Here is a 56,740-nt window from a genome sequence, read left to right as displayed (position 1 = left end):
GCTGCAACTTCTTAGCGTGACGTTTTACGGCAGCGGCCGCTTTGCGTTTACGCTCAGCAGTCGGCTTCTCGTAGTGCTCGCGACGACGTACTTCAGACAGAACGCCAGCTTTTTCGCAAGAACGCTTGAAGCGACGCAGGGCGACGTCAAACGGCTCGTTATCACGTACTTTTACAGAAGGCATTAAGCACTCACCTACCTTAAGGAGTCTTGAGTTCGGATAGTACGCACACCGAACACAACGGTGTACGACCCAGTTTTACAGCGCACAGTAGTCTAGTCGCGGTTGGCGATCTTTGCAAATGCTTACGCCCCTCTACTGCCATAATGCTAGACTAGCCGGTTTGTAACCTCTGCCTTACCACCTACACGAGTTCTTTTGCCATGCGCGTACTGGGCATTGAAACGTCTTGCGACGAAACCGGCGTCGCCATTTACGATACCGCGTTCACCGGCGGGCGCGGCCTGTTGGCCGATGCGCTGTATAGCCAAATCGCCATGCATGCGGAGTACGGCGGCGTCGTGCCGGAGCTGGCCTCCCGAGATCACACCCGCAAGCTGTTGCCGTTGATCGAGCAAGTATTGAAAGACGCCCAGCTCACCCGCCAAGACCTGGACGGTATCGCTTACACCGCCGGACCGGGCCTCGTCGGCGCTCTGATGGTTGGCGCCAGCACTGCCCACGGCATGGCCAAAGCGCTGAACATACCGGTGCTGGGCGTTCACCACATGGAGGGCCACCTGCTCGCCCCGATGCTGGAAGATGACGCCCCCGATTTCCCGTTCGTGGCCCTTCTGGTCTCGGGCGGCCACACTCAGCTAGTCGAAGTACAGGGGTTAGGGCACTACCAACTGCTGGGGGAGTCGGTGGATGACGCCGCCGGGGAGGCTTTCGACAAGGCCGCCAAAATGCTCGGCCTTGCTTATCCAGGCGGACCGCTGGTCGCAAAGCTTGCCGAACAGGGCGACCCGACGCGCTTTCGTTTTCCGCGCCCAATGACTGATCGTCCGGGGCTGGACTTCAGTTTCTCAGGCCTTAAAACCCACACCCTAACGGCCATTCGACAGCTAGAAGCGGCAGACGAACTGGATGATCAGGCGAAGGCCGACGTTGCGCGAGCCTTCGAAGAAGCCGTCGTCGATACACTGGTGATCAAATGCCGCCGCGCCCTTGACCAAACCGGCCTAAAACGCATCGTGATGGCAGGCGGCGTCAGCGCCAATACTCGCCTGCGTGAACGGCTAGCGCTGGAGACCCAAAAGCGCCAAGCCCGTGCTTATTACCCTCGCGGGCGCTTTTGTACCGACAACGGCGCCATGATTGCCTATGTCGGTGCGCAGCGCTTGGCAGCCGGCGAGCGGGATGACAACGGCGTGATGCAGGCGACCCCTCGCTGGCCGCTCGATACGCTTACCGCACCACGGTAGCTCTCGCGCCTATCCGCGTAGGGGCGGCTCTTCCCTGCGGCGCAAACGGCGAATATTGAGGCCATGGCGGGCCAATACGAGCAGGCTAAAGCCCCCTACGACGCTGACGTAGCCGGGGGCTAGCCAGAGACACAGCAGCGGTGCCAACAGCGCGCTAACGAGCGATGCAGCCGCCGCCGTGCGCAAACGCCACGCGAGTAGCGCCCAGCAAAGCGCCGTGAGCAGCGCCACGCTGGGTACCAGCACCAACAGCACGCCAAACGCGCTGGAGACCGACTTTCCGCCGCGAAAGCCGTGCCAGATCGGATAGCTATGACCCAGCAACACGGCCAGCCCCACAATACCCTGCAACCATACCGGCAGCGCCAGCAGCTTGGCAGCCAGCACTGCAGGCACCCCTTTTAACGCATCGAGCAGCAGCGTGGCCGCTGCGAGCCTTGGACCATATAGGCGGAGCACGTTCGAAAATCCTGGGTTGTAAGAGCCGCAAAACCGTGGATCCGTCACACCGGCCCACCGACATACGCTCACCGCCGCCAGCCAACTACCGCTCAAATAACCGATTACGATCCATATCATGGACTGCCTACCCTGGCATGGGCGGCCGACGCCGCTGCCTTACTGTCGTTTCAGGTCATCCTCAAGTACAATCGCCCGCTTGTTGACCCTGGGGGAAGGCCTGTGGACCGCATTTTGATCGAAGCACTCACCGTCGACACCGTCATCGGTGTGTACGACTGGGAACGCACGATAACGCAATCGCTGAGCCTGGATCTATCGCTGGCAACGGATATTCGGCCAGCGGCCGCCACGGACGAGCTACGCCTAACGCTGGATTATGCCGCTATCTGCCAGCGAATCCAGCAGTTTGCCGACGAGCATCAATTCGCCTTGGTGGAAACGTTCGCAGAGCGCCTTGCTGCCTGCTTGCAGCACGAATTTCCGATCAGTTGGCTTCGCATGACCGTCCGCAAACCCGGTGCCGTTCCTCAAGCGGCCAGCGTCGGCCTGGAAATCACGCGCGGCACGCTGCCGGAGGCCACGCAGGACACATCGTCATGAATCTGGTCACACTCAGCTTGGGCAGCAACATCGATCCTGACACCCATATCCGACTTTGCCTAGACGCCCTGGAAGATACCTTTGGCCCGCTGCAGATATCACGCATTTTCGAAAGTGAGCCGGTCGGCTTCAACGATAGCCGCAACTTCTACAACTTGGTGGTCGCTTTCTATAGCGACTGGTCGGTGAGCGAGCTTCAAGCATGGTCCAAAGAGCTCGAAATCGCCCACGGCCGAACGCCGGACATGATGAAATGCAGCCCCCGCGCGCTGGACATCGACCTACTGACCGTCGGCGATGCCTGCGGGGTCATCGATGACGTCGCGCTGCCGCGTGGCGAAATCACCCGTAACGCCTTCGTGCTTCAACCCCTGGCGGAGCTTTTGCCCAACACGCGCCACCCCGCCTGCCAAACCCCCTATGCCACACTCTGGAAGCGCTTTACCTTAGGCGACCAACGCCTATGGCCGATCGATTTTCACTGGCGAGGCCGCTGGATTTCCCAAGCCGACCCGCAGTTCCGGGTGGCCATAGCGCGCTAGCGCGACGCCCCCTCGTCTAACGCGCCTGCCACCGCTTTTTGGCGATGCTGGCGCAGCGCGTCTCCTAGGGCGGCGCCACGATACCCCTCACCGAGCAATGCCTGGGGGCTCACTGCCTGAGCGGCTTGCCACGCCTTCTTAAGCCGGGGTTGGCGCGCCGGTGCCAAACGGCTGACAAGTTGTAACTGCGCAATGACTTGAGCGGGTTTGCGCCAGCCATCCAAGCGCTCCAACCAGTGCAGCACTCGCTCATCGTCGAGCGGTTCATCGAGCAGCGCTTTCGTCAGCGCGGTATGGCGGGCCAACTGCGCCACCGCGTTGGGCAGCCGCAGCCTGCTCGCTAACGCGTCGCGCTGCTCATCACTAAGCACCGACACCAATAGCGCATAGCGCCAGTGGGCCAGCGCGGGTGACGAGGTCTCAGGCGCGCTGGCTAGCGCATCGAGGGCAGCAGCCAACGTTTCGTCATCGGCAAGTTCCGGCCACCAAGTGGCCAGCGCTTGGCACTCGTGTAGCGTCGTGAAATAGCGCTCTGGATTGGGTTCGCCAAGCGCTTTTTCGGTCTCGACCCACACCCGCTCTGCGGCGAGATGGCCAAGTTCGCCGCTTTCACTGACATGACGCATCAACGCCTGGGTATCTGGGGCGATGGCAAAGCCCAGATGCGCATAGCGAGCTAAAAAGCGCGCGGTACGTAGCACCCGCAGCGGATCTTCGCTGAAGGCAGGCGATACGTGGCGCAACAGGCGTTGCTGGATATCCTGCCGACCGTGAAACGGGTCGGTCAGCGCTCCGTTAGCCCCTTGAGCGATGGCATTGATCGTCAGGTCACGCCGTGACAGATCTTCCTCCAGCGTCACGTCCGGGCTGGCATACACCTCGAAGCCCCCGTAGCCATGACCGGATTTGCGCTCGGTGCGCGCCAGCGCATACTCCTCTGACGTATGGGGATGCAAAAAAACCGGAAAGTCGCGACCCACAGGCTTGAAGCCCCGCCGACGCATGTCGTCCGGCGTCGCCCCTACTACGACCCAGTCGTGATCGACCACCGGCCAGCCCAGCAGCGCATCCCGCACTGCTCCACCTACCCGGTACACCTCTAACCCTTGGGTAAGAGCATCCTGTTGAAACACTTAACGGCCTCCTTGCTGGCTAATCACGCAGGTGCGCTCGCCGGTCTCCAGATTCATAGCGGTCAACGCGCCGCCCCATACACAGCCGGTGTCCAGCCCCTCGACGTTGATCTTGGCGTGGGGCGTGCGCCCCTCCAACGCGGCCCAGTGGCCAAACATTAGGCGTATATCATCCTGACGTGGAAACTGGAACCAGGGAGCGAATCCATCAGGGGCGCTATCGAGCCCCTCTTTGGCCGCAAAATCGAGACGCTCCTGGGTGTCGATGAAGCGCATCCGGGTCAACACGTTGACGATACAGCGCAGACGATCCATGCCTTCCAGGTCGTCCCGAAAACGATCCGGCTGATTGCCAAAAAGCTGGGACAGAAACTCGCCCGAACGCTCGCTCTGAAGTGCCGACTGCACTTCACCGCTAAGCGCTAGCGCCTGCTCGGCACTCCAACTTGGCAGTAGGCCCGCGTGCGCCATGAGCGTACTCTCCTCGCGCACGACCAGGGGCTGGTTCTGCAGCCAATCCAGCAGCGACTCACGCTGGGGAGATGCCAGAATATCGTCCAAGGTATCGTTCTTTTTCAACTTGCCGCCCCCACGAGCCACCACCAGCAAATGAAAATCGTGGTTGCCCAGCACGCAGCGCACGGCCCCCCCCAACGCCTTGGCCTCCATCAGGCAAGCGAGCGAACCAGGGCCGCGATTAATCAGATCCCCTACCAGCCAAAGCCTATCCTGGGCCGGGTTGAAGCGTAGTTTTTCCAACAGGCTGACAAATTCGGCATGGCAACCATGGAGATCGCCAATGGCGTACGTACTCATAGGCTAAGGCCTTGTGATGAATGGAATGAAAATGATGGACAACACGCCTAACGACTCAAGGGAACGCCTCGGCGTTATCTCCCTCCGTCAGCACAAAAATTCTGGAGCAATCGGCAAAGTTACATCACTATGTACTCAGACAGCTCGCGACTCTCTGTTAAGGATAACGGTACGCTAATGAGCCCTTACTTTCCGCGTCACTCCCCGATCGATCTTGCCCGCCGAGACGTTTTAAAATGCCTGCTTGTTTCGACAGGCACCGTGCTCACCCTAAGCCGGTGGCCGATAGCGGCTGCACAATCCGTCTCTCCACCGGCGCCGGCACTGGTGAACGGTTGGCTGCTAAGCGCTGAAGACCGCTAATGTATCTCGCCTTTGACACCCTCGCGACCCAAGCAATCGACTACGACATCTGCATCATCGGTGCCGGTGCAGCCGGAATCGCCATGGCCGTGACGCTGGCTGAGCAAGGGCATCGTACGTTGCTGTGCGAAGGTGGAGAGGCCTCTTACAGCGAGCGCTCCCAAGCCATTTACCGAGGCGAGGTCGTCGGCGACCCCTACATTCCCCTGGATGACGCACGCCTACGCTATTTAGGTGGCTCTACCAATCACTGGGGCGGGGTATGTAGGCCTTTGGACGCCCACGATTTTACTGCAAAGACGGCCGCTCCTGATACGGCTTGGCCAATTACTCAAGAGGCGCTCGCGCCCTATTACACCCACGCCGCCAAGCTGCTAAACTTAACGCAACCCCATGCTGATTACCCGGTGCCCGGCTCAGGATTTGAGCGTATTTACTTTTCTTTGGGCAACCCTGTGCGGCTGAAAGATAAATATGCCGCCACACTCAATGCGTCTGCCCATGTTGAGTACTGTCTGACGGCCAATTTGGTGGCGCTTGAACGTCACGCTGGCCGAGTCGAGCGCGCCACCTTGCGTAACTTTCAGGGGGATGAGTGCCAGGTTCGTGCACGATACTTCGTACTCGCCTGCGGCGGCATCGAAAACTCGCGACTGCTGCTGTGGTTAAACCAGCAATCCAATGGTCAGCTTATCCGCGACGCATCGACATTGGGTCGCTATTGGATGGAGCATCCGCATGCTTCCGTGGGCCAAGCACTGCTGTTTGAACCGCAGGCGCTGGGGCTGGATCAAGAGTACAACGTCTTTTTATCCCCCACTCCCGATATGCTTTCCAAGCGCCAGTTGCTCAACTGCGGCCTGCGCTTACACCGCATGAACAGGGAGGCCACTCAGCAGTTGATCGATACGCTGTCACAAGACGCGCCAGCACTTGGAGAACAGCTCTCCACGTGGCAAGCCCAAGGTCGCGTCATGCATGGCGTGATTCTACGCGCCGCCTGGGAGCAGGAGCCGCGTTTCGACAATCGAGTGGCGCTGGATACGGAGGTCGATGAGTTCGGTATCCCACGCAGTCGGCTTATTTGGCAGCAGTCAGCGCTAGACCGCCACACCATTCGCGACAGTATGCTGCTACTTGGAGAACACCTGCTCAACCAGAATATCGGGCGCTTAAAGCTCGCTGATTGGTTAGCTGCCCAGCCTGTCGTAATGCCCAGCGAAGGCGAGCTGGCGGGGCGCCACCATATGGGCGGTACTCGGATGAGCCATCGCGCCTAACAGGGGATCGTCAATAGTGACTGTCGCCTGTTCGACCAAGAAAACATGTACTTAGCGGGGTCAAGCGTGTTTCCAAGCGTCGGCCACGCCAACCCTACGCTGACGATCGTTCAACTGGCGTTGCGCCTTTGTGACCATTTAGATCGTCAACTCAGGCGACCGTCCCACGCCTGATCAGCGTCAATGTAGCTGCCGTGGAACGGCGAGCCGAAACGGTGCAATGGGCACGTCGAAGGCTCGTTGGGTATAGGTATTGAGCAGCGTATAAGCCCCCTCCATCACCCCCACCGGCGTTTGTAAGATCGCTCGACTGGTGTAGCGAAAACGCTGACCAGGGCCAATCAGCGGCTGCTGGCCCACCACGCCTTTGCCGCGTACCTCTTGGCTATCGCCGCTGCCCTGGGTGATCTTCCAGTAACGCGCCATTAGCTGCACGCTATGTGGGCTTTGATTGTGGACCGTTACGGTGTAACTAAACACGTAGCGGGATTCACTGTCGCTCGACTCGGCATCACGAAACTCGGGCGTAACGCTGACCTCGATCTCCAAACCACTCACCCCTCGTCGCCTCCCTGGCGGTCGTTGTCTGCGCTGGCCGACTCGTTGGCCGCGACCTGATTGGCGATGGTGACGTACTCCGCCACCGTCAGGGTTTGCGGGCGTCGCGCCGGGTCGATGCCCAACGCTTCCAACGTCTCGGCGCTGACCCGCCCTTTCAGGTTATTGCGCAGCGTTTTACGCCGCTGCCCAAAGGCCAGCTTGACCAGTTCGAACAGCAGGGCCGGATCGTCGGCGATGTGGGGCAGGTGCTCAAAGGGAGTGAGACGCACGATCGCGGAGTCCACCTTCGGGCGCGGCACGAAGGCCTCCGGAGGCACGATGAACAGCTGATCGACCTGACAGTAGTACTGCGCCATCACCGACAGGCGACCCCAGTCGGTGCTGCCCGGCTCGGCGGCCAAGCGCTCCACCACCTCTTTCTGCAGCATGAAGTGCATATCGGCGATGGCGCTACCCATACTCAGCAAATGCACGATCAAAGGCGTGGAAATGTTGTAAGGCAGGTTACCCACTACCCTCAGCGCCGGGCCCTCGCCCTTGAGCTCGGCAAAATCGAACTTCAGCGCGTCGCCTTCATGAATCACGAATTCAGGGTAGTTAAAAAACTGTACTCGCAAGCCTGGAACCAGATCGCGGTCCAGCTCGATCACCTCCAGCTTTCCCGCCGCTTCCAGCAGCGGCGCCGTCAGTGCACCTTGCCCGGGGCCAATTTCGACGAGTCGGTCGCCTTCGCGTGGCCCAATGGCGCGGACGATACGCGAAATGATGCCGAGGTCACGCAGAAAGTTCTGACCGAAGCGTTTACGAGCACGGTGCTGCTGAGGCACTTGAGACATCTAACAGTGTTCCTTGGAGGGTTGATTCATGAAGCGGCCAGGGAGCTGGCACGCTGAGCGGCAAGCCGCTGCGCGAGGGCAAGCGCGACGCCCAGGCTATTGGGGTCGGCAGTACCGTGGCCCGCCAAATCCAGCGCGGTGCCGTGGTCCACCGAGGTACGCACCAGCGGCAGCCCCAGGGTAATGTTCGCGGCCTGACCAAAGCCGGCGTATTTTAGCACTGCCAAGCCCTGGTCGTGATACATCGCGAGAACGGCATCGATCCCGGCCAAATGACGCGGCGTGAATAGCGTATCGGCGGGCAGCGGCCCTTGGATATCCAACCCGTCGGCACGCAGCGCGTCGAGGGCCGGAATGATCGTGTCCAGCTCTTCGCGCCCCAAATGCCCTTCCTCCCCGGCATGGGGGTTGAGGCCGCACACCGCAATGCGCGGATTCGAGATGCCGAATTGGCGCTTCAAGTCAGCGGCCAGCAGGCGAGTAATCTGGGTGACCCGCTCGAATGTGATGGCATCGGCCACGTCACGCAGCGGCAGGTGAGTCGTCACCAGCGCCACGCGCAAATCGCCGCTGCCTTGCCAAAGCGGGTTCTTGGCATGCAGCGCGGCATCGGTCGCCAACAGCATCACCACCTCATCGACGCCACAGGCGTCGCGCAACCACTCGGTATGGCCGGTGAAATGGGGAAAACCCCCTTCGATGATGACCCCTTTATGCAGCGGCGCGGTGACCATAGCCGCAGCCTGCCCTGCTTGGCAGGCGTCTACGGCGATTTGCAGTGTCTCCAACACGTAGCGGGCATTGGCGGGATCGAGCACCCCAGGCGTGGCAGGCGCTCGCAGTGTGGCGGGCCACACCACCAAACGCCCTGGAGAGGATATATCCAAGCCACCCGGCGTGGCCTCGACGACCTCTACGGCCAGCCCGAGCAGCGCGGCGCGCTGGCGCAGAATCTGCGGGTCACCCACCGCCACCGTGTTGGCTAATTGCCCACGAGCGGCCAGCATCAGCGCAAGCTCTGGCCCGATGCCCGCGGGCTCACCGGTGGTCAACAGCAGCGGCCGCGTCATTAGAGACGAATATCCACGAAGGCCTGTTCACGGATTTCACGCTGCCAGGTTTGCAGCTCTTCGTTGGCACGACGCTGGAAAATCGCTTGGCGCACCTGCTCACGACGGCTCTCTTCGGTCACGTCCTGACGGCGACGCTCCAGCACTTCGATGACGTGATAGCCGAACTGCGAGCGCACAGGCTCGGAGAGCTGGTTCGGGCTGAGAGACGTCATGGCTTCTTCAAACGCAGGGACCGTTTGTCCAGGGCGTACCCAGCCCAGGTCGCCGCCGTTCATGGCGCTACCACGATCGTCGCTGTACTCACGGGCCACCGACGCGAACTCTGCGCCCTGCTGTAAACGCTGGCGAGCCTCTTCTGCGCGGGCACGGGCTTGGTTCTCGTTACGCGTAGGCGTCAGTTCCACCAGGATATGGCGGGCACGGGTTTCTTCGATAAAGGCTTGGCCCTGCTGCTGGCTCGGCTGCTGGCTCAAGAAACGCTCCACATCGCGATCGGAGACCGTGACACGCTGACTGATCTGGCGCTGCTGTACTTGGCGCATCAACATTTCACGACGTACGTCTTCGCGCACGTCGGCCAGGGTAATGCCGTCGGCTTCTACCGCATCGGCAAACTGGTCCAGCGTCATGCCGTTGGATTCGGCAATGCTGCGCAGCTGGCGGTTGAGTTCGGTGTCATCCACGCTCAGATTGGCTCGGCGGGCCATTTGCAGCTGGATTTCATCCATGACCATACGCTCCAACACTTGCTGGGCCAGCTGGTTACGCGGCGGCAAATTGCCGCCCTGAGCCGCTGCTTGCTGCTCCACCTGGGCAATGCGGTCATCCAACTCGCTGCGCATGATGACGCCATCATTGACGACTGCGACGACGCTATCCAACTGCTGACGCTGGGCCGACTCGAAGTTTTGCGCATGAACGGTCAGCGGAACCAGCGCCGCACCCGTGCCCAGGCAGAGCACCATCAGGCTGCCTGCGGACAGCTGGGTGGCTCGTTTCTTCAGCGCGCAGCTCAGCAAGGTCTTTCTGATCATCATAAAAAGTCTCTTTCAGTCGCTATTTTAAAGTGGTCGTTCATAAGGGCGTGGGACGGTAGCCAGGAATCGCCTGTTCAAAGTAGCCGTCGGCCTCTTGGCCCACGCCACCTAGACCACGAAACACGAAGCGCAAAAATAGCCCGCGGTCGTTGAAGTCATCGCCAACCCGCGCCGTATCGTTGTCGTCGATCCATTCACGCCATACCAGCTGTACGCCGTAGCAGCAGTCGTTCCACTGCAGGCCCGCGAGCTGTTCCAAGGGACGGTTGTTGGTTTGATCGTGCAGGTAGCGGCCAATCAAATCAATCCTTGGGCTCGCTTTCCACGCCAGCGAAAGATCCCACTCTTCACGGCTGTAGTCGCGGAAACCATCGTCCCCCGGCACCACGCTCGGATCGAACCCTTCGATCTCCCAACGGTAGCCAAGGTTCACTACGTGCCCCTCCGGATGGCGATAGCGAACGTCCACGCTGGATCGCTCGGTCTGTTCACGCTCATCATCGTAAAGCCACTCGTAACCGGTACTCCAGCGATCCGATATTTGCCAATCCAGGCGAGTGACCAGCGGAGAGCGGTCACGGGTGGCCTGATAGCGGCTTTCCGGATTCACGGAAGGGTCTTCGCTGGGGCGCGGCGGCAGCGTGTCCGGGTCGCCTTCGCTATCGATGCGCCGCTCGGAGAAATAGTAACTTTGACCGACGCCGAAGGTGAGCCGGTCCCGACCAGCGCTATCTTCGATCAAGCGTGACTGTACGCCGAGCGAGACGCGGTTGAGGTCGCCCACGCGGTCAGCTCCAGAGAAGCGGTGCGGCGACCAGAGCTGATCCCAGGAGAACGCCCGCTCACGACTATCGAAATCGGGTAGTTGGGTCTGGTCGGTGCGCGGCACATAGGCATAGTTCACCCGGGGTTCGAGGGTTTGGCGATAATCGCGCCCGCCGAGCTCCAGTTCACGTTCGAAGACCAAGCCGCTATCGATGGAGGTGATCGCCACGCTGCGCGAAGGCGAGGTGGCGCGATCGGTCACCCGATCGCCATAATCCAATTCGTACGCGGTGTGCCAAAGCTCGGTGCGCGGCTCGATATAGCCCCAAGGCTGCTCGTAGCGCCAGCCCACGGCGGGCGTCAGGTGCAGGCGCGAACCGATGGCCGCTTCGCGTTCAGGAACTCGCCGCTCATCCACGTCGCGCCAGAAGTAGGTCGCGTTCGAGCGCCACTGCGTATACAGGCCGTTGTCTAGCTGCCAGTTGGCGTTGGCGGTCAAACTCGGCAGGCGGTAGAACGGACGATCGGTATCGCTGAGCGGGTCTTCCAGGCGCTGAAAGCCCTGGGCCCTTGCGTCGAGCTGCCAGCGCTCACCGCGATAATCGACCTGGGCCAGACGCTCCATACTGACGCGGTCGCTGTTGCCGAACTCGCCGCCAAAGTCGTCGAAATAGCGGCCATCGCTGGCCGCGCCGTAGCGCAGTCGATAGTCGCTGCGCGGCGTGAGCCGTCCTGCATGCTGAGCATCAATGTACCAGCGGTCGTCGCCTTCGAAGCGGTTATCGCCGTTATTGGTGCCGCCGTCGCTATCGAGATAGCCGCCCTCCACCAAGCCCTGGCTACCCTCGAGCAGGTAGCGATACTCTCCGTTGAGCAGCAGACCACGGTCCGACATCCAGCGCGGGGTAATGGTGGCATCCTGGTTCGGTGCAATGTTCCAGTAGAAAGGCTGCGTATAATCGAAGCCATCGCTTGAGAAGCTCACTGACGGCGAGAGCAGCCCGGTATGGCGGCGGTCATCGATGGGGAAACGCAGCCACGGCCAGTAAAATATCGGGACGTCTTTGACTTCCAGCCGCGCGTGACGGGCGGTACCAAACCCCGAGGCTTGATCGAGACGAATATCGCTACCCACCAGTTGCCAGCTATTGGCACCGGGGTCACAGGTAGTAAACGTAGCCTCCTGAAGGCGGTACTGATTTTCGCCAGTCTGCTCTAGCTGTCGGGCTTGCCCACGCAGATGCTGTTCGTAAAGCACGTAGTGGCTGTTACGCAGCGAGGCGCGATCTTCGTTCAGCATCAGCGTGGCTTGTTCACCGCGCACGAGGGCCTGTCCATCACGAATGGCCAGGCTCCCCTCGGCATCCACCCGCTGGCGATCCGCCGGAAGAAAGACGCGCTCGGCCTCCAGCTCGGTATTACCTCGGCGCAGCACCACATCGCCCCGCAGCAAGGCTTCGCCATCGGCGGCGTAGTCCACTTCGTCGGTTTCCACCGAAAGCGTTTCTGGGTTCTGTTCCGCTGGCAAGCGGTAGCCGGGCATCACATAGCGCCCCCGGCATAGCTGTTGCGACGCTTCGTCTTGGCGCCAGGCCTGCCAGTCCAGCGCCTCTGCGGGCAGGGTTGGGTCCTGTGCCACCGCTGAAAACGAGGCGCCAGCGAGCAAACTGCCCAGCAGCGTATGCGCAACCGGTACGGTGCGCGAGATTCGCTTGCCCATGTTCGTTATCCTTGGCATCCAGAATCGGTATTATACAGCCCGCATGATGCCCGACCAGCAAGGAGCTTGCATGTCCTCTTCTCGGATCGACGCCCTCACTCAGTGGGCGGCGCAACACCACGGCCTCGACCGTGCCACTCTTCGCCTCTCTGCTGCGGGCGGTGACGCCAGTTTTAGGCGCTATTTTCGGCTAACGCTACCGGATGGCAACACGCAAATCATCATGGATGCGCCACCTGCCCAGGAGGACTCCGCGCCGTTTGTGACCATCGGCCAGCGCTGGCACGCCGCCGGGCTACCGGTTCCCGCCATTCACGCCAGCGACTTGGAGGCCGGCTTTTTGCTGCTCGACGATCTGGGCGATACGCCGCTGCAGGCTACCTTTACCGACCCGGCACGCACGAAAGAGAACCACTTGGCGGCGCTGTCACTGATTGCCGAGTTGCAAAACCGCGCCAATCCGGCCGCTCTTCCCGCCTACGATGCCGCCCTGCTCGCCCGGGAACTGGATCTCTTTCCCGAATGGTGCCTGGAGCGCTGGCTGTCGCTATCCGCTCCCGGCAGTTGGGAAACACTGCGCACGGGCTTGATCGAGCGCGCCCTAGAACAGCCGGTGGTGAGCGTTCACCGCGATTTCGATGCGATGAATCTGATGTGGCACGATCAGACGCTTTATATGATCGACTTTCAAGACGCCGTGGCAGGCCCGCTCAGCTACGACGTCATTTCGCTGTTGCGAGGTCGCTACTGCCGTTTCAGCGCTGACCAGTTTGCCGCGCTAGTGAGTACCTTCTATCAGCAAGCCCGGCAAGAGGGTCGCTTGACCCGCTCGGTGAGCGAGGCTGCCTTTTTGGCCCAGTGCCACGCGATGGCCGCCCAACGCTCGCTCAAAGTCCTGGGCATTTTTTGTCGATTGACGCTGCGTGACAGCAAGCAAGGCTACTTGGCCCGCCTGCCGCACTTTTTAACCCACTTGGAAGATAGCTTAATGGCCCTTCCCGAACACGATGAGTTTGCCGACTGGGTCCGCGAGGTGCTGCGTCCCGCCATTCTCCAGCGCCTGGAGGCATCAACGCCATGAAAGCGATGATCCTAGCGGCGGGCTTGGGCAAACGGATGCGCCCACTCACCGACCACTGCCCGAAACCGCTGCTGCCCGTAGCGGGCAAACCGCTGATCGTCCACCACCTGGAGCGTTTGAAGCGTGCGGGCATCGAGGAGGTGGTGATCAACGTAAGCTACCGTGCCGAGCAGATCATGGGGGCGCTGGGTGATGGCTCGGCACACCAACTGCACCTTCACTGGAGCGTGGAGCCACAACCACTCGAAACCGGCGGAGGCATTCGCAAGGCGCTGCCTCTGCTAGGTGAGGCGCCGTTTTTACTCGTCAATGGCGATGTGTGGTGTGATCGCCTGCCCAGCGCGGCCGCGCTGACAGAGGGCGATCTTGCCCACTTGATCTTGGTGGACAACCCGGAACACCACCCAAACGGCGATTTTGCCCTCGACCGGGGCCGCGTTACGCCAATGGGAGAGCCACGCCTGACCTACTCCGGTATTGGCATCCTACACCCCGAACTCGTCGCTCGAGAGCCCCTTGGGGCGTTTGCACTGGCACCGTTGCTAAAGCAAGCCATGGCCAAGCAACGAGTCAGCGGTGAGCATTTTTCCGGCCACTGGGTAGACGTAGGCACCCCGAAACGGCTCGCCGAACTGGAACAGCATCTGGCGCAGCCTTGACGCCTGTTAACCGCGCGCGATGAAGCCGTGCGCTGTCGCCTAGAAATGTTATGCTGCGCGACTTACCTATCGTCGCCAAGATGAGGAGAGCAACGTGAAAGCACGGGTAAAATGGACCGATGGTCGTCAGTTCGTCGCAGAGTCGGGTAGCGGGCACAGCGTAGTGATCGATGGTCCGCCCGATCACGGTGGCCGCAATACCGGCCCGCGGCCGATGGAAATGCTGCTGATGGGCATGGGAAGCTGCACCGCTTTCGATATCTTGAACATTCTCGATAAGGCCCGCGCCGATGTCACCGACTGCGTGGCGGAGCTCGACGCCGAGCGTGCCGACGAAGTGCCCTCTGTGTTTACCAAGATTCACGTCCACTTTGTCGTTACAGGCCGCAGCCTGAAAGAAAAGCAGGTACAACGGGCGGTAGAGCTGTCCGCGGAGAAGTATTGCAGCGCCTCGATTATGCTCGTCAACGGCGGCGTCGAGATTACTCACTCCTTCGAGATTATCGAAGCTTGAGCCCTGCGCCGCGAGACGGTCGCTCTGCGTCAAAAAAAATCGCCTGGCCGGATGCAACCCACGCCACGGGCGGGCATAATACGCCCGCTTGTTTCTCCCCCTACTGCGTAGTGCGGGGCCGCGTCGGACGTCGCGGCTGCTTCAGCACGGTAACAAGTGTTTATCGGTTCCGGCGCTGGATCGTCGGGGTGTCTTCATCTGCCATAGGGAGGTTCGGACGTGTCAGATAATCTCCGACTCCACGGGTTCAACAACCTGACCAGCTCGTTGAGCTTCAATATTTACGACATCTGTTACGCCAAGACCGAAGAGCAGCGTGCGGCTTACATCGACTATATCGATGAGCTTTACAACGCCGAACGTTTGACGCAGATTCTCAAGGACGTGACCAATATCATCGGCGCCCACGTGCTGAATATTTCACGCCAGGATTACGAACCCCACGGGGCGAGCGTCACCATCCTGATCGCCGAGCACGAGCTGGATGAACCCACGCCGGGTCAAACCGAGCCGGGGCCGGGCCCGCTACCGGAAACCGTGGTCGCGCACCTGGACAAGAGCCACGTGACGGTGCACAGCTACCCAGAATCGCACCCGGACAACGGCATTAGTACCTTCCGTTTGGATATCGATGTCTCGACCTGTGGTCATATCAGCCCGCTGAAAGCGCTGAACTACCTGATCCACAGCTTCGACTCCGACATCGTGACCATGGATTACCGCGTACGTGGTTTTACCCGGGACGTGGATGGCAAAAAACTGTTCATTGATCACGATATCACGTCCATTCAGGACTACTTGGCAGAAGATACCAAGCAGGCCTACCAGATGATTGACGTGAATGTGTATCAAGAAAACATGTTCCACACCAAGATGCTGCTCAAGGATTTCGAACTGGATAACTACCTGTTCGGCACCTCACGTCGCGACATCACCTTCGAAGAAGCACGAGACATCGAAAGCCGTCTGCGCAAAGAGATGCTGGAAATTTTCTACTCCCGCAACCTCGACTAATACATGGCTGTAAGACCGCCTCGATACCAATGAAAAGCTGCCCGCGGGCAGCTTTTTTCTTACCTTGACTGGGCAGCGATGGCTAGTAAACACTCTCCTCGCCCTCTGGGCGAGTCTTGAACCGCCGATGCAGCCATAGATACTGCTCGGGATGTTTGCGTATCGCCCGCTCGATGAAGACATTCACCCGCGAGGCATCGGCCATTTCATCCCCACTAGGGAAATCCTCGAACGCCGGCAAACACTCGATGGTGTAGGTGCGATTATCCGGGTTGCGGTGGAACATCAGCGGAACGACGGGGGCGCCCGTCATGCGGGCGATTTTCGAGGTGAGACGGATGGTCGCCGCCGGCTGACCAAACAGCGGCGCAAAGACGCTGACATCGCGGCCGAAATCCTGATCCGGTGAGTACCACACGATGTGCCCCGCTTTGATGCGGCGCACCACGCCGCGCAGGTCATGGCGATCAATGGCTTGGCCAAAGATGCGTGAACGTGCTCGGGTCATGAATCGCTCGAAGAGCGGGTTGTTATGGGGGCGGTAAACCACATCTGCCGGGAAGAACAGCGAGTGTAACGCCCCGCCTAAGTCCAGCGTCGAAAAGTGGATACCCACCACCAGCACGCCTTTGCCCTGAGCTTTAGCGCGTGCAAGGTGCTCTTGGCCGTGATAGGCCACTCGATGACGCAGCCCTTCGGCATCACGACACCAGCCAGTTGCGGTTTCGACCAAACCGATCCCGTTGGCAATGAAGGTCTCTTTGACCAGTTGGCGCTGCTCGTCGGCGCTTTTTTCTGGAAAGCAGAGCGCGATGTTCGTGGCGGTGATGTGCCGACGACGCTTCACGAAGCGCCACGCCAGCAGGCCAATCGCTTTCCCCACCCAGAGCTTCACGCGCCAAGGAAGCCACGCGGCCACGTACATTAGGCCAATCGCCAGCCATGTTGGCCAGTAACGAGGGTGCGCAAAGGAGCGCGGATTAGACGCGTTAGACATACCGATAACCGTTCAAACGTGAGCCCCATGATAACGCCGAGGAGCTCTAGGCAGCACCCCGGTGAGCAGTGTATAGCTGATGGTAGCGCAATAGCGGGCCACCTCATCCACCGGCAGTACGGCGCCATTGCTGGCTGCTCCCCATAGCACCACTTCACTGCCAATGGCCGCGACGGGTACATCGGTCACGTCCACCGTCAGCATGTCCATCGACACCTTTCCAGCAATCGGGCAGCGCTGGCCATTGACTAGCACCGGCGTGCCGTCGACCGCGTGGCGATCATAGCCATCGCCATACCCTGCCGCCACCACGGCAATCTTGGAGGGACGCGGGGCCTTCCAGCGCCCGCCGTAGCCAACCTGCTCGCCGGTATCGAGTTCGCGCAGCGCGATGATTTCCGAGCGTAACGACATGACCGGGCGTAGCTGGCGGGTGACGTCGTTGGCCACTTCCAGCGGGTCGCTGCCATAGAGCATCACCCCAGGGCGATTCCAATCACCGTGAGCGACTGGCCAGGCCAGCGTCGCCGGAGAGTTGGCCAAACACAGCGGTGCCTTCAGTTCATCCGCTAGCCCTTGCAGCACGCGCATCTGCTGGTTGAAGACGCTAGGGTCTTGGGCATCGGCACTGGCAAAGTGGCTCATCAGATGCAGCGCCGTTACCTGGGGTGCGTCGACCAGCCGCTGCCACACGCTGACCGCTTGCTCGGGCGAGAACCCCAGCCGGTGCATGCCGGAATCCACCTTCAGCCAAACAGGAATCGGCTGCCGGGGCGAATAAGACAGCAGCGCCTCTACCTGCCAGGCGCTATGAACGCTGATCCACAGACGGTGTTCATCTACCAGGGCCAGCTCGTCGGCGTCGAAGATACCCTCGAGCAGGACAATGGGGGCTTGGATACCGCCTTCACGCAGGCTCAACGCTTCTTCGATGCACGCCACGGCAAAGGCCGGGACGTCGGCTTCCAGCGCACGGGCGCAGGCCAGTGCTCCATGCCCATAGGCGTCGGCTTTGATCACCGCTACCGAGCGGCTTTGCGGGGCGCAGCGACACGCCAGTCGATAGTTGTGACGCAGGGCGTCCAAATCAATATGGGCCACTAGCGGGCGCATGGCATTCTCGCTCTTTCATCTACCATTTCATTCACTATCTCGTTCACCCTCTCATTCACTCCTGCATGGGCAGGTAATGCCGCTGGCGGATGGACAATGCTGACACGATCAAGCGTCCCGCCCGGCAGCGGTGGAAAACCTTTCGCCCAAAAACAGCGCACCGAGTGGGTCACTCGGTGCGCTATCGGTGCTGCGGCCAGAACGGCTGACGCGACTCACGACGATCGCCTAGCTCTCGAAAATCGCGTCGAGAGAGAGGCCCTGTTTTTCCAGCGAGCGGCGTAGCTTCTTTAGCGCTTCTACCTGGATTTGACGCACCCGCTCACGGGTGAGACCAATTTCGGCACCCACTTCTTCTAGCGTTGCCGCCTCGTGGCCGCGTAGACCAAAGCGACGTACCACGACTTCTCGCTGCTTCTCGCTCAGTTCATCCAGCCAGTGGTCTACGTGCTCACGCACGTCGCCGTCCACTAAGCAGGCTTCCGGGCCGAGTACTTCATCATCGGTGAGCGTATCGATCAGCGGCTTGTCGCTTTCGCCTCCCATGGGATAATCCACCGATGATACTCTTTCGTTCAGCCCGAGCATTTTCTTGACCGTCTCGACCGGCTTGTCGAGATGTTCGGCAATCTCTTCGGCGGTGGCTTCGTGGTCCAGCTTTTGGGTCAGTTCACGAGCAGCGCGCAGATAAATATTCAGCTCTTTAACCACATGGATAGGCAGACGAATGGTGCGCGTCTGATTCATCAACGCACGCTCGATGGTCTGGCGAATCCACCATGTGGCGTACGTCGAGAAGCGAAAACCCCGCTCGGGGTCGAACTTCTCTACCGCACGGATCAGACCAAGGTTGCCTTCTTCGATTAGATCGAGCAGCGTCAACCCCCGGTTCAAGTAACGTCTGGCAATTTTAACCACCAAGCGCAAGTTCGACTCGATCATCCTCGAACGACCCAGGGCATCGCCTTTACGCGCCAAGCGTCCGTAATACACTTCTTCTTCCGGCGTCAGTAGCGGAGAAAAGCCAATCTCATTGAGGTAGATCTGTGTCGCGTCCAAGCTTTGAGTCGATTGACGATCTTCACGGCCCAGCGCTTTTTCGAACGCATCCTCTTCGGCTGTGGCGTCGTCATCGGCGTCATCCAACGCCTCTTCAACTTCATCCAGGTCAATCTCCTGTAGGTCCTTCTCCAGCATACTCATGGTCATACCCCCGTGGTTTCGCCTATCCGCCATGTAGAAAAGTAAGGGTGGTCGCACTTCCTGTGCGCGTGCACCTTATTGTTATATGACGCCCTGAATCAGCTGTTCGGGTAGTCTTGGCAGGTCTACCTTACACCCGCCAAGGGATGACTAGCGAGAGGGCAGATAGTCCAACGGATTTTGCGGCTGGCCATCGCGGCGCACCTCAAAATGCAGTTTGACGGCATCTGCATCGCTATCGCCCATCGTGGCGATGACTTCACCAGCCTCGACGACATCATTCTCTTTTACGCTCAAACTATCATTGTGTGCGTAGGCACTGAGAAACTGATCGTTGTGTTTCAGTAGTATTAGGTTACCGTAACCGCGTACGCCGCTACCGGCGTAGACCACGATCCCAGGACCTGCAGCACGGACAGGTTGCCCCTTTTGTCCGGCGATATCAATCCCAGCGGTGATGCTGCCGCCTTGCCCGAACTCGCCGGTCACTTGGCCGTCGGTGGGCCAGCGCCAGTCGATGTTTTCGGCAGGCGTAAAGGTCCGTGACGAACGATCGGTGCGGGCAGCTTGAGCCGGCTCAGCGGCAGGCTCTGGTGCGGCGGCGGGTGTCGGCTCAGGTTCCGGCGCGGGTGCCCGCTCGGGCTCGGGCTCCTGCTCGGGCTGAGTGCTTGGCTGCTGGGGAGCAGCCACCTCAGACGCCTCGGTAGCGGCAGCGACCTGTTGAGACGCCTCGACCGCCGTGCGCTCCGCACGCTCTACCGTTAGCCGCTGGTTGCGCTCGATGGCACTCTCGTCCGGCAGCAGCCAGTCGAGTTCCTGGTCATTGCTCGCCACGGCAGTGGCTTGTGGTTGTAGCCCCGTAGCAACGGCACCGCTGGTCGAAGCGGGTGACGCGTTGCCGCCAGACGCAGTCGACATGCCTCCCGCGCCTTCACGCAAAGCGATGGTTTGACCAGGATAAATTTGGTAAGGCGCGTCGATATTGTTGATGGCGGCAAGCTGGCGATAGTCCAGATTGTGCTGCCACGCGATGCCATAGAGCGTATCGCCTGCTTTGACGGTGTACTGTGGTGAGTTTTCCACCGCACGGCGTGCGTCGCTCAAATCGCGCACCTGGGGGGTGTTGGACTGCTGACTGGCACAGCCACTCACCGCCAGTGCAAGCACCGTCATCATAAAAACCTTACGCATGGAAACCCTACTCCTGTTCAACGCCGTGCTAACGATCAATGGAACGATTATCTGTCGAGTGATGCTGGGCATGAGTGGCCGCACGCCGGTTGAGCGCTACGACGAGTAGCGCACCGACGACCATCAACGTTATCACGCCAGTTACCTGTGCCGACGCCCCTGTCAGCACGGCGTAATCGCTGGGTAACAAATAGCGGTAAGCCAGCGGGATCATCTGCCCATCGGGGCCTAGCTGGTAGCGTAACAGTTCACGCCAGGGCCAGAGAACCGGTAGCGAGCCGATAATGAAGCCCAGCAGCAGCTGCAACGTCGCGCCATGGTAGCGCCGTAGCAGCCACGATAGCAGGCGCGACGAGAGTGCCAGCCCCACCACACAGCCCATTCCAAACAGTATGATAATACCGATGTCGAAGCTGCGAATAGCCCCCATGATGGTGCCGTAGAGCCCCATCGTCAGCAGTAAAAAGCTGCCCGATACGCCGGGCAGCAACATGGCACTGATCGCAATGGCACCCGCCAGGATGACGACTAGCGACTCGTTACCCACCATGAGCACCAGCGGCATTAGGCTCGGCAACCATTCGGCGAGCATCAAGCCGATGAGCAGCGGCAGCAAGTACCAAATTTTCCATCGATCACCGGCTTGACCGACCACCAAGGCCGACGCCGCGACCAGCCCAAAAAAGAAGCCTTCCAACAGTAGCGGATAGGCCTCCATCAGCCACAGCGCCAAGTGGGCAACGCTGAACAAGCTGACCGCCACACCCAGCAGCAGCGGCAGCAAAAAGGCCACGTTCAAATGCTGCGACAGCCCTTTCCAGCCGCCGCGGCGCCATGCGCCAAGGGCGCTGGGGCCAAACTGCTTGATGGTATCGATGAGTTCTTCGTAAATACCGGTAATAAAGGCAATCGTGCCTCCCGAGACGCCGGGAACGGCATCGGCCGCGCCCATCCCAGCGCCTCGCAAAAACAGTCCTAGGGGTCGACGCTTCAATCCACCACTCCTTGCAATAAAGGTACGAAACGCACGGGTTCTAAGCGGCGCTTTTCGAAGGCGGAGCCAATCCGCTTGATTTGGGTCAGCCACTGGCTGCCGTCTGGCTCTTCCAGCGGCGCGATCATCACGCCATCGGGGCGGAGCTGTTCCAGCAGCGCCTCAGGCAGCGTTTGCGCACAAGCGGTGAGCAGGATGACGTCGAAAGGGGCTGCTTCCGGCCACCCCTCACCGCCATCGGCGACGGCCAGCGTGGCCGGTGCTTGCAGCCGCCAAAGACGTTCGGCGGCACGCTCGTGCAGGGTATAGATTCGCTCCACGGAGTAAAGCGTTTCTACCAGCCGCGATAGAATCAGTGTTTGATAGCCTGAGCCAGTGCCCACTTCTAGCACGCACCGGGGCGATGCGCGCAGCACTAACTCCGTCATGCGCGCCACCGTTAGCGGCTGCGACAGCGTTTGGCCGAAGCCAATGGGCAGTGCGGTGTCTTCATAAGCGCGATGGGCCAGCGCTTCGTCGACGAACAGATGGCGAGGCTCGCTGGCCATGACGTCCAGTACGCGCGGGTCGCTCACGCCTTGCTGGACCAGGCGCTCGATCATACGATCTCGAGTGCGCTGAGAGGTCATGCCCCGCCCGCGCAGCTCCCTAGGGGATAGATCAGGCAAAGGCATCCAACCAATCCTGCACATCACGACGCGCCGGGTGGCGCGTTAAATCGGTTTGCAGCGGCGTGATCGACACATAGCCTGCATCGACGGCGGCAAAGTCAGTATCCTCTCCGTCATCCGCATTCGCCGCCACAGGCGCGATCCAGTAGCGCGTACGCCCTCGGGGGTCTTTGACGGGCACCGGTTTTTCTGCGGGCCCACGATAGCCGAGACGCGTGACCTTGACACCCTTGATCACTTCCCAGGGAACGTCTGGCACGTTCACGTTCAGCAGCGTGCGCGGCGGCAGCGAGAGCTGGTCGGCCGCGCCGATCAAGCTGGCAGCAAACTTGGCTGCCGTGGCAAAGTGCTGGGTGCCGCATAGCGACATGGCGATGGCCGTCATGCCGAGATTGCGTCCCTCCATCGCGGCGGCCACTGTGCCCGAGTAAAGCACGTCGTCCCCCAGGTTACTGCCATGATTGATACCCGAGATGACCAGATCCGGACGCTCGTCCCACACGCCGTTGACGCCCAGATAAACGCAGTCCGCGGGTGTGCCATCGACACTGTAAAAACCGTTCTCTAGCGCGGTGAGCGACAGCGGACGCGACAGCGTGAGCGAGTTACTTGCGCCGCTACGGTCGCGATCCGGGGCGACCACACGCAAATGGGCATGGGGCAAAAGCGCCTCGTAGAGCGCACGTAAGCCAGGAGCATGGACGCCGTCATCGTTGGAAAGCAGCAGTCGCCGCATCAGAACCTCCTTCTTACTTCGGCGTCATGCCGTGTCGGGATGATGAATCAATTCGCCAATCACCGCCGTCGCGAAACTGCCTCGGGGCAGCGCGAACGAGAGTAGCACGGACTCTTGTTCGAAGTTGGCCTGAGGCGCGATCAGCCGGGCACGCAGCGCACGCTGTCCACGCTTGACGCCGCTCTGCTCGAGGCCGGCGCACAGCGCAGGATGGCGTGCCGCCAGTTGCGCTTCGTAACGGCCCGCATCACCGTGCGCCCCGCCGCCCACACCCCACAAAACGCCCGTGGGATGAACATCCAGCGCGGCGGCGCGTGCCACCAGGCTCTCCTCGACGTCATCGATGGAAAACACGCTTTGCGTGCCATCAAGCATCAAGGTATCGCCCGCGACGGGCTGGCACCAGTTACCGTCTGCCAGTCGGGCACTGAGCAGCTCGTTGAACAGAAAGCTGCGCGCGGTCGAAAGCATCATCCCCTGGCGATCATCGCGTTTGCGCCAACCTTTGGCCAGTACGGCGGCGGCGCGCTGCAGATTGCGCGCTCCAGCGCCAAACCGCTGGTGGCCAAAGTAGTTGGGGACACCTTGGGCGCAGAGCGCTTCCCAACGTGGCAATAAATCGTTTGGGCGAACCGCGTCGCCACTTAGGCGCAGCGTAAAATGATTCGTGCGGTGCACGCCCCGCTTTAGCTTTCGCGGATGACGCGCCATGGCCAGCACCGTGACGCCCGCAGCGCCAAGCGTGGCAGTTAAGTCCTCAGGCGCTTCGCGACCGGGCAGATGAACGCTCAGCCACTGGCGCGCAACGGCCACGCGATCCTTCATACCGGAGTAGCCGATATCGCGCGGGGTGACACCGCACAAACGGCTGAGCAGTTTCACCACATCTAACGTGGTTTGGTTACGCTTTTCAAGGCGTAGCCACAGATGCTCGCCGTGAGCCTCCGGGGTAAAGTCGAGCTGTTCATCGACGATGAAGTCTTCCGGCCGAGCGCGATACTGGCCGGGCGCAGGCACGCCGAATGTCGGCGTCAAGCTGCGCTGCCAGGCGGGGAGATCAAGCATTCGATGCCTCTTGCGCGGCCAGCAGCACCACCGCTTCGGCGGCGATCCCTTCCCCCCGCCCGGTAAAGCCAAGACGTTCGGTGGTGGTGGCTTTAACGTTGACCTGCCCCAGCGTCACGCCTATTTCCTCGGCAATCGCGGCACGCATGGCCTCGATGTGCGGCGCCATTTTGGGCGCTTGCGCCATGATGGTAGCGTCCAGGTTCACGACGTCGAACCCTTCGTCCCTCACCAGCGCGACCACATGACGAAGTAAGCCGCGACTGTCCGCGCCTTTCCATGCCGGGTCGGTATCGGGAAAGTGGCGGCCAATATCGCCCAGCGCACAGGCGCCGAGCAGCGCATCGCTGATGGCGTGGAGCAGCACATCGCCATCGGAGTGGGCAACGAAGCCCTGTTCGAACGGCAGCTTGACGCCACCGATCATCAAATGATCACCCGGCCCAAAGCGGTGTACATCGAAGCCGTGGCCAATTCGCATTAGAAACTCCTGTTACTTGAGCTGCGCTGGGCTGCCATGATGGCCGTTGCCAACGCTAAATCGTCAGGGTGGGTGACTTTCATATTATCGCGCCGCCCACTAACGAGCTGGGGAGCTTCCCCCAACGCCTCGACGGCCGAGGCTTCATCCGTGACCACGGAGCCCTGCTGCTGGGCCTTGGTCAGCGCGCGCCTCAGCAGCGCATAGCGAAACCCTTGCGGCGTCAGCGCGTGCCACAGGCCATCACGGGGTTCGGTGGCGTGGCTTAGTTGGTCCCCCTGATCGCGCTTCATGGTATCTGCTACCGGCATGGCCAGCAGGGCACCACTGGGATGAGACTGGGCCGCCCGATACAAGGCGTGCAGATCGGCGCGGGTGATACAAGGTCGCGCGACGTCGTGCACCATGACCAAGTCGCTGTCGTTGGCCGCGATGGCCTCCAGTGCGTTCATCACGCTATCCATCCGTTCTATACCGCCGGGCACCTGCTGCCAGTGAGTGAACGGTACCCAGTCTGGCCGAAACCAGTGATCCTCTGGGTCCAGGCAAAGCACTAAATGCGCCTGAGGGAAGGCATCATGCAGACGTGCAAGGGTGTGCGCCAAGATGGGTTGGCCTTCCAGGGGAAGGTACTGTTTGGGCTTGTCGGCGCCCATTCGTTTCCCCTGCCCGGCCGCAGGCACAACGAGCCAAAGCGGCGAGGTCTGCATCACTCGCTCTCACCGTCGGCTGGAATGACACCGGGCTGAGCGACTAGCCCGGCATGAATGCCGACCAACTCGTTTTCGATGGCCACGCCCGGCACCCAGAAGAACTGCTCGTCGGTGCGCACCATGCCCATGTCGCTGCGGGCGCGTTCCTCGATGGCATCCAACCCGGTTTTCAAATCGGTGACTTCCGCCGCCAGCCGTGCGTTGCGTTCACGCAGCGGATCATTGGCCGCCTCCTGCAGGGCCACCCGCTGCTCCACCTGCTGCAGATCTTGCCAGCCGCCGTTGCCCAGCCAAAGTTGGTACTGTAGCAACCCCAACACGGTCAGTAGCAGGCCCACGAGCCATTTGTGCATCCCAGACATCCTTCGTGAAAGCGGAAACGGCGCGCATTATGCCATTAAGGGCAGAGTCCAGCGAGCCGCGACGCGGTAGGCGTTACTTGAACGGTAAAGCATCTTCGGCGGCGCGGCGATAGGCCATGATATGGACACCCTCTTGCTGACAAAACTGCGCCACGCCAGCGGCCAACCCCGGGTGGGCCAAATAGTGCAGCGAACGAACCCGCTGGGGAGCAAACCCCCGCACGAGCTTGTGTTCGCCCTGGGTGCCGGGATCGAATAGCGTCATGCCCTTGGCCAAGCACGCGTCGATGCCCTGGTAGTAGCACGCTTCGAAATGCAGACAGTCGGCGACGACCTCACTCCCCCAGTAGCGACCGTAGAGCGTCTTGCCTCCCTGGAAATAGAGCGCTGCGGCGACGGGACGCCCCGCTAGCCGCGCCTGCACCAGCATCAGCGACTCGGGCATCACGTGACGCAAACGTTCGAAGAAGGCGTGATTGAGGTAGGGCGGGCGTCCGCGTTCGTGGTAAGTGATGGTGTAGCAGCGGTAAAAATGCGCCATGTCGACATCGCGGATCTCCTCGCCTTCCAAACGGTGCAGGGTAATGCCCTGGTCGGCCACTAAACGCCGCTCACGCTTGATCATTTTCCGCCGCTTGGAAGTGAGGCTGGCGAGAAAGCCTTCGAAATCACCGAAACCACGATCTCGCCACTGAAACTGTACGCCTTCCCGAGCGATCAGATCAGGGCAGTGGCGCTGCCACGCCTCGACTTCCGGCTCTTCGGCAAACAGCAGGTGCCAACTCGACAGCGCCAGGGTGTCACACTGCTCCCGCCAGCCTATCGCCAACTGGGCTCGAACGGCGTCGGCATCGGCGTCTGGCGCGATCAAGGTACGAGGGCCTGGCACTGGCGTGAAAGGTATCGCACTCAGCGCCTTGGGGTAATAATCGCCGCCGGCGCGCTCCAGCGCGTCGGCCCACCCCCAGTCGAACACGTACTCCCCATAGGAATGGTACTTACGGTACATTGGCAGCGCACCCACCAGCGCCTCGCCCTGCCAGACACACAGATGACAAGGCTCCCAGCCGGTGGCCGTGCTGACGGAGCCGCTGGCCTCCAGCGCGTGTAAAAACCCGTGACGTAAAAAAGGCTGTTCGTCACACCCGAGCGCATCCCACTGGCTTGCCGCAACGGCCTCGATGGCAGGTAGAATGGAGTAGGAGAGCGGACGAGAAGGCATAACATCTCCCTGGCACACTGGCACAGATGGCGTATGCCTTACTGTACCACTCCGGCCGCTGACGCGTGTGAAGCGCCTAGTTTGTAAACAATTGTCGATCCTGCTCAGACAGCGTTTCAAGGTCGCCTGGCCCTGCGTATCGTCGGCAGTCAGTATACCCCTAAGGAGAGGCCATGAACCGCGATTTAACGGATACGTTACAGGCGCAGCGCGAGGCGGCAGGCCCGGCGCCTTTTCCCACGCTGGCCGTACGGCGCGAGCGCTTGGCGCGCCTCGCCCGCATGACGAAACGCCATCAGCACGACATCGTGCGAGCCATCCAGCTCGATTTCGGCCAGCGCAGCGAAATCGAAATCCATCTCGCTGAAATTCTTCCCGTCCTTCATGCCGCTCGCTATGCGCGCCGCCACCTGTGGCACTGGATGCGCCCTCGTCGCGCACGCGTTCCGCTGCGGCTCTGGCCAGCGCGCGCCCGAGTCGCTCCTCAGCCGCTGGGCGTCGTGGGGGTAATGTCTCCCTGGAACTATCCTTGGAGCCTTAGCATGATGCCCGCCATCGATGCGCTAGCGGCTGGCAACACGGTGATGCTCAAACCCAGCGAGCACGCTCGCCACACCAGCGCACTGCTCGCCAAGCTGATTCCCCAACACTTCACGCAAGAGGAGTTCTGCGTGATCGAGGGCGGGGCCGACGTCGCCAAGACGTTCAGCGCGCTGGCGTTCGACCATCTGGTGTTTACCGGGTCGACCCAGATAGGCAGGCAGGTCGCGACGGCTGCCGCCGCCAACTTAACACCGGTCACGTTGGAGCTAGGCGGCAAATCACCAGCGCTGGTGGCCAGTGATGCGGACCTCGACAGCGCCGCTGAGGCGATTATCTTCGGTAAAGGTTTCAACGCAGGACAAACCTGTATCGCGCCGGATTACGTCATCGTTGAGAGCCGCCGCTTGGACGCTCTAACCCACGCCTTGGAACGAGCCATTCGCCGCCAGCGACCCGATGCCAAAGACGCCACCGGCTACGTCAGCGACGCCCACCACGCACGAATCGAACGGCTGCTCGATGATGCCCGAGCGCGCGGTTGTCGCGTGCTCGAACACGGACCCCACGCGCCGGCGTTGGTCATCGACCCGCAGCAGAGCTTATCGCTCATGCAAGAGGAGATCTTTGGGCGGGCGCTACCGGTGATCAGCGTCAAACATATCGATGATGCCATTCGGCTGATCAATGCACGCCCTCGCCCCTTGGCGCTATATGCCTTCACCCACCAGAAGGCGCTGCAGGAGACGCTTCGCCATCAAACGTGTTCCGGGGCGTTGGTGTTCAATGAGACCCTCCTTCACCACGCCGTACCGACTCTTCCTTTTGGTGGCGTTGGCGAGAGTGGCAGCGGCGCTTACCACGGCCGCCACGGGTTTGAACGCTTTAGCCACCAACGTAGCGTGTTCTACCAGCCCAAGCGCTCCAATAGCGGCTGGTTAAGACCGCCCTATCATCGCTGGCTGCTGCATTTGCTGCGTCTTGGCTAAAGCTAGGGGATTAATGTCCGATATTTATTTAATACGTTTTTTTCAATCCCCCCCTCACGTCTAGGAAACGCCATGCAAGCCGCCAAGCGACCGGAGAATGAAACACAGCGCCTGACGGCCTTGCGCGCGTTGAGCATCCTCGATACCCCGGCCGACGACGCCTTCGAGCGTCTGACACAGCTTGCCCGGGACCTGTTTGACGTGCCGATGGCACTCGTGTCACTGGTCGACGAAGAGCGCCAGTGGTTCAAGTCTCACCCGGGGCTACCCATCTGCGAAACCAGCCGAGAGGTCTCTTTTTGTGCCCACGCCATCGCCGCCGATACGCCGCTGGTCATCGAAGATGCCCAGAGCGATCCGCGCTTTGCCGATAACCCGCTCGTCACCGGGAAACCGCATCTCCGCTTCTATGCGGGGCACCCGCTCAGGCCTTCCGATTCGCTGGCCGTGGGTACGCTATGTTTGATCAGTGATCGGCCACGCGCTTTCTCGACGCGGGATAGACAGCTACTGGCCAGCCTGGCAGGGCAAGTGGACGAACTGTTGCGCCAGCATCAAATGCGCCACACCTTGTCGCAAACCACGCGTCGTTACGAGGCGCTGTTCAACGAGAGTGCCACCGGCATCGTGCGAATCGACCTAGCTGGCAACGTGCTGAGCATCAACCCTTTTGCACTCACCATGTTGGGCTATACCAGAGCCGAGGTGTTGGGTCGTAACGTCTCGATGCTGACCCCGGCCGCGATTCGCGCCGAACATGACCAATTCATTGCGCGCTTTTTGGCAGGCAGTAACCCTAATGTCATTGGACGGGGTCGCGAAGTAGAGGCGTTGCACAAAGAAGGCCACCTCGTTCCCGTTCATCTAGCGGTCAACGCCATCCATAATGAGCAGAACGACGTGGTGGAATTCCTTGGTATTTTGACCAACCTGAGCGACGTTTACGACGCCAATCACCGCATGCATAAAGAGCAGAGCCTGCTGAAAGTGCTGCACCAGGGCATTACCGATTATCAGGCGCTAATGTCCGGCGAGCAGCTCTGGACCTTTCTCATGGAGGCATTGCGCGAGCTGACTGACAGCGATTACGCGCTGATTGGCGAAGTAATGCCAACGAGCACCACCAATACGCTCAAGCTCCACGCCATTACCGATCTCTCTTGGAGCGATGAATCGCGCCATTTGATGGAACAGCTGCGCACTGGGGATATGGTGCTGACCAATCCCGACTCGCTGTTAGGCCGCGTGTTTGCCCACGGCGACGTGGTGATCACCGACGACGTTTATCGTCACGCCAAACGCGGCGGCTTTCCACCGGGCCACCCGCGTATCGATAATTACCTGGGCGCGCCAATTTTCAGTGGCGATAAATTGATAGGCATGTTCGCCATTGCCAACAGCCAACAAACGCTGAACCATTCGTTGTTACACTGGCTTCAGCCGTTTACCGATACCTGCGCGCTGCTGATCAACCTCTATCGACAGATGGCAGAGCGCGAGCAGGTCACCATGGACCTCGCGGCGGCGAGGGACCAAGCCGAACAGGCCAATAGGGCGAAGAGCGAATTTCTCTCGTCCATGAGCCACGAGCTACGTACGCCGCTCAATGCCATCATTGGTTTTGCGCAGCTGCTTGGCAAAGGACGGCGCGAGCCGCTCAGCGACAAGCAGAAGCGACAGGTAGGGCAAATCCAGAAAAGTGGGCAGCACCTGCTTAGCTTGATCAACGAAGTGCTCGATTTGGCTAAAATCGAGTCCGGCCACATGGCGCTCTCCATCGAGCCGATCGCGATAGAGAGCGTGATCGAGGATGCCTGCAACACGTTAGAAGCCAATATCGAGGCATCAGGGCTAGTGCTTCAGCGCGAGCCACTCCCTGCGCCTTGGTGGGTCGCCGCGGATTACACCCGCACCAAGCAGGTATTGCTCAACTTACTCTCCAATGCCATCAAATATAATCGCCCCCAGGGCTCGATCCGGATTGCCGTCGATCAACGGGGCAACGACGTGTGCGTTCGCGTCACGGATGCCGGGCATGGTATCGCACCAGAGCGACAGCACGAGCTCTTCGAACCCTTCAATCGGCTCGATGCCGAGCATGGCACCATCGAGGGGACGGGTATTGGGTTAGCGATCACCCGAGAATTAGTGGAGCGAATGCAGGGCCAAATTGGCGTGACGAGTGCACCCGGCCAAGGCGCGACGTTCTGGTTTACCCTCCCCATCACCGAGGCCGATGCGCTTAGCGAGACGCCCTTGCCGATGACGCTGGCCAGCGCCGCCCCTGGCCAGCGTCATCACCTACTCTATATCGAAGACAACCCCACCAACCAGCGCTTGATGGAAGATATCATGGAGGACTTTGACCAGGTGCGGCTACAGACCGTCACCAGCGCCGAGCTAGGGCTCGATCTCATGCGCTACTCTCCTCCGGATCTGGTGCTGATGGACATTCACCTACCCGGCATGAACGGCTATCAGGCGCTGGATGCAATTCAAAAAGATGCCTCGTTACGTCACATTCCAGTGGTGGCCCTCTCGGCCAACGCCATGGAGCGTGACCGAGCGCACGGCCTAGCGGCAGGGTTTGTCGATTACCTCACGAAGCCGCTCGACATCGATCAGTTCTCGGCGACACTGAGACGCTATGTGTCTACAGACGCCATACCAAGGAAGGCGCCATGACGTTCATGAACAAACACCTGCTGGTAGTGGATGACAACAGCATCAACGTCGAGCTACTGCTAGATCTGCTCGACGATCATGGATTCGATAACGTGCATGGTCTAAGCGATCCTCGCCAAGTCCTGCAACATTGTCAGCAAGCGATGCCGGATCTCATCTTGCTCGATATCCGTATGCCTCATTTAGATGGCTACAGCGTGATGGAGCAACTGCAGGCGACGTTTGCCGAGCATGCGCCGCCAATCATCGTGCTGACCGCACAAATCGATGACGAAACCCGCCATCGCGCGCTGAGCATGGGTGTAAGGGACTTTCTGACCAAACCCTTCAAACACGATGAAGTGCTTCAGCGGATTCACAACACGTTGAGCGTGGAGCACCGCTATCGTGTTCGCGACCAGCAGGCCGAGACGCTGGAGGAGATGGTGGCCAAGCGCACCGAGGAGTTGGATCGCCAGTCACGCACCGACCCTATCACCCAGCTACCCAACCGTCGCGCCTTGACACAACGCTTGGCCGACGCGGCGCAACAGGGCTGTCCCACGGGGTTGTTGTTTATCGCGCTGGATCACCTCGATGATGTCGTGCGTTTACATGGCTACGGCATTGCCGACCAGCTCATGGTGCACATTAGCCACCGGCTCGACGGCCAGTTGGACGTTAGCAGCACACTCGGGCTGTGGGGCGGCAGCGAGCTGCTGGTGATTACCCCAACGGCCGAGCTGAGCGAGCTGCGTCAGCTCGCTTCACGGCTGCTCGACTGCTTCGAACACGACCAGTCCCTAGACGACCTGCTACTGCCGCTTAACGCGCGTATTGGTATCAGTTGGTCGCAGGGCCAGTTCGACATCGAGCGCTTGGTGCACATGGCCGCCCTGGCACTTCCGCAGAGCGGCACACTGCGACTGCAAAGCTACAATGAAGCTCTGGAAAACCAGCAGCGACATCGGTTGCACCTACAGCAGGCCATTCGCGGCGCCACACAGCGAGGGGAAATGTCCCTGGCCTTCCAACCCAAGCTGTCACTCGAAACTCAGCGCGTAGTGGGCGCCGAAGCGCTGCTACGCTGGCACCACCCAGAGCTGGGCCACGTCTCCCCTGGCGACTTCATTCCCCTGGCAGAAGCCAGCGGTGATATCCTCTCGATTGGCGAGTGGGTACTCGAGGAAGCCATGCGCTATATTGCCGACTGGCGGGCCAAGGGACTGTTGGACGACGATTTCCATATTGCCGTGAACGTAGCAGCACGTCAGCTAGCGCGTAAGGACTTTGCCGAGAACCTGCTGGCGCGACTGGCCAATCATGGCATCCCGGCAAGGTTCTTTGCCCTGGAAGTCACCGAATCGGGTCTGCTCAGCGATATGCACAATGCGCGCATCCAGCTCGCGCAGTTGGCAGAAGTGAACATTGCCGTGGCCATCGATGATTTTGGTACCGGGCACTCGTCACTGGCGTATGTCAAAACGCTGCCCTTCTCGACGCTGAAAATCGATCGCGCCTTCGTGATGGACCTGGAGGAGGACGCCATCGATCGCCATTTGGCTCTCACCATCACCCAGCTTGCCCATGCCGTGGGCTGCGACGTGGTCGCCGAGGGTATCGAAACGGCTGCGCAGGCCGACTACTTACGTTCAATTGGTTGCGAAGCTGCTCAGGGGTATTACTATGCTCGTCCATTGCCTGCCGATGAGTTCTATCGCTGGTGCAGGGACTGGACACCTTCTTCACACCTAACGCTTGCCACGGAGTCAGTTAATGGCGCATGACCTGCTAGACCGCTTACGGGAACGCTTGGAAGAGTTGAATCGCTCAGAGCGTAAAGTTGCGAACGTCATTCTGGAAGACCCCGCAGCGGCCACCAGCCTGAGCATCGCCAGCCTTGCTCAAGCGGCGAGCGTCAGTGAACCGACCGTCAACCGCTTCTGTCGCAACTTCGGCGCCAAGGGCTATCCCGATTTCAAAATCAAGCTGGCCCAGAGCTTGGCAGGCGGCACGCCCTACGTCACCCGTGCCGTCGAGCCGGGCGATACCGCTACTCAGTACACCCATAAAATCTTTGGGGCGACCATTGCGGCGCTAGACGAAGCGCAGCGGGAAGTGGACATGGCCGCCGTCGAAAGGATGGTGGATTACCTGACGCAAGCCAAACAGATCCACTTTTTTGGATTGGGTGCCTCCGGCGCCGTGGCGCAAGACGCCCAGCATAAGTTTTTCCGCTTCAACCTACCGGTGATGGCCTACGTCGACGTGCTGATGCAGCGAATGGTGGCAGCCGCTTGCCATACCGGCGATGTGGTAGTGATCATCTCCTACACTGGGCGTACCCGTGAGCTGGTCGACATTGCCAAGGTAGCCAGGGAAGCAGGCGCCGTAGTGCTGGGCATCACCGCGCCCCACTCTCCGCTCGCTCAGGAGTGCACGGCCACGCTGGAAGTCACCACCCCTGAAGATACCGACCACTACATGCCGATGACGTCTCGGGTCATTCAACTGACGCTGATCGATGCCCTGGCCACGGGCGTCACGCTCAGGCGCGGCGAAGATTTTCTGCCGCACCTAAAAAAGATCAAAGACAGCCTACGCGACACCCGCTTTCCGGCAGAAAAGCCTGTCAAATAAGCGATAGCAGTTACGCACCCACGGCCGTCGTCACGGTAATCTCGACTTTCAGCTCATCGGCAGGCATCGGCGCGCATACGCAGGTGCGTGCCGGTGCATGGCCTTCCGGTACCCAGGCATCCCATATCTCGTTCATGGCGGCGAAATCGCTGCCATCTTTCAAGTAAATCGTGGCACTTAGCAGTTGTTCTCGGCTAGAGCCGATCTCTTTTAAAAGCGCATCGACGCGCGCCAGCATGCTCTCGGTTTGTGCTTTGATATCGCCGTGGCGAGCCTCGGGGCCTGCTACCTGACCGCATAAATAGGCCACCCCCTGATGTATCACGGCACGGCTCATGCGGGCTTTTGTATCATGACGCTGAATATGCATAGATCGAACTCCTGGCTAGATGAAAAAAAGCAGTGTAAACCGCTATTCCGCCGCTGCCTACGCTTCGTTAGCCAGCGAGTATGAGGTAGGCACGGGGCGATGCTCGAACACCCGGCGCAGCACGAAACTCGTATGGGCGCCGGTGACGCCTTCGATGCGGTTGATCACATGGAGCAGCAGGTGTTGATAATCGTCCATGTCTCTCACCAGAATTTTGAGCTGAAAATCCGCCGCTTGCCCGGTAATGATCAAACACTCCACCACGTTGGGAATGTTACGGATATGACGCTCGAAGTTATCGAAGCGCTCGGGGGTGTGCTGATCCATCGAGATATGCAGCAGCGCCATGAGTTGAAAGCCGAGCGGGCGCGCATCGACCACCGCTCGATACTGGGTGATCAAGCCGTGCTCTTCCAGGGCTCGCACGCGCCGTAAGCACGGCGAGGGGGACAGTCCAATGCGTTCGGCCAGTTCCTGATTGCTGATACGCCCCTCCTGTTGCAACACGTCGAGGATGCGGCGATCAAAACGGTCGAGAGTCAAAGGCGCGTTGGCCACAGCGATATCTCCTACCAAAATAAGAACTTGATTCGATATATTCTGCCATTTTTTTGCGCTAACGCCATATTTTCGCAATAACCTTTCGCGCCGTGTGTCGTAGACTATGTTGACTGCCAAAAGCAGTCCTCGATTGACGCCTTACCCAGGCGTCCTCCCTAGGCTCTCCCTGACCCGGAAGAGCACGCCACAGCGGCTTGCGCCACCAGCGGCCGCCCCAAACAACTCACCGTTCTCAGGAAATTCACCATGCCTGCTTTTGATCATCGCAAATACCGTCCTGCTCCCCGGGTGCCCGCGTTCGACCGCCAGTGGCCCGACCGGGAGCTGATTCAAGCGCCCATCTGGGTGAGTGAAGACCTACGCGATGGCAACCAGGCCCTGCTCGAGCCGATGACGGTAGAGCAGAAACAGCGCTTCTGGCATCAGATCATCAAGGTCGGTATCAAAGAAGTGATGGTCGGCTTTCCCTCCGCCAGCCAGCCGGATTACGATTTCGTGCGCTGGCTGATCGAAGAGAATCAAATTCCTGACGACGTGACCATCGCCGTGCTCGTGCAGTGCCGCGAACACCTGATCGAAAAAACGTTTGCGTCATTGGTGGGCGTCAAGCGCGCCATCATCCACCTGTACAACTCCACGTCCACGATCCAACGGGAGCGGGTGTTCGAGATGGATCGCGACGGTATCACCGATATCGCCGTGCAAGGCGCAACGTGGGTCAAGACCTATGCGGCCCAATACCCCGACGTCGATTGGCGCTTCCAGTACTCGCCGGAGAGCTTCTCCAGCACCGAGATCGATTTCTCCCTGGCCATCTGCGAAGCGGTGATGGATGTCTGGCAGCCCACCCCAGACAACAAGTGCATTCTCAACCTGCCCACCACCGTGGAAGTGGCAGGCCCCCACCATCACGCCGATCAGATCGAGTACTTCTGCCAGCACATCAGTCGCCGCGATAGCGTGATCATTTCGGTGCATACCCATAATGATCGGGGTGGTGCCGTAGCGTCGGCAGAGCTTGCACTACTGGCGGGGGCCGACCGTGTCGAAGGCACCTTACTGGGAAACGGTGAACGCACCGGCAACATGGATATCGTTACGCTGGCCATGAACCTCTACAGCCAGGGTATCGATCCCAAGCTGGATCTTTCCAACCCCGACGAGATCATTCAGGTGGTGCACGAGTGTACAGGGATTGCCATGCATCCCCGTCACCCCTGGGTAGGTGAGATGGTGTATACCGCCTTTTCTGGCAGTCACCAGGATGCGATTCGTAAATCGCTCAAGCACCAAAAACCCGACGAACCGTGGCAAGTGGCCTATTTGCCCATCGACCCGCACGATATCGGGCGGGACTATCAAGCCGTCATTCGGGTTAACAGCCAGTCGGGCAAAGGCGGCATGGCCTTTCTGTTGGAGCGCGACTACGGCATCAGCCTGCCTCGTTGGATGATGCTCGCGCTGGCCCCCTACGTACAACAAGAGAGCGAACGCCGTAATAGCGAGCTCTCCAGCGAAATGATTCGACAGGTGATGTTCGACCATTTCTCCCATGGTGCGCCGCTGTCCCTCGCCGACTATCGACTCTCGAAGGGACAGCAGGAAGGGATCGACATCACGCTGTGGCAGGGTGCCGACACGCTGCGCTTATCAGGGACCGGAAATGGCGCCATGTCGTCGTTCACCGATGCCTGGAGACGCCATACGGGTAGCCACGTCGCCATTCTCGATTACAGCGAACACTCACTGGGCGGCGACAGCGAAGCCAACGCCATTGCCTTCGTGCAGCTCAACATCGATGGTCAGCGGGTGTGTGCCGTAGCGGAGGATAGCGATACGGTGAGCGCATCGCTCAAAGCCGTGCTGTCGGGGATTAATGCGACTCAGCCCGCTCGCGCCGAGCAGCGGGAAGTGGCTAGTAGCACCGCCTGATCGGTACCCCGGCCGCTGCCAAACGCGCGGCGGCCGGGCGACCATCGCTTTACATCAGCGTAAAATCAACACCGGTAAGTGGGCATTACGCAACATCGCCGTGGTAGTGCTACCCACCAGCAGATGACGAATGCGCGAGTGACCGTACGCGCCCATCACGAGCAGGTCGATCCCTTTTTCCTCTTTATAAGCACGCAGCGCTTCTTCGACGTCTCCCGCTCGAATGGCGCCTTCGGTGTGGTGTCCTGCCGACCGAAGCGTCTCGGTGGCCCACTCGAGCTGCGAGCGATTCTCGGCGGTTTCGGCCCCCACGATCACCACGTGACACTCAGCGCCTTCGAATAGCGGGCTTTTTGCCAGCATTTCTACCCCTTTGCGGGCGGTTTTGCTGCCATCGAAGGCCATCAGAATGCGCTTGGGTGGGGCGAATGCCTTCGGCACCATTAATATGGGCCGATGCAGCTCGCGAACGACGCGCTCGAGGTTAGACCCTAGATGGCCGCTGGCCTGGTGCGCCGTTTCTCCTCGTTTGCCGAGCACCAACAGGCGGAGCTCTTTTTCATGCTCCGCCAAGGTATCCACCAATGTGCCGTTACGCTGCATGCAGGGAGTGTCTGCAAAACCGGCTGCCTCGCTGCGCGCTTTGGCAGCATCCAGCATCAAACGCCCCTGCTCGCGGGCGAGCTTTCCCCTCTGCTCTTCGATGTCCGAAAGCTGTTCCAAGAGGTGCTCGCGGGTGCCTAGGCCAAGATGGCCGGTCAGATCGGGCTCGGCGACTTGGGCATGGTTATCGACGGTGTGCAGAAAACGCAGCGGAGCCGAGAGCGCCGTGGCGGCCCACACCGCATAGTCACAGACACTTTCTGAGTAGTGGGAACCATCGATGGCGGCTAACACGTAGTCAGACATGTGGGTGTCTCCTTACACGGGTGCATGAACAGTGATCGTCATTCTGACTCTTTTGTACACGAAGAGGTGGATCGGCAACACCGTAGCACCGGCTTTTTTGAGTAATGGCCGACTTCTGCGTCCCTCCCGTCGCAATGCTACACTTAGCCGCCTAGCGATTTCACCACGACAGCGCGAGGCGTAGCATGGGGCACGGCATCACGAGTCTATTACTCGTCGCACTGGGCGGTGCACTGGGAGGATTGGGACGCTTTGCGATCTCCAATACCATGGCCCGCTTACTGGGCAACGCCTTCCCCTGGGGAACACTCGTCGTCAACGCTAGCGGAGCGCTGCTGGCAGGCTGGCTGCTAGGCGTTTACGGCGTGCCCAACACACAGCCGTTTTGGCTATTTGCGCTAGCGGGTCTGCTCGGCGGCTATACCACGGTATCGTCGTTTAGCTTACAGACCCTCGAGCTATGGCAGCGCGGCCAGGCGTTGCGCGCCGCCCTCAACATGGTCGCCACGCTACTGTTGGGCGTCGCCACGGCAGCGCTGGGCTGGTGGCTGGCCCAGGCTTGAAGAGCAGAGGAGCCCTCGATGAATCTTAACGCCTATCTTGCCGTTGGCCTTGGCAGCGCTCTGGGCAGCGTGCTGCGCTATGGCGTTTCGCTGGCGTCGATGGCCGTGCTGGGTGGCCACTTCCCTTGGGGGACATTGCTGGTCAACGTGTTGGGTTCTTGCCTCATCGGCTGGCTCGCCGCGACGACGACCCGCCTGCCCCAAAGCGCGCTGGCACGACAGCAACCGCTGCTAATGGCAGGTTTCTGCGGGGGATTCACCACCTTCTCACTGTTTAGCCTGGAAACGCTGCACTTGGCCCAGCAGGGCAGCCTAGGGCTGGCGCTGCTCTACGGTATAGGCAGCTTACCGCTGTGCGTAGCCGCCGCCTGGATGGGCGAGCGCTTGGCCTTTTTAAACCAACCAGTGGCCTAAGCTCTTGATACGTGAACAGCTCGAACAGCAGCAGTCATGGATTTATCTGGCGTTTATCGCGCTCGGACTTTGCCTTGGCCTATTGGCTCCAGAACCAATGGCAGCGTTTGAGCAGGCACTATGGCCGCTGCTCGGTTTACTGCTCTTCGCCACGTTCACCCAAATCCCGCTGCTGCAAATAAAGCAGGGTCTTCAAGATACGCGCTTCATAGCGGCGCTGTTGATAGGTAATTTTGTCGTGATTCCTGCACTGCTGGGGGTGTTGGTGGTGTGGATTCCCTTGCCGCTGCCCGTGCTGGCAGGCGTTTTATTGGTGCTGCTGATGCCTTGCACCGACTGGTTTATTACCTTTACGCACTTAGGCCAAGGCGACGCAGCCCGCGCCATTGCCGCGACACCCCTTTTATTGCTCGTGCAGATGGTGGCACTACCTGCCTATCTATGGCTATTGCTAGGCAGCGAATGGTTGCAATTAACACTCTCCCCTACGTTACTGAGCGCCTTTTTGAGCTTGATAGTGCTGCCCCTGCTGCTCGCCTGGCTCACGGAGCGCGCAGCGCAGAGATTCGCCACTATCGAACGGGCTACCCGAGCACTGGGATGGATGCCGGTACCGCTTTTAGCCTGCGTGTTGCTGATCATTGCGGCGACTCAGGTCACACAGGTGTTGACCCTGCGTCAGCTACTCGGGCACGCAGTGTTGATCTTCATAGGCTTCTTGATCGTCGCGGCGCTGCTCGGCAAAGCGCTTGGCCACCTCTTTCAACTGCCGCCCACCAGCACACGCACACTGGTGTTTAGCTTCGGCACCCGTAATTCCTTCGTCATGCTGCCCATCGCTCTCACCCTACCCAATGGCTGGCAAGCCGCGGTGGTCATCATCGTGTGCCAATCGCTGGTCGAGTTACTGGGTATGGTGGCATACCTTCGCTGGGTACCGAAGCGTCTAATTCCCAGCAAAGACACAAAAAAAGCCGACGCTCACGGCAAGTAAGCGTCGGCGATGACAGTATGCCCGTGAGGATTAATGGCCGCCCATCAGTTTATCGACCGCTTCCGGGTCGTTATGAACGGCGTAGCGATCCACGACAGTGGCGCTTGCTTCGCTCAAGCCCACTAGGTCTACCTCGGTGCCTTCGCGACGGAACTTGATCACCACGCGGTCCAGTGCCTGAACGGCGGTCACATCCCAAAAGTGCGCTTTCGATAAATCAATGGTGACTTTGTCGATGCTCTCTTTGAAGTCGAACGCAGCCATAAAACGCTCGGATGAGGCAAAAAACACCTGCCCCACCACCTGATACTCGCGCTGTTTGCCGGCCTCTACCTCTTTCGAACCAACGTACATGATGTTGCCGACTTTGTTGGCAAAAAACAGCGCCGCCAGCAGTACGCCCACGAAAACCCCGATCGCCAGATTGTGGGTACCGACCGTGACGGCCACCGTTGCCAGCATGACGATATTGGTGCTCAACGGGTGCTTCTTCAGATCGCGAATGGACTCCCAGCTAAAGGTGCCAATCGAGACCATGATCATCACCGCCACCAGCGCTGCCATGGGAATTTGCGACACCCAGTCTGCTAGGAATACCACCATCAGCAGAAGCACCACGCCCGCAATCAGTGTCGATAGGCGCGTCCGGCCGCCCGACTTGATGTTGATCACCGACTGGCCGATCATCGCACAACCGGCCATGCCGCCCATAAAACCCGCCCCAATGTTGGCGATGCCTTGGCCTTTACACTCGCGATTTTTATCACTAGGCGTATCGGTAAGGTCATCTACAATGGTGGCCGTCATCATCGACTCAAGCAGACCCACCACGGCCAACATCACAGCATAGGGGAAAATGATCATCAGCGTTTCAAGGTTCAACGGCACGTTTGGCCACAGGAAAACCGGCAGCGTATCCGGCAGCTCGCCCATATCCCCCACGGTGCGAATATCCATACCGCTCACCATGTACACCACCGTCAGTACCACGATGCATACCAGCGGCGAAGGCACCGATTTTCCGATCATCGGCAGATAGGGGAACAGATAGATAATGCCCAGGCCTACCAGCGTCATGGCATACACGTGCCACGTCACGTTGGTCAGCTCCGGCAGTTGCGCCATGAAAATCAGAATCGCCAGCGCATTCACGAACCCGGTGACCACCGAGCGAGATACGAACCGCATGAGTTCCGCCAGCCGCAGGTAACCCGCGATGATTTGCAGCACGCCGGTCAGCAGCGTGGCGGCCAGCAGGTACTCTAGCCCGTGCTCTTTCACTAGCGTCACCATCAGCAGCGCCATCGCCCCTGTCGCGGCAGAAATCATACCTGGGCGGCCACCGGTAAAGGCGATCACCACCGCAATACAGAACGAAGCATAGAGCCCTACTTTCGGGTCCACGCCAGCAATGATCGAAAAGGCGATCGCTTCAGGAATGAGCGCCAGCGCGACGACAATACCGGACAGCGTGTCGCCCTTGATGTTAGAAAACCACTCATGCTTGCTGAAAGGTGCCATTCAGGGAGTCCATGGTTTGAGGTTTAAAGATAGTGCGTGCCATAGCCGCACAGAGGCAGCAAATGAGCACACATTAGTCATAGCTTGTCGAATGAATGCTACCGAACGAAGACGCACACGCGTCGGTAGCCAAATAGCGGCATCGGAGTGCCATAGCGCCGGGATGACGCGACAAGCATCATGGCGCTGATAAGGAGGGAAAAACCTAGGGTGGAGTCATCAGCCCTGAAGTCGGCAGAGCAATGAATGCCCATGCATTGTTCATTATGGTTACACCTTGCTGTTCTATCATCGTTATTCAGGCGAGAGGCCAGACGTGCTGGTCGCCGTGAGCGCGGCATTCTACCAGCAAACAGGCCGATTGACACCCGCCTCCCTAGACGTTTAGACGATGACCTGCCCCCTAAGCTTGGCTTACCATGGCACTTGCATGGCGATATTACCGTCGCCTTCTCGACATCTTGATTCTTTCCCACGCTATCGAACGAGAGGACCCGCACATGAGCCAGACAGTCGCAGTGATCAAAGGTGATGGCATCGGCCCTGAGATCATGGACGCCACCCTGCAAGTGCTCGACGCACTCGAGTGCGGGTTGACCTACGAATTCATCGACGCGGGCTTGGTCGCGCTCGACAAACACGGCACGCTGATTCCCCAAGCCTCGCTGGATGCCATCGAAAAGCACGGTATCGCTCTGAAAGGCCCGCTCACCACGCCGATTGGGAAGGGATTTTCATCGATCAACGTACAGCTACGCCGCCACTTCGATCTCTATGCCAACGTGCGTCCCGCCATCAGCTTTCCGGGCACGCGCTCCCGTTACGACGATATCGACATGATCACCGTGCGGGAAAACACCGAAGGGGCCTACCTCTCCGATGGCCAGGAGATGATTGACGACGGCAACACCGGCATTTCAGTGATCAAAGTGACCCGCCAAGGCTCCGAGCGCATCGTGCGTTACGCCTTTGAACTCGCCAAGCAAAACGGCCGCAAGAAAGTCACTGCCGTTCACAAAGCCAACATCATCAAAACCAGCTCCGGCCTGTTTTTGGACGTAGCCCGCGACATCGCCAGCGAGTATCCCGAGATCGAATTCCAAGAGATGATCGTGGATAACGCCTGTATGCAGCTGGTCATGAACCCTCATCAGTTCGATGTGGTGGTCACCACCAACCTATTTGGCGATATTCTATCCGACCTCTGCGCCGGTCTCGTAGGCGGTTTGGGCCTCGCCCCAGGGGCGAACATCGGTGAGAAAGCAGCTATTTTCGAAGCGGTACACGGCTCAGCCCCCGACATTGCAGGCAAGAAAATTGCCAACCCCTGTGCCCTACTGCTCGCCGCCGCCCAGATGCTCGACCATCTCGGCATGACCGCCAAGGGGGATGCCATTCGTCAGGGGATTCGCGCCGTGCTCGAAAACCGCCGCGACATGGTGACACCCGATATGGGCGGCACCGGCACTACCGATACTTTTGCCCAGGCGCTCGTAGAACACTTGCAACGCTGAGCCTAGCCCAGCCACACATCGAGAAACAGCATGATCACCAAGCCCATCGCCAGGCCAAACGTCGCTTTCTTCTGATGGCCGCAGCGGTGGGTTTCGGGAATGATTTCATGGCTGATCACATAGAGCATGGCCCCTGCCGCAAACGCCAACCCCCAAGGCAGCAGTACTTGGGAGACGGTGACGACGCTAGCACCAAAGAGCCCCCCAATCGGTTCGATGAGCCCGGTCAACGCGGCGATCGACCAGGAGCGCCACTTGGAGTAACCCTCGCCCATCAGCGCGACGGCCACCGCCAGCCCTTCCGGCATGTTCTGTAAGCCAATACCTATCGCTAGCGGCATACCTCCTTCTAGGCCATTGGCACCAAAACCAACGCCGACCGCTAACCCTTCCGGCAGATTGTGAATCGCAATGGCAAACACGAATAGCCAAACGCGGCGCAGCGATGCGGCTTCGGGCCCTTCCCGCCCCTGTTGAAAGTGCTCGTGGGGCAATCCTTCGTTGAGTAAGGCAAGGGCACCCATACCTAGCAAAATGGCAGTGCAGACGAGAGCCGCAGGCACCGGCCCGCCAGCATAGTAAATCTCAGCGGCGTCGAGTGCGGGAATGATCAGTGAAAAAAACGAGGCCGCCAGCATCACACCCGCGGCAAAACCCAGCGCTAAATCTCGAAACCCTCGACTCGGCGTGGTTCCCAGCAGTACCGGCAGAGCCCCCACCGCGGTCAATGACCCCGCCACCAAACTCCCTACGACTCCTAGTACCAGCGTATTTTCCATGAGAAATCATTGACTCGATATGTCATATAAAAAGGTGAGATAACCGCTGACGACGTCTGTAAGGAAACGGGCGTCTAGGTCACCCCATTGGCGAGTCAGTGTAACCTCACATGGCGATGTCTTCGAGAGCACTCGAAGCACGACTGGGTTCGCGAGCAGGCGTCAATCGTAGGTTAACGTGCCAAAAAGCGACACCCTGCGCGCAGTTAGAGAGATGACCACTATGACAACGAAAAGAAAGCATCAGAACGGTATGTGCGGCACGTCTTGGCCATGTCTCATCATGACGTTCTTAATCAGCGTTAACATCACTCATCACGCCTCGGCGCAAGAAGTACGCTTTACACCAGAGCGCATCATGACATGGCCAACGCGCAGCTTCGCTGGGGAAACGCGCTATCGCGTGGTGGAAAAATCCGGCCAGCGCGTGCTTCAAGCAGACGCCTTGGGGCAGGCTTCCGCTCGCTATCTTGAGCGAACCATCGACCTAAACGCCACACCGTATCTGCACTGGTGCTGGCAAGTTAGCACTACCTACCCGGGACTTGACGAAACGACCAAAGCGGGCGACGACTACCCCGCAAGAGTATACGTTGCCCGAAAAACAGGCCTATTGCCCTGGCAAGTGGAATCCGTGAATTACGTTTGGGCGTCTGAGCAACCGCAGGGAGCTCATTGGTCCAATGCGTTTACTGACCGCGCTCAGCTTCTGGCACTGCAAAGCGGCGAACACAACGTAGGCCAGTGGCAGGCGGAAGTACGCGACGTGCGCGCCGACTATCGCGCCCTGTTCGGCAGCGCGCCCGATGAGATTCACGGCATCGCTTTAATGAGCGACGGCGATAACGCTGGCGGCAGCGCAATAGCTTGGTTCACCCACTTGGGCTTCTCCGCCGATGCTACCCCACCTACCTGTCCATACTAGTCAACATATGTTAAAACAGATACATAACGCTACCCATGTGACATTTTGTGTCGCACTGATACAAAACAATGTTTTCTATAAGAAACTGGTCTACTCTTAGCGCATTTATAATAACGTGATTGAGAGTCTGCTCCATGCTTAGCCCCTTCTCCTCTGATAACTTGCGCGGCGCCATGGCGCAACATACGGCCTGCATTTACTTCACTCCCGCAGGCATCATTCAAGATGCCAGCCCGCAGTTTCTGGAAACGGTGGGATACTCTCTGGCAGAGATCAAAGGTCAGCATCACCGTCTTTTCTGCTATCCAGAAGATACTCAGAGCGCAGCCTATGCCACCTTCTGGGAAGCACTCGCCGCAGGAGAGCGTCAGCAAGGTCGTTTCCGGCGCATCAATGCCCACGGTGAGGAAGTGTGGCTAGAGGCCACTTATGTCCCTATTAAAAATCGTCGTGGCAAGGTCGTACAGGTGTTCAAAGTGGCCACTGACGTCACCGATAAACACCAGCGCGCCGCCCGTGAACGCGCGATTTTACAGGCGCTGGATAGCTCTATGGCAGTCATCGAATTTACCCCAGACGGTTACATCTTGGATGCTAACCGTAACTTCGAGCAGGCCATGGGCTATTCGCTAGGTGACATTCGTGGCAAGCATCACCGTATGTTTTGTACGAAGGAGTTCTACCAGCAGCGCCCAGACTTCTGGAAACAGCTCGCCAACGGTGAGTTCAAGCAAGGCAAGTTCATGCGCTTGAACGCAAAGGGTCGCGTGGTATGGCTGGAAGCCACGTACAACCCCATCGTGGACGGTGATGGCAAGGTGGTGAAGGTGGTGAAATTCGCCACGGACATTACCCGTGCCATGGAAGCATCCGAAGCCGCTCGCGCGACCGTGGGAAGCGCCCGCGTGTCGTCTCATCAGACCCAGCGCATTGCGCAAGAGGGACTCGAGCATCTGCGAAACGTCCTCTCTCACTTTCAGCATGCCAGCCACACGCTGGGAGACGCGCAGCGCCTGATTAGCGACCTAAACAAACAGGCAGAGCAAATCAACAAAACGGCCAACACGATTGCTCAAATTGCCAGCCAAACTAACTTGCTTTCCCTCAATGCTGCCGTGGAAGCCGCCCGTGCGGGTGAACAAGGGCGTGGCTTTGCGGTCGTGGCTAACGAGGTGCGTCAGCTCGCCCGGGGCTCAAGCGACGCCGTCAACGAGATCACCCGAGTGCTCAAAGAGAATAGCGCTCTGGTGCTGCGCACCACTGAGGCGATGCAACAGGTCGTGGAGCAGGGGCAAACCAGCCAGACCAGCGTGCAGCAGATCGAGGCGATCGTGAACGACATTCTTCAGGGGGCACAAAGCGTTTCTCACTCCATCGAACACCTGACGCTCGAACCTGCATGACGGTGACGCCCTATGAACACGAAAGCCCCGCCAGCTTGCGCTGACGGGGCTTTTAACACGTACTATCGGCGTGCTTAACGCAGCTTGGTCTTGCGCAGGTAAGGCAGCACGGCATCAAACTCACCAAACTTCTGCTTGGCATCCTCGTCGGAGACACTGGGTGGAATGATGACATCCTGTCCGACCGTCCAATCCGCCGGGGTGGCGATGCCATGCTTCGCAGTGGTTTGCAACGCATCCAACGCCCGCAAAATCTCCGCAAAGTTACGGCCAACGGTCATCGGGTAGGTCATGGAAAGCTTGAGCTGCTTGTCCGGGCCGATGATGAAGACCGAACGCACCGTAGCGCTATCGGCGGGCGTGCGGCCATCGGGCAGATAGGCATCTTCCGGCAGCATATCGAACAGCTTGGAGACCTTGAGACCTTCGTCGGCAATGATCGGGAAGCCGACGCTGCTGCCACTCACGGTTTCGATGTCGCCCGCCCAGCGCTTGTGATCCTCTACACCATCGACGGACACACCGATGACCTTGGTGCCACGCTTCTCCCACTCGGCACTTAGCGTTGCGACGGCGCCGAACTCCGTGGTGCACACCGGCGTGAAATCTTTCGGGTGTGAGAACAGAATCGCCCAGCTGTCGCCGATCCAATCGTGAAAGCGGATCGGCCCGTGGCTCGTCTCTGCTTCGAAATCAGGCACGACTGCATTGATACGTAATGACATCGTTGCTCCTCGTTGAAGTGAAGTGGCTCTCATACCATATATGACTTTCAACGCCTTCACTATAGAACGTTTAGTGCTAAAGCAATGAAATGATGGCAGCGTTCACTCGGCCGGTTTTACCTCTTTCTCTTCGCGTTTGATCCGCTTGACCCAGCGCTGTTTTGCATAATGGCGCAAGTTCGCCACGCTATCGGTCTCATCGACGATATCTTGACCCAGGATGGTTTCGATAATGTCCTCCAGGGTGATCAGACCCACGAAGGTACCGTGCTCATCGTAGACCACGCGCATATGAAGGTGATCTTTCAACATGGAGGTGAAGACCTGCTCCACATTATTGGAGACGTCGACGCTGCCGATGGGATGCATCAATTCACGCATCGTCTTGGTGTCATCGGCGTGGTACATATCCGATTTATGCACATAGCCAAACGCCTGCTCGCCGTTATCCATCACCGGAAAGCGTGTGAATGGCGCCTTTCCGTACTGCTCGTCGAACTCGCTGACGGTCATGTTGGGTGGCACGGTCTCACACACGGTGCGTGGCGTCATAGCCTTGTTCACCGTAATATCGTGCAGGTTGAGCATGTTGATGATGGTGCGTGATTCGTCAGCATCCAACACCTCCTCTTCGAGCCCCACCCGCGCCAATACTTTGATTTCGTCACGCAAATCCACGTCATGTTCAGATTTACCTAGACGGCGAGTAATCTGCTCTGACATCCAAATGAACGGTAGTAACCCTACGATCATAGGATTGAGGAGTTTTGGTAACACAGGGGCCAAACCACGCCAGTAGGTCGCACCAATCGTTTTGGGGATGATCTCTGAAAGGATCAGAATCAACATGGTCATGACCGCAGACACGATCGCAATGGAAGACTCGCCGAACACCACCGCCGCCTGGGCACCGACAGCCGTGGCACCGACGGTATGCGCAATCGTATTGAGCGTCAGAATCGCCGCCAGGGGCCTATCGATATTGGTTTTTAACTTGGTCAGCGCGGTATGTAGCTTTGGATTGTCTTCTTTTTGCTTGGCAATATAGCTCGGCGTAATCGACAGCAGCGCTGCCTCAAGGATGGAACACAGAAAGGAAAACGCGATTGAAAGAGTAGCAATCGTGATGAGAAGGAACATGGAAGCTCTTGGTAGTGGGTGAAATAGCCTTATAGAGACTCAACATTGGGCTGTCAATCATTAGCTTAGGCAATTCATTGCTGCACTGCTAGCCCACCTATGTAAAATGTGTCGATATGCTCGGCATGTGCCATCTCACCCGATTGCGTCCCTCTTTTTTGGCAAGATACAGCGCCATATCGGCATGGCGTAAATCCTCTTCCCAATGTTCATCACTCCCGCAGGGGCTCACTTGGCAAGCGCCAATGCTCACTGTGACATGCACCGCCCCTTCACTGGTCAAAACAGGCTTTTCGGCGATCCCTCGCCGAAGTGTCTCTAGCGTTGGGGCGTCGTGGGTGTCGCACAAGCAGACGCCAAATTCCTCGCCGCCCATACGTGCGACCAAGTCATCCGTACGTAGCGAGTTGCTGAGACGATTGGCCACCTCTTTGAGTACCTCATCGCCTACCTGATGTCCGTATTGATCGTTGATCGACTTGAAATAATCAATATCGATGACAGCAACAGTAAAGGTAAACCTCGCTTGTAAATAAAAGGCCATTGCGCGCTCCACAAAAGCGCGCCGATTTGGCAATGTCGTCAACATATCGGTTTCAGCGAGATAACGTAGCTGCTGTTCTGCATGATGGCGGGACTTTTCCACTTCCAAGGCGTAAAAGAAGGCGCCTAACGTATCTAAAAGTGGCTGAAAAAAGAGGGCGTCCTCGTCGGTGTAGTCGTCTTGTTTATTGGCGAGCCCTATCATACCGACAGTGTCATCGGCAATTCTGATAGGTAACCCTAAAAACCTCTGTAGCGGAGGATGCCCGGCAGGCGTACCGCGAGATGCATGATGCTGACGAGGGCGATTGGCAATCACGACATGACCACTGGTCACTACGTGGCCAAACAAATTGTCCAGATTGTTGAAAAACAGTTCGCCCCGTTGGTAAGCCCGGTACTGTTCATTGGTCTCCTCGCTCCAGCTAATGTTCGATAGGGCGTGGATAAACAGGGATTTCTCCCCGTCGCTTCGCACTTGCACCTGGCCGATCAGTCCAAACTGGCTCTCTGCGAGATATAACAGCTCATCGAAGATTAGTTCACAGGAGTGGCGAATGTCTTTTTCGCGAAGAAAAACGCTCTGGGCGCGGTTCATGAAGTTGAGTAGCTGCACCTGCTTTCGCTCCCGAAGCTCGGCGCTCTTTTTCTCCGAAACATCCCGCATGATGCAGGTTAAACGCAGCGGCCTCCCTGCGCTGTCATTGGCCACCACCCGGCCATAGGAGTTGACCCACAGCCAATGGCCCTCGGCATGACGCATGCGATACTCGACGTTCAATACACCGTCCTCCTGCGCCAAGAGCCGCCGGATAGCGTTATTGACCGACGTGAAGTCCTCCGGATGAATCAAACGTTTCCAGAAGCTGGAGCGACTCTCCACCTCATCGCACTCCAGACCCAGCATCTCACACCAACGCTGATTGAATACACTGTGATCGTTGGCTATCTCCCAGTCCCAAACGCCCACGTCAGCAGACTCGATCATCATGGCGAAATCACTATTACTGATGCCTGATCTTTGCTTATCGATAAGATAGATGTAATCGCTAATGAAGTAACTCAACGACTCCAAGAAACGTAGGTCTTTCTCAGACAGGGTATTGGGTCGGTTATCGATCAAGCAAACGGCCCCTACCTCGCGACCGCCTGCCGTGAGGGGCACGCCCGCATAAAAGCGTATGTGCGGCGCTGCTAGCACCAGTGGGTTATCGCAAAAATCAGGATGTTGGCTGGCATCCTCGATCACCAGTGGAGCCCGTAAAGCTACCACGTGGCGGCAGAATGCATCCTCCAACGACGTAACATCTACGTCTAACCCTGATTTGGCGATAAACCACTGTTTCTGACCCAGAACGGAAACCAGCGCAATGGGAAATTCGAAAAAGTCTGCGACGGAAGCAATGAGCTTATCCAGTGCGTCGGTGTCGACGTCAAGAGACAACTTATAGTGACGAATGTGTTGCCAGCGCTTGTTGAGCATTACGTTATACCCTGGTGGCATCGACCCAGTTGCCCACATCATAGGCTAGCTATACTTTATCTCGCGCCAGGGTAGCACTGTCAATTGGTAAAACGCCTCGTTTTCTAAGCACCATTACTTTCAGATGCTTACTTCAAAAAGTTGATAATTTTTAACATTGATGAAACACAAGGAGTGATACGACCAGTGTGCAATTAGGCTAAAACCTAAAGAGCAATGAAATAGCAAAAGAACCAAGCGGACACTTTTTATTATATGCTTCATCAAACATTTAGCTGCGCTGATAGGCGTACTGCACATGCACAAGTACGTGCACCTTAGCGACTCGCCAGCGTGCGTAATACATGTTCGACCTGCGCTTTCGCTTGCTGTTGATTGACACCACTTTTGAGTAGTAACCGCAGCCCTGACATAGAGAGCGTCAAGAAGTACGCCAAGCTGCCTGCATCATGTCCCGGAGAGATAGCGCCTTCTTGCTGTGCTTGTTCAATCACCGTAACGAAGAAATCGGTGATGGCCTGAACACTTTGCTTGGCCGCCTGGGCCTCTGCGCTGTCACCGTTACCCAACTCAGTGGCCGAGTTGAATATCAAGCAGCCCAACGCCGCTTGCTCGCTCTCTGCCTGCTCGGCAGTGCGTGTCAATAAACTGTCGATAAAGTGCCAAGCGCTCTCTTGTTGAGCGAGCAATGTCGCTAACTCTCCCAAAAGCTGATCCCGGTAACGTGTCAGCGCTTCGGTAAAAAGCGCTTCTTTACTGCCATAGGCATGATAGAGGCTACTGCGGGAAATGTTCATGGCACTCAGCAAATCGCGCAGCGATGTATGATGGTAGCCCGAACGCCAAAAGGATTGCATAGCAGCGCTCAATGCGGCTTCTGGCTCATGCTGCATCGGTCTTCCAACACCCATGTATCTACCCCACTGCCTGTCTGACTCATTAGCGGCCTAATATACCATGGGCGGTCTCGTTTGCGCCGGGCGCCCTGCCACGCGTTTTACGACAACTGTTGCAGTTTTGTTAAGGTAACGGCATTACCCTGCTAATCGACGCCCCACGCTTGATGGCGTTTATGTGAAAACAAGTTTGGGTCCGTAAGGCAACAAGTGACTTTGCTAGTTAACTAGATGCACAACGCGACTAGGCAGAGCAACCGAAAATGAAGCCTTGTTAAAAGCGGGTAATGCGCACTATCGGGTGTTAAAGAGGCTCTTGGCCTACGCACCAAAGACGCTGCCCCCACACCAAAACGCCCCCAATTAAGGGGGCGTTTGGCGTTTTAGATTAACGCCAGGGTTTTAAGCAAAGACCTCGGTCCATTCACTGCGCTTGGCCAGCAGACCTTTGGCAAGCGCCTGGGCGCCTTCCAGGCTGTGGCTGGCGGCCCAGCCGCACTGCATTTCGTTGCAAGCGGGCACCTCGGTGGCGGTAAGTACGTCGTTGAGGGTCTGCTCGATGATCGACAGCACATCGTCGTAATCATCGTGGTTGATCAGCGCGATGTAAAAGCCGGTCTGGCAGCCCATCGGGCTGATATCGACCACTTTATCCGTGTGATTGCGCGACATTTCCGCCATCAAATGCTCCAGGGAGTGCAGCGCAGGCATCTCCATGTGCTCTTTGTTAGGCTGGCAGATACGCAGATCGTATTTATGGATACGGTCGCCGTTCTGGCCCTCTTTGATATCGGCCAAACGTACGTAGGGGGCTTTTACCTTGGTGTGATCCAGGTTAAAGCTTTCGACGTTCATCTTTTTCTCGGTCATATGGGCTCCATCATCGTTCGGTTTTGGTCGCCTATTCTACACGTTGTGCCCTCATGACACCTTGGGCGCATCAAAATTCCACGGCTCATCGGTGTAGACGCACACGTTGGCGTCTTCGATATCGCCGTCGGGCGACTCAACGTGCTGGGCGAAGAACTCTTGAATTTCTTTGCGCTGGCAGTGCGCCTCGAACTCTTCACGACTGGCCCAAATCTCGTGAAACACGATGGGATAGCTAGTGCCCTGGGCAAACGGGTTATCGATTTGGCGGGTCACCGTGTAGTGCAGGCAGGCATCTTCGCGATGCGTATTGGGCTCTAGACTCTGCAGCGCTTTGAAGACGGCTTCCTCTTTACCGGCTTTGGGTTTGAAGCTTGCGATGCAGTAGATTTTTTTCGACATGTCGTCTTACCCGTGATAATGAAAGCTGCCCCCATTATGGGGTCGATAGCGATGGATACCAACCTATCGCATCATGCGTTCTGCCAACGTCTCCAACTCGGGCACCGTCATATCGGGTTCGATCCCCCAAGGGTCGAACGGTGCATCCGAATGGCGACGTACCCAGGCACTGCGCAAGCCCGCATGGGTGGCACCAATCACATCGAACGGGTTACTGGAGATGAGCCATGTGGTTTCCGGCCGCGTCTCTAACCGTGTGCGAAGATAGGCGTAAACGGCGGGGTCGGGCTTGAAGCGCTTGATGGCGTCGACACTCACCACGGCGTCCATGTGACTTTTCACCCCGGCGCGCGTCAACAGCTGATTGACGGCGTCTTCGGTACCGTTCGAAAACGCCACACAGCGAATACCGGCATCGCGCAGTCGATCCAGCGCAGGCACCACATCGGGAAAAGCGGGCAGCTCAGCATAAACCGCCATCAAGTGGTCACGATCGTTATCCGACAGGCCGGTTTGCAGCGCGCGGTCGGTAAATACCAGCGCCTCGCGGGTACACTCGGCAAAGGGCACATAGGCGCCCATCAGCCCATGGCGAAAGCTGTACTCTAGCTGTTTTTCCCGCCAGCGCTTGGCGAACTCTCCCGCCTGCTGCGCATCTTGCAGGCGACGTTTCAGCTCGATCGTCACGCCTTGGGTATCAATCAGCGTGCCGTATACGTCAAAAGCGAGTACCGGTTGCATGACAGGCTCCTTTTCAAACATTGGTGGCTTTATGACGTTAAGCTTAGCGGGCTGGCCGAAAACCTCCATTAGCATGACATCTCATTTGGTCGTGAAAAGAGACCTCGCCTTGCGGTGTTCGTTTCATTACTTGCCAACAGTAATGCAAACAATCATTATTATCATTCGCTAGAACAATGCTCTTTATGGTTCATGATGCCTGCTCCTCACCACCTCTTATTGATCGACGATGACCCTATCCTTGGTGAGCAGTTGATCACGCTGCTCAGCCAGCGTAACTACCGCGTTACTCACTGCCTGGATGCCGACAGCGGTTTTCGATGTTTACAGGAAATCGATATCCATCTGCTGCTACTGGACGTCCGACTGCCGGGCATGAGCGGCTTGGAGCTACTCGCAGTGCTGCGTGACAGGTTCTCCCTGCCCGTTTTAATGCTGAGCGCGTGCGGGGCCGAAGAAGAGCGCATCAAAGGGCTACAGCACGGCGCGGATGACTATTTGGCCAAGCCCTTCCACCCGCTCGAATTGGCGCTGCGTATCGACGCATTGCTGCGTCGCTCGGCCCCACCACCCGCTGCCCAAGCGCAGTGCTTGCAGGTGGATGACCTCTCCCTTGACGCCTCTCGCACAGAGATCAAAGTGGCAGGGCAAGCCGTCGAGATTACCCCACTACAGTTTCGTTTACTGTGGTTGTTGGCCCATCACCGAGGCCAAACGCTGAGCAAGACGTATCTTTATCATCGCCTGTTTCAGCGGGAGTACAGCCCCTATGACCGTAGCCTGGATATGCACGTCAGCCGCGTTCGTCGTAAGCTCAGCGGTGCCGGGTTCGACGCGCTAAGGCTGCAAACTCAGCACGGCAAAGGGTACTGCTTGCAATGAGACAGCGATTGCTATGGAAGCTGTGCGGCATCGTGGCGACCGGTGGCATTGCGTTAGTGGTCTCGACGTCACTGCTCGAGAAATGGGCAGAGCGCCAAATGAGCGTGATTGCCCCACACCACCAACGCACTCTGGCAAGCTGGGGCGAGACTACCGAAGCCCTTTACCGCGAGGGCGACGACGCTGCACTCGCCGACTGGCTAGACGCACTGCAAGCCCAGGAGAACACCTGGGCAGCGGTGGTTACCTCCAGCGTAACGCCAGTGGCTGGGGGCACGCTCTCCGAACAGTTTCGAGAGGGTTATCGGTTGGGCCGGCTGATCGAGTGGCCGATTCATCTCTATTTTCCCGACAATCCCATCATGGACATCACCTTCGAAGGCGGCCACCGTCACTTTTTAATTACCCTGCCCCAGCGCATGCGCCCGGGTAGCCACTTGAGAAGCGTCATTTGGCTCGTCAATGGTGTTATCCCGCTTCTGACGCTGTTAGCCATTGGCTGGCTGCTGTATCGACACATTAGCGGGCCGCTGCGCTACCTGCGCGATGCCACGCAGGCCATCAGCGACGGTCAGCCTCATCCATCACCGAGCACGATGCCCCGTGACGACGAGTTAGGCGAGCTCATGCTCCGATTCGACGGCATGGCCAGCAAAACCCAAGCGACCATCGCTGCCCAGCGGCAGCTTTTGGCCGATCTCTCCCATGAAATTCGCGCGCCGCTGACACGCCTTGGCTTGGCGATCGAGCATATGAAAGCAGGCGCTAGCTCGCCTTCGTCCGTCGCTCGCCTGGAGCAGGAAAGTCAGCAGATGCGCCAGTTAGTCAATGATGCCCTAACGCTTGCTTGGCTGAGCCATGAGACACCGGTTTTGGGTACCGACACCTTTGATCTGGTCGACCTACTGGACGCTTTGTTGGACGACGCGCGTTTCGAGTACCCCGATCACCGCTGGAGCGTGTCGCTGCCGGAGAGCGCTCTGCTGTACCACTCTAGCCAGCGCGCATTGGGACAGGCGCTGGAGAATCTATTACGCAACGCCTGCCACTATTCGTTGGCTACGTCACCGCCGCCCACAGTGACACTGTCTCTGACCCCCCAGCCGCGCGGCTATCGGCTAACCCTGCGCGATAACGGTCCAGGCGTCGAGGCCTCGCAGTTACCGCACTTGTTTACCCCCTTCTATCGCACAGCCGATGCACGCCGATGCCGCCCAGAAGGCACGGGGCTAGGACTTGCATTGGCACTGCGTCATATCCATGCCGTGCACGGCAACATCGTCACACGTAACCACCCCGAGGGTGGTTTGGAACACCTCATCACACTGCCGAGAGATGCAGCCCAGCAAGGCATCGACCTACCCGCACACGATCAGTTGTAACAGTTGTAAAAACGGTAGCCAGCCGCGCACACTCAAACGAGAATAATAATCAAATAGAAAAATATGGGAGCCTACTCGTTACCATGCAGCCAACCGCTCGCTTTCTTCGTCATCCTCTTACGCTAACCATCGCTACTCTGATGAGCAGCACCGCGTTTGCTCAATCGCCAGCGTTGCTGGATACCCTTCACGTCGTCGGGGAAGCGCCTCTCCATGGCGACAGCGTGGTAGAAGCCGAGACGCTGGAGCGCTACCAAGCCGACGATCTTGGCGATCTATTCAATCAAGACCCACAAATCAGCGTGGGCGGCTCGCTCGGCATCGCACAGAAGCTCTACGTGCGAGGCATCGAAGACCCGCTGTTGAACGTCACCATCGACGGCGCGGCACAAAGCGGCAGCCTGTTTCACCATACGGGCCGTATTGGTGTAGATCCTGCCCTGCTCAAGCGCGTCGAAGTCACCACGGGGGCCGGTCGTGCCACTGATGGCCCCGGTGCCCTAGGCGGCAGCGTTCGCTTTGTCACTAAAGACCCCGATGATCTACTGCGTGATGGAGAGCACTTGGGCGGGCTATTGTCGGCGGGAGCGGGCACCAACCCAGAAAGTTATCGCGTGAGCACCACCCTGTTTGGTCGCGTCAACGACCAGTGGAGCGCCATGGGCACTCTCGTCGAACGCGACCAGCAACGCTATGAAGACGGCAACGGCAGCGAACAGGCCGGCACCGAGGCCAATCAGCAGTTGGGCCAAGTGAAACTGCTAGGGGACTTCGGCACACAGCGTTTTACGCTCAGCCATGAGATTCGTCAGGACGAAGGCGAACGGGCCCAGCGGCCTCAATGGGTCGTTAGCGGCTTCAATCGCCTGTACTCGCTGGATGCCGAGCGCCAAACCAGTACGCTGAATTACCAACTGCGCCCGCAGGGGCAATCATGGCTCGACCTGGAAGCCACGCTGTACCACACCACGGCCGATGTGGAACAAAACGTCGCGGACCGCTGGGGACGTTATTTCGGCGAATCCGAGTCCACCGGGCTGACGCTTGCCAATACGAGCCGTGTGGGCAGCCACCGTATCGTTTACGGCATCGACTATCGGGATGACGAGGTCACCGCAGGTTACGAGGAAAACCCTACACAGGAACGCGAAAGCGGTGATATCGCCGGGATATTCGTACAAAACGACCTGCAGCTCACCGATGACGTTCGGCTGGGGATCGGCGCCCGGTACGACCGCTATCGCCTCACCGATAATAGCGGCCTCTCTTACCGCGAGGACGACATAAGCCCCAATATCGACGCCGAATGGATGGTCTCCGATCACGTCACGTTGAGCGCTGCCCATGCGCGCGCATTCCGCGGCCCGAAAGCCCACGATGCGTTCAAGCTCGAAGGCGCCGCCAACGCCCCGGATCTTCGCGGCGAACAGGCCCGTAATAGTGAAATCGCCGCGCGCTTCGAGCAGGGCCCTTGGCAACTCAGTGCGGAGCTGTACCGTTCGACCATCGATGACGTCATTGCCGACCCCCTGGGCCGCCCTACCCTGTATCAGAACGTCGGCGATCTTGAATCCAACGGTTATGTGCTCAGCGCGAATTACCAGTGGGCATCACTGTCCGCCGGGCTGAGCTTCCATCACAATGATATCGAGCTGAATGGCCAGCCGCTGACCGTTTATGAGTACAACGGTATTGGTAACACCATCGGCAATACCTGGACGGCAAACGTCGACTACCAAGTCAATCGCGCCTGGCAGGTGGGCTGGCGTGGCCAGTTCGTCGAAGGCATTAGCGCCTTGGAGACCTCGGTGGGCACCATTGGCAAACCGGGGTATGGCGTACACGATGCCTATGTCCGATGGCTTCCCACCCAAAGCGAGGACTTAGCGGTCACGCTAACCGTCAACAACTTGCTGGATAAGCAGTATCTGGACCATGCCAGCAACGCTGACTTCGAGCACCTCCCAGGCTATGAGGGCATCGTAGGGCTGGCCGAGCCCGGGCGCGACGTTCGCCTGGGCGTCGACTACCGGTTTTAATCCCAGTGATCACTACGTACTGAAACGACACTGCCCGCAGCAAGCGGGCAGTGTCGTTGGTCGAGTTATGCGTTCAGGCGTTAAATCGTGAAGGCGGCTTCCTGCTGGCCGGTTTTCAGATCACCCGCGCGCACCAGCTCATCGGTCACGCGGTCGATGGCGCGCTTGGCACGGCCGATCATCTCGTCCACTTCACCACGGTTGATGGTCAGCGGCGGTGCAAAGCCGAGAATGTCGCCCTGGGGCATGGCGCGGGCAATCAGATTTTCTTCCATAGCCGCTGCCGC

At 58.9% G+C, this 56,740-nt stretch carries 57 protein-coding genes (2 of these 57 running past the window's edge); 23 read left to right on the top strand and 34 right to left on the bottom strand.

The window, feature by feature from the left end:
• Positions 1–184, bottom strand: the 5' portion of a protein-coding gene (gene rpsU, locus MHM37_RS04750) for a 30S ribosomal protein S21 (protein WP_016416934.1). 32 nt of this gene lie to the left of the window's left edge; only the first 184 of its 216 coding nucleotides appear in the window; its start codon is at positions 182–184; its stop codon lies beyond the left edge, outside the window.
• Positions 185–384: 200 nt separating this feature from the next.
• On the opposite strand from rpsU, the gene tsaD reads away from it, so the two are divergent.
• A complete protein-coding gene (tsaD, locus tag MHM37_RS04745) occupies positions 385–1,428 on the top strand; it encodes a tRNA (adenosine(37)-N6)-threonylcarbamoyltransferase complex transferase subunit TsaD (RefSeq protein WP_139526517.1) in 1,044 nt (347 codons plus the stop codon).
• Between the two features lie 9 nt (positions 1,429–1,437).
• Here tsaD and plsY read toward each other — a convergent pair whose 3' ends face one another.
• On the bottom strand, positions 1,438–2,007 hold the full coding sequence (gene plsY, locus MHM37_RS04740) for a glycerol-3-phosphate 1-O-acyltransferase PlsY (RefSeq protein WP_239295946.1): 570 nt from the start codon (positions 2,005–2,007) through the stop codon (positions 1,438–1,440).
• 102 nt (positions 2,008–2,109) lie between these two features.
• On the opposite strand from plsY, the gene folB reads away from it, so the two are divergent.
• Complete coding sequence (gene folB / locus MHM37_RS04735) at positions 2,110–2,490, top strand: dihydroneopterin aldolase (RefSeq protein ID WP_139526515.1); 381 nt, start codon at positions 2,110–2,112, stop codon at positions 2,488–2,490.
• Positions 2,487–3,032 (top strand): 2-amino-4-hydroxy-6-hydroxymethyldihydropteridine diphosphokinase, encoded by a 546-nt coding sequence (folK, locus tag MHM37_RS04730; RefSeq protein ID WP_239295947.1) that lies wholly within the window; start codon positions 2,487–2,489, stop codon positions 3,030–3,032. Before folB ends, folK begins: the two co-directional genes overlap by 4 nt.
• On the opposite strand, the gene MHM37_RS04725 is transcribed toward folK, so the two are convergent.
• On the bottom strand, positions 3,029–4,165 hold the full coding sequence (locus MHM37_RS04725; protein WP_239295948.1) for a polynucleotide adenylyltransferase: 1,137 nt from the start codon (positions 4,163–4,165) through the stop codon (positions 3,029–3,031). The two genes, folK and MHM37_RS04725, sit on opposite strands and share 4 nt — an antisense overlap.
• The gene (locus MHM37_RS04720) at positions 4,166–4,981 is read right to left on the bottom strand and encodes a symmetrical bis(5'-nucleosyl)-tetraphosphatase (protein ID WP_139526512.1); all 816 of its coding nucleotides are present in this window, start codon (positions 4,979–4,981) and stop codon (positions 4,166–4,168) included.
• A gap of 362 nt (positions 4,982–5,343) precedes the next feature.
• Here MHM37_RS04720 and MHM37_RS04715 point away from each other — a divergent pair, with 362 nt between their 5' ends.
• Together MHM37_RS04715 and MHM37_RS17085 are read left to right on the top strand one after the other, a co-directional pair.
• Positions 5,344–6,624 (top strand): FAD-dependent oxidoreductase, encoded by a 1,281-nt coding sequence (locus MHM37_RS04715; RefSeq protein WP_239295949.1) that lies wholly within the window; start codon positions 5,344–5,346, stop codon positions 6,622–6,624.
• A gap of 6 nt (positions 6,625–6,630) precedes the next feature.
• Positions 6,631–6,798: a GMC oxidoreductase gene (locus tag MHM37_RS17085; protein ID WP_343218244.1), complete on the top strand. Its 168-nt coding sequence runs from the start codon at positions 6,631–6,633 to the stop codon at positions 6,796–6,798.
• A 6-nt stretch (positions 6,799–6,804) separates the two neighbouring features.
• Here MHM37_RS17085 and apaG read toward each other — a convergent pair whose 3' ends face one another.
• From apaG to MHM37_RS04690, 5 genes are read right to left on the bottom strand one after another with little or no spacing between them, the layout of a single operon-like run.
• Positions 6,805–7,182 (bottom strand): Co2+/Mg2+ efflux protein ApaG, encoded by a 378-nt coding sequence (gene apaG / locus MHM37_RS04710; RefSeq protein WP_139526510.1) that lies wholly within the window; start codon positions 7,180–7,182, stop codon positions 6,805–6,807.
• Complete coding sequence (rsmA, locus tag MHM37_RS04705; protein WP_139526509.1) at positions 7,179–8,021, bottom strand: 16S rRNA (adenine(1518)-N(6)/adenine(1519)-N(6))-dimethyltransferase RsmA; 843 nt, start codon at positions 8,019–8,021, stop codon at positions 7,179–7,181. Before rsmA ends, apaG begins: the two co-directional genes overlap by 4 nt.
• A 26-nt stretch (positions 8,022–8,047) precedes the next feature.
• Positions 8,048–9,091, bottom strand: a complete 1,044-nt coding sequence (pdxA, locus tag MHM37_RS04700) for a 4-hydroxythreonine-4-phosphate dehydrogenase PdxA (RefSeq protein WP_239295951.1) — start codon at positions 9,089–9,091, stop codon at positions 8,048–8,050.
• Entirely contained in the window at positions 9,091–10,131 is a 1,041-nt protein-coding gene (locus MHM37_RS04695) for a peptidylprolyl isomerase (protein ID WP_139526507.1), read from the bottom strand. Before MHM37_RS04695 ends, pdxA begins: the two co-directional genes overlap by 1 nt.
• 37 nt (positions 10,132–10,168) lie before the next feature.
• Complete coding sequence (locus MHM37_RS04690; protein WP_139526506.1) at positions 10,169–12,616, bottom strand: LPS-assembly protein LptD; 2,448 nt, start codon at positions 12,614–12,616, stop codon at positions 10,169–10,171.
• 70 nt (positions 12,617–12,686) lie between these two features.
• On the opposite strand from MHM37_RS04690, the gene MHM37_RS04685 reads away from it, so the two are divergent.
• From MHM37_RS04685 to speD, 4 genes are all read left to right on the top strand, one after another.
• Positions 12,687–13,697, top strand: coding sequence for a phosphotransferase (locus MHM37_RS04685; protein WP_153842598.1), 1,011 nt, complete (start codon positions 12,687–12,689; stop codon positions 13,695–13,697).
• Entirely contained in the window at positions 13,694–14,356 is a 663-nt protein-coding gene (murU, locus tag MHM37_RS04680; RefSeq protein WP_153842597.1) for an N-acetylmuramate alpha-1-phosphate uridylyltransferase MurU, read from the top strand. Before MHM37_RS04685 ends, murU begins: the two co-directional genes overlap by 4 nt.
• A gap of 94 nt (positions 14,357–14,450) precedes the next feature.
• Positions 14,451–14,870, top strand: coding sequence for an OsmC family protein (locus MHM37_RS04675; RefSeq protein WP_139526503.1), 420 nt, complete (start codon positions 14,451–14,453; stop codon positions 14,868–14,870).
• 219 nt (positions 14,871–15,089) lie between these two features.
• Complete coding sequence (gene speD, locus MHM37_RS04670; RefSeq protein WP_044629679.1) at positions 15,090–15,884, top strand: adenosylmethionine decarboxylase; 795 nt, start codon at positions 15,090–15,092, stop codon at positions 15,882–15,884.
• A gap of 82 nt (positions 15,885–15,966) precedes the next feature.
• Here the strand turns inward: speD and lpxL are convergent, their stop codons facing one another.
• From lpxL to MHM37_RS04610, 12 genes are all read right to left on the bottom strand, one after another.
• A complete protein-coding gene (gene lpxL, locus MHM37_RS04665; protein WP_219861585.1) occupies positions 15,967–16,881 on the bottom strand; it encodes an LpxL/LpxP family Kdo(2)-lipid IV(A) lauroyl/palmitoleoyl acyltransferase in 915 nt (304 codons plus the stop codon).
• A 12-nt stretch (positions 16,882–16,893) separates the two neighbouring features.
• Complete coding sequence (gene alr, locus MHM37_RS04660; protein WP_239295952.1) at positions 16,894–17,994, bottom strand: alanine racemase; 1,101 nt, start codon at positions 17,992–17,994, stop codon at positions 16,894–16,896.
• Between the two features lie 228 nt (positions 17,995–18,222).
• Positions 18,223–19,197 carry an RNA polymerase sigma factor RpoS gene (gene rpoS / locus MHM37_RS04655; RefSeq protein WP_139526500.1) on the bottom strand — a complete coding sequence of 325 codons (975 nt, stop codon included), beginning with the start codon at positions 19,195–19,197 and terminating at the stop codon, positions 18,223–18,225.
• A 150-nt stretch (positions 19,198–19,347) separates the two neighbouring features.
• The gene (locus MHM37_RS04650; protein ID WP_239295953.1) at positions 19,348–20,388 is read right to left on the bottom strand and encodes a peptidoglycan DD-metalloendopeptidase family protein; all 1,041 of its coding nucleotides are present in this window, start codon (positions 20,386–20,388) and stop codon (positions 19,348–19,350) included.
• Between the two features lie 28 nt (positions 20,389–20,416).
• Positions 20,417–21,382, bottom strand: coding sequence for a DUF368 domain-containing protein (locus MHM37_RS04645; protein WP_139526498.1), 966 nt, complete (start codon positions 21,380–21,382; stop codon positions 20,417–20,419).
• The gene (locus MHM37_RS04640; protein WP_139526497.1) at positions 21,379–22,056 is read right to left on the bottom strand and encodes a protein-L-isoaspartate(D-aspartate) O-methyltransferase; all 678 of its coding nucleotides are present in this window, start codon (positions 22,054–22,056) and stop codon (positions 21,379–21,381) included. Before MHM37_RS04640 ends, MHM37_RS04645 begins: the two co-directional genes overlap by 4 nt.
• Positions 22,043–22,789: a 5'/3'-nucleotidase SurE gene (surE, locus tag MHM37_RS04635; RefSeq protein ID WP_239295954.1), complete on the bottom strand. Its 747-nt coding sequence runs from the start codon at positions 22,787–22,789 to the stop codon at positions 22,043–22,045. Before surE ends, MHM37_RS04640 begins: the two co-directional genes overlap by 14 nt.
• Positions 22,790–22,813: 24 nt before the next feature.
• Positions 22,814–23,854 (bottom strand): tRNA pseudouridine(13) synthase TruD, encoded by a 1,041-nt coding sequence (locus tag MHM37_RS04630; RefSeq protein ID WP_139526495.1) that lies wholly within the window; start codon positions 23,852–23,854, stop codon positions 22,814–22,816.
• Positions 23,847–24,335, bottom strand: coding sequence for a 2-C-methyl-D-erythritol 2,4-cyclodiphosphate synthase (ispF, locus tag MHM37_RS04625; protein ID WP_139526494.1), 489 nt, complete (start codon positions 24,333–24,335; stop codon positions 23,847–23,849). The genes MHM37_RS04630 and ispF overlap by 8 nt, the downstream gene beginning before the upstream one ends.
• Complete coding sequence (gene ispD, locus MHM37_RS04620) at positions 24,335–25,045, bottom strand: 2-C-methyl-D-erythritol 4-phosphate cytidylyltransferase (protein ID WP_239295955.1); 711 nt, start codon at positions 25,043–25,045, stop codon at positions 24,335–24,337. Before ispD ends, ispF begins: the two co-directional genes overlap by 1 nt.
• The gene (gene ftsB / locus MHM37_RS04615; protein WP_139526492.1) at positions 25,045–25,401 is read right to left on the bottom strand and encodes a cell division protein FtsB; all 357 of its coding nucleotides are present in this window, start codon (positions 25,399–25,401) and stop codon (positions 25,045–25,047) included. Before ftsB ends, ispD begins: the two co-directional genes overlap by 1 nt.
• Before the next feature lie 82 nt (positions 25,402–25,483).
• The gene (locus MHM37_RS04610) at positions 25,484–26,632 is read right to left on the bottom strand and encodes a GNAT family N-acetyltransferase (RefSeq protein ID WP_239295956.1); all 1,149 of its coding nucleotides are present in this window, start codon (positions 26,630–26,632) and stop codon (positions 25,484–25,486) included.
• A 173-nt stretch (positions 26,633–26,805) separates the two neighbouring features.
• Between MHM37_RS04610 and MHM37_RS04605 the strand changes: the two genes are divergently transcribed.
• The 4 genes from MHM37_RS04605 to MHM37_RS04590 all read left to right on the top strand — a co-directional run bounded on the left by MHM37_RS04605 (position 26,806) and on the right by MHM37_RS04590 (position 33,465).
• Complete coding sequence (locus tag MHM37_RS04605) at positions 26,806–28,161, top strand: aldehyde dehydrogenase family protein (protein ID WP_239295957.1); 1,356 nt, start codon at positions 26,806–26,808, stop codon at positions 28,159–28,161.
• Positions 28,162–28,233: 72 nt separating this feature from the next.
• Entirely contained in the window at positions 28,234–30,846 is a 2,613-nt protein-coding gene (locus MHM37_RS04600; protein WP_239295958.1) for an ATP-binding protein, read from the top strand.
• Entirely contained in the window at positions 30,843–32,612 is a 1,770-nt protein-coding gene (locus MHM37_RS04595) for an EAL domain-containing protein (RefSeq protein ID WP_239295959.1), read from the top strand. The genes MHM37_RS04600 and MHM37_RS04595 overlap by 4 nt, the downstream gene beginning before the upstream one ends.
• The gene (locus MHM37_RS04590; protein ID WP_239295960.1) at positions 32,602–33,465 is read left to right on the top strand and encodes a MurR/RpiR family transcriptional regulator; all 864 of its coding nucleotides are present in this window, start codon (positions 32,602–32,604) and stop codon (positions 33,463–33,465) included. Before MHM37_RS04595 ends, MHM37_RS04590 begins: the two co-directional genes overlap by 11 nt.
• Before the next feature lie 10 nt (positions 33,466–33,475).
• On the opposite strand, the gene MHM37_RS04585 is transcribed toward MHM37_RS04590, so the two are convergent.
• A complete protein-coding gene (locus tag MHM37_RS04585; protein ID WP_239295961.1) occupies positions 33,476–33,835 on the bottom strand; it encodes a RidA family protein in 360 nt (119 codons plus the stop codon).
• A gap of 57 nt (positions 33,836–33,892) precedes the next feature.
• Entirely contained in the window at positions 33,893–34,393 is a 501-nt protein-coding gene (locus tag MHM37_RS04580) for an Lrp/AsnC family transcriptional regulator (protein WP_153842583.1), read from the bottom strand.
• A gap of 249 nt (positions 34,394–34,642) precedes the next feature.
• On the opposite strand from MHM37_RS04580, the gene MHM37_RS04575 reads away from it, so the two are divergent.
• The gene (locus tag MHM37_RS04575) at positions 34,643–36,328 is read left to right on the top strand and encodes a 2-isopropylmalate synthase (protein ID WP_239295962.1); all 1,686 of its coding nucleotides are present in this window, start codon (positions 34,643–34,645) and stop codon (positions 36,326–36,328) included.
• 54 nt (positions 36,329–36,382) lie between these two features.
• On the opposite strand, the gene MHM37_RS04570 is transcribed toward MHM37_RS04575, so the two are convergent.
• Positions 36,383–37,237 (bottom strand): universal stress protein, encoded by an 855-nt coding sequence (locus tag MHM37_RS04570; protein WP_153842582.1) that lies wholly within the window; start codon positions 37,235–37,237, stop codon positions 36,383–36,385.
• Between the two features lie 185 nt (positions 37,238–37,422).
• Here MHM37_RS04570 and crcB (MHM37_RS04565) point away from each other — a divergent pair, with 185 nt between their 5' ends.
• Genes crcB (MHM37_RS04565) through MHM37_RS04555 form a run of 3 tightly spaced genes read left to right on the top strand, consistent with a single transcriptional unit; the run spans position 37,423 to position 39,208 of the window.
• Positions 37,423–37,800 (top strand): fluoride efflux transporter CrcB, encoded by a 378-nt coding sequence (gene crcB, locus MHM37_RS04565; protein ID WP_219861607.1) that lies wholly within the window; start codon positions 37,423–37,425, stop codon positions 37,798–37,800.
• Positions 37,801–37,818: 18 nt separating this feature from the next.
• Positions 37,819–38,214: a fluoride efflux transporter CrcB gene (gene crcB, locus MHM37_RS04560; protein ID WP_219861609.1), complete on the top strand. Its 396-nt coding sequence runs from the start codon at positions 37,819–37,821 to the stop codon at positions 38,212–38,214.
• A 7-nt stretch (positions 38,215–38,221) separates the two neighbouring features.
• Positions 38,222–39,208, top strand: a complete 987-nt coding sequence (locus MHM37_RS04555) for an arsenic resistance protein (protein WP_239296055.1) — start codon at positions 38,222–38,224, stop codon at positions 39,206–39,208.
• Positions 39,209–39,238: 30 nt separating this feature from the next.
• Here MHM37_RS04555 and MHM37_RS04550 read toward each other — a convergent pair whose 3' ends face one another.
• A complete protein-coding gene (locus tag MHM37_RS04550) occupies positions 39,239–40,729 on the bottom strand; it encodes a SulP family inorganic anion transporter (protein WP_139526480.1) in 1,491 nt (496 codons plus the stop codon).
• Positions 40,730–41,229: 500 nt separating this feature from the next.
• On the opposite strand from MHM37_RS04550, the gene MHM37_RS04545 reads away from it, so the two are divergent.
• Positions 41,230–42,243, top strand: coding sequence for an isocitrate dehydrogenase (locus tag MHM37_RS04545; protein WP_239295963.1), 1,014 nt, complete (start codon positions 41,230–41,232; stop codon positions 42,241–42,243).
• Positions 42,244–42,245: 2 nt separating this feature from the next.
• Here the strand turns inward: MHM37_RS04545 and MHM37_RS04540 are convergent, their stop codons facing one another.
• Positions 42,246–43,022, bottom strand: coding sequence for a ZIP family metal transporter (locus MHM37_RS04540; protein ID WP_139526478.1), 777 nt, complete (start codon positions 43,020–43,022; stop codon positions 42,246–42,248).
• A 283-nt stretch (positions 43,023–43,305) separates the two neighbouring features.
• On the opposite strand from MHM37_RS04540, the gene MHM37_RS04535 reads away from it, so the two are divergent.
• Together MHM37_RS04535 and MHM37_RS04530 are read left to right on the top strand one after the other, a co-directional pair.
• A complete protein-coding gene (locus tag MHM37_RS04535) occupies positions 43,306–43,947 on the top strand; it encodes a DUF3047 domain-containing protein (RefSeq protein WP_239295964.1) in 642 nt (213 codons plus the stop codon).
• A 134-nt stretch (positions 43,948–44,081) separates the two neighbouring features.
• Positions 44,082–45,350, top strand: coding sequence for a PAS domain-containing methyl-accepting chemotaxis protein (locus tag MHM37_RS04530; RefSeq protein ID WP_239295965.1), 1,269 nt, complete (start codon positions 44,082–44,084; stop codon positions 45,348–45,350).
• Between the two features lie 74 nt (positions 45,351–45,424).
• Here MHM37_RS04530 and MHM37_RS04525 read toward each other — a convergent pair whose 3' ends face one another.
• From MHM37_RS04525 to MHM37_RS04495, 7 genes are all read right to left on the bottom strand, one after another.
• Complete coding sequence (locus tag MHM37_RS04525) at positions 45,425–46,075, bottom strand: peroxiredoxin (RefSeq protein WP_239295966.1); 651 nt, start codon at positions 46,073–46,075, stop codon at positions 45,425–45,427.
• A gap of 102 nt (positions 46,076–46,177) precedes the next feature.
• Complete coding sequence (locus tag MHM37_RS04520) at positions 46,178–47,215, bottom strand: CNNM domain-containing protein (RefSeq protein WP_139526475.1); 1,038 nt, start codon at positions 47,213–47,215, stop codon at positions 46,178–46,180.
• 97 nt (positions 47,216–47,312) lie between these two features.
• Positions 47,313–49,241, bottom strand: coding sequence for a diguanylate cyclase (locus tag MHM37_RS04515; RefSeq protein WP_239295967.1), 1,929 nt, complete (start codon positions 49,239–49,241; stop codon positions 47,313–47,315).
• A gap of 317 nt (positions 49,242–49,558) precedes the next feature.
• Positions 49,559–50,134 (bottom strand): TetR/AcrR family transcriptional regulator, encoded by a 576-nt coding sequence (locus MHM37_RS04510; protein WP_219861618.1) that lies wholly within the window; start codon positions 50,132–50,134, stop codon positions 49,559–49,561.
• A 405-nt stretch (positions 50,135–50,539) separates the two neighbouring features.
• Positions 50,540–51,007 (bottom strand): S-ribosylhomocysteine lyase, encoded by a 468-nt coding sequence (locus MHM37_RS04505; protein ID WP_239295969.1) that lies wholly within the window; start codon positions 51,005–51,007, stop codon positions 50,540–50,542.
• Between the two features lie 51 nt (positions 51,008–51,058).
• Entirely contained in the window at positions 51,059–51,409 is a 351-nt protein-coding gene (locus tag MHM37_RS04500; protein WP_139526471.1) for an antibiotic biosynthesis monooxygenase, read from the bottom strand.
• A 63-nt stretch (positions 51,410–51,472) separates the two neighbouring features.
• Positions 51,473–52,150: a haloacid dehalogenase type II gene (locus MHM37_RS04495; protein ID WP_153842564.1), complete on the bottom strand. Its 678-nt coding sequence runs from the start codon at positions 52,148–52,150 to the stop codon at positions 51,473–51,475.
• A 192-nt stretch (positions 52,151–52,342) separates the two neighbouring features.
• Here MHM37_RS04495 and MHM37_RS04490 point away from each other — a divergent pair, with 192 nt between their 5' ends.
• The 3 genes from MHM37_RS04490 (at position 52,343) to MHM37_RS04480 (ending at position 56,453) form a co-directional block, all read left to right on the top strand.
• Positions 52,343–53,032 carry a response regulator transcription factor gene (locus tag MHM37_RS04490; protein ID WP_239295970.1) on the top strand — a complete coding sequence of 230 codons (690 nt, stop codon included), beginning with the start codon at positions 52,343–52,345 and terminating at the stop codon, positions 53,030–53,032.
• Positions 53,029–54,414, top strand: a complete 1,386-nt coding sequence (locus MHM37_RS04485; RefSeq protein ID WP_239295971.1) for a sensor histidine kinase — start codon at positions 53,029–53,031, stop codon at positions 54,412–54,414. The genes MHM37_RS04490 and MHM37_RS04485 overlap by 4 nt, the downstream gene beginning before the upstream one ends.
• A gap of 83 nt (positions 54,415–54,497) precedes the next feature.
• Complete coding sequence (locus MHM37_RS04480; RefSeq protein WP_239295972.1) at positions 54,498–56,453, top strand: TonB-dependent receptor; 1,956 nt, start codon at positions 54,498–54,500, stop codon at positions 56,451–56,453.
• An 80-nt stretch (positions 56,454–56,533) separates the two neighbouring features.
• Here the strand turns inward: MHM37_RS04480 and MHM37_RS04475 are convergent, their stop codons facing one another.
• On the bottom strand, positions 56,534–56,740 hold the 3' portion of the coding sequence (locus MHM37_RS04475; protein ID WP_239295973.1) for an aspartate aminotransferase family protein. The gene runs 1,227 nt beyond the window's last position; 207 of the gene's 1,434 nt are visible here — the last part of the coding sequence; its start codon lies off the right edge, out of view; its stop codon occupies positions 56,534–56,536.

The sequence above is a fragment of the Halomonas sp. MMH1-48 genome (genome assembly GCF_022348105.1).
In the GTDB taxonomy this organism is placed as follows: Bacteria; Pseudomonadota; Gammaproteobacteria; order Pseudomonadales; family Halomonadaceae; genus Vreelandella; species Vreelandella piezotolerans.
Note: the sequence above shows the minus strand (reverse complement) of the source record. Positions and strands in the feature narration are given on the sequence as shown.

Coding starts and splice junctions, on each gene's coding strand:
- tsaD (WP_139526517.1), top strand. CDS start 385: ATGCGCGTACTGGGCATTGAAACGTCTTGCGACGAAACCGGCGTCGCC.
- plsY (WP_239295946.1), bottom strand. CDS start 2,007: ATGATATGGATCGTAATCGGTTATTTGAGCGGTAGTTGGCTGGCGGCG.
- folK (WP_239295947.1), top strand. CDS start 2,487: ATGAATCTGGTCACACTCAGCTTGGGCAGCAACATCGATCCTGACACC.
- MHM37_RS04720 (WP_139526512.1), bottom strand. CDS start 4,981: ATGAGTACGTACGCCATTGGCGATCTCCATGGTTGCCATGCCGAATTT.
- MHM37_RS04715 (WP_239295949.1), top strand. CDS start 5,344: ATGTATCTCGCCTTTGACACCCTCGCGACCCAAGCAATCGACTACGAC.
- rsmA (WP_139526509.1), bottom strand. CDS start 8,021: ATGTCTCAAGTGCCTCAGCAGCACCGTGCTCGTAAACGCTTCGGTCAG.
- pdxA (WP_239295951.1), bottom strand. CDS start 9,091: ATGACGCGGCCGCTGCTGTTGACCACCGGTGAGCCCGCGGGCATCGGG.
- MHM37_RS04695 (WP_139526507.1), bottom strand. CDS start 10,131: ATGATGATCAGAAAGACCTTGCTGAGCTGCGCGCTGAAGAAACGAGCC.
- MHM37_RS04690 (WP_139526506.1), bottom strand. CDS start 12,616: ATGGGCAAGCGAATCTCGCGCACCGTACCGGTTGCGCATACGCTGCTG.
- MHM37_RS04685 (WP_153842598.1), top strand. CDS start 12,687: ATGTCCTCTTCTCGGATCGACGCCCTCACTCAGTGGGCGGCGCAACAC.
- murU (WP_153842597.1), top strand. CDS start 13,694: ATGAAAGCGATGATCCTAGCGGCGGGCTTGGGCAAACGGATGCGCCCA.
- lpxL (WP_219861585.1), bottom strand. CDS start 16,881: ATGTCTAACGCGTCTAATCCGCGCTCCTTTGCGCACCCTCGTTACTGG.
- alr (WP_239295952.1), bottom strand. CDS start 17,994: ATGCGCCCGCTAGTGGCCCATATTGATTTGGACGCCCTGCGTCACAAC.
- rpoS (WP_139526500.1), bottom strand. CDS start 19,197: ATGAGTATGCTGGAGAAGGACCTACAGGAGATTGACCTGGATGAAGTT.
- MHM37_RS04650 (WP_239295953.1), bottom strand. CDS start 20,388: ATGCGTAAGGTTTTTATGATGACGGTGCTTGCACTGGCGGTGAGTGGC.
- MHM37_RS04640 (WP_139526497.1), bottom strand. CDS start 22,056: ATGCCTTTGCCTGATCTATCCCCTAGGGAGCTGCGCGGGCGGGGCATG.
- surE (WP_239295954.1), bottom strand. CDS start 22,789: ATGCGGCGACTGCTGCTTTCCAACGATGACGGCGTCCATGCTCCTGGC.
- MHM37_RS04630 (WP_139526495.1), bottom strand. CDS start 23,854: ATGCTTGATCTCCCCGCCTGGCAGCGCAGCTTGACGCCGACATTCGGC.
- ispF (WP_139526494.1), bottom strand. CDS start 24,335: ATGCGAATTGGCCACGGCTTCGATGTACACCGCTTTGGGCCGGGTGAT.
- ispD (WP_239295955.1), bottom strand. CDS start 25,045: ATGCAGACCTCGCCGCTTTGGCTCGTTGTGCCTGCGGCCGGGCAGGGG.
- ftsB (WP_139526492.1), bottom strand. CDS start 25,401: ATGCACAAATGGCTCGTGGGCCTGCTACTGACCGTGTTGGGGTTGCTA.
- MHM37_RS04610 (WP_239295956.1), bottom strand. CDS start 26,632: ATGCCTTCTCGTCCGCTCTCCTACTCCATTCTACCTGCCATCGAGGCC.
- MHM37_RS04605 (WP_239295957.1), top strand. CDS start 26,806: ATGAACCGCGATTTAACGGATACGTTACAGGCGCAGCGCGAGGCGGCA.
- MHM37_RS04600 (WP_239295958.1), top strand. CDS start 28,234: ATGCAAGCCGCCAAGCGACCGGAGAATGAAACACAGCGCCTGACGGCC.
- MHM37_RS04595 (WP_239295959.1), top strand. CDS start 30,843: ATGACGTTCATGAACAAACACCTGCTGGTAGTGGATGACAACAGCATC.
- MHM37_RS04590 (WP_239295960.1), top strand. CDS start 32,602: ATGGCGCATGACCTGCTAGACCGCTTACGGGAACGCTTGGAAGAGTTG.
- MHM37_RS04585 (WP_239295961.1), bottom strand. CDS start 33,835: ATGCATATTCAGCGTCATGATACAAAAGCCCGCATGAGCCGTGCCGTG.
- MHM37_RS04575 (WP_239295962.1), top strand. CDS start 34,643: ATGCCTGCTTTTGATCATCGCAAATACCGTCCTGCTCCCCGGGTGCCC.
- MHM37_RS04570 (WP_153842582.1), bottom strand. CDS start 37,237: ATGTCTGACTACGTGTTAGCCGCCATCGATGGTTCCCACTACTCAGAA.
- crcB (WP_219861607.1), top strand. CDS start 37,423: ATGGGGCACGGCATCACGAGTCTATTACTCGTCGCACTGGGCGGTGCA.
- crcB (WP_219861609.1), top strand. CDS start 37,819: ATGAATCTTAACGCCTATCTTGCCGTTGGCCTTGGCAGCGCTCTGGGC.
- MHM37_RS04550 (WP_139526480.1), bottom strand. CDS start 40,729: ATGGCACCTTTCAGCAAGCATGAGTGGTTTTCTAACATCAAGGGCGAC.
- MHM37_RS04545 (WP_239295963.1), top strand. CDS start 41,230: ATGAGCCAGACAGTCGCAGTGATCAAAGGTGATGGCATCGGCCCTGAG.
- MHM37_RS04540 (WP_139526478.1), bottom strand. CDS start 43,022: ATGGAAAATACGCTGGTACTAGGAGTCGTAGGGAGTTTGGTGGCGGGG.
- MHM37_RS04535 (WP_239295964.1), top strand. CDS start 43,306: ATGACGTTCTTAATCAGCGTTAACATCACTCATCACGCCTCGGCGCAA.
- MHM37_RS04530 (WP_239295965.1), top strand. CDS start 44,082: ATGCTTAGCCCCTTCTCCTCTGATAACTTGCGCGGCGCCATGGCGCAA.
- MHM37_RS04525 (WP_239295966.1), bottom strand. CDS start 46,075: ATGTCATTACGTATCAATGCAGTCGTGCCTGATTTCGAAGCAGAGACG.
- MHM37_RS04520 (WP_139526475.1), bottom strand. CDS start 47,215: ATGTTCCTTCTCATCACGATTGCTACTCTTTCAATCGCGTTTTCCTTT.
- MHM37_RS04515 (WP_239295967.1), bottom strand. CDS start 49,241: ATGCTCAACAAGCGCTGGCAACACATTCGTCACTATAAGTTGTCTCTT.
- MHM37_RS04510 (WP_219861618.1), bottom strand. CDS start 50,134: ATGCAGCATGAGCCAGAAGCCGCATTGAGCGCTGCTATGCAATCCTTT.
- MHM37_RS04505 (WP_239295969.1), bottom strand. CDS start 51,007: ATGACCGAGAAAAAGATGAACGTCGAAAGCTTTAACCTGGATCACACC.
- MHM37_RS04500 (WP_139526471.1), bottom strand. CDS start 51,409: ATGTCGAAAAAAATCTACTGCATCGCAAGCTTCAAACCCAAAGCCGGT.
- MHM37_RS04495 (WP_153842564.1), bottom strand. CDS start 52,150: ATGCAACCGGTACTCGCTTTTGACGTATACGGCACGCTGATTGATACC.
- MHM37_RS04490 (WP_239295970.1), top strand. CDS start 52,343: ATGATGCCTGCTCCTCACCACCTCTTATTGATCGACGATGACCCTATC.
- MHM37_RS04485 (WP_239295971.1), top strand. CDS start 53,029: ATGAGACAGCGATTGCTATGGAAGCTGTGCGGCATCGTGGCGACCGGT.
- MHM37_RS04480 (WP_239295972.1), top strand. CDS start 54,498: ATGCAGCCAACCGCTCGCTTTCTTCGTCATCCTCTTACGCTAACCATC.